Consider the following 55355-nt stretch of genomic DNA (forward strand, 5'->3'; position numbering starts at 1 on the left):
TGACCCATGCCACACCGTTGGCGGTGGCCCTGCCGATGAGATTGCGGGCGATCTCCGCCGGCATGCTGCCGCCACCGTCGAGATGCACGGTGCCCAGCCGGTCCCCGAGGAGGACCTCCGCCGAGACGGTGAGATTGACCGTGACCGGCTGCCCCTCCACCGCTTCCCGACCGGTCAACCGGGCGAACGCGGTGTCGGCCATGAGCTGCGGCCGGGTCCGTAGTTCCTGATCGTGCCCGACCTGGGTGTCGGCGTGCGTACGGAGCGCGGCGTACGCGCCGACCCCTTGCGCCATCGGCAGCAGCAGCGACAACCGGGCCATCCCCTCCGGCAGGGGCCGCAAGGTGACGGTGCGGTCCTTCTCCGCCGCCGCGATCCGATCCACCGTCGCCTGCGCATCCACGCGGTAGGCGACCTGCTGCACCGTCCCCGCCAACTGCTTGAGCCCCACCCCCGCCAACACCGCCGGATTCGCACAGAGCTCCTCGTCGGCGCGCTGTCGGTCCGCGATGTCCACGTGACTCAGGCCCGCGAGCAGCGTCGGGATCGCCTCCGGGGACAGGTCACCGTCGTAGAGCCGGGCCCGGGTGTGCGGCATGTACCGCTCCAACTCCACCGCCCTGGCGACGAACCGCCCGGCGGTGTTCGGGGAGATGTGCAACGCCAGCGCGACCTCCGCGGCGACGCCCTGCTGCCACCGATCCTGCGGCACCCCCGCCGCCACCCGCTCACACACCCGCTGCCGCAGCAGATCCGCCGCCAGCGCGTACTGCTCCACAGCCAACCGGCACCGCCGGACCTCACTCGAACGCAACCGATCCACCACATCCCCACCCGCAGCTGCATCAGGAGGCGGATCATCCTTTACTGCAATACTTTCGTCCATACCAGGACGCTACCCGGACCCACTGACAAGTTTTCGAGATGCGGAGATATATCGAATAGATGTCCGGTGCGCGACTCCTTCGCCCCGCCGTTAGCACCGCAACACCCAGCACGGCGGGTGGCCACCCGAATAGATCAGTAGTTACTAACCACTGGTCACAACACCCTGCTCGTCGGCGACCACGTCCAGCGGACGGCACGGGCACCACCCTCCGCGCGTCACCGGAGGCCGCGCCCGCTCGACGACGATCGATCCGTGCAGGGCCCCGTCCGAACCCCAGTGCAGGATGTCGTGCGTCCACGGCTCGAGCAGGATCTGGCGCCGCTCGTACAGCTCGACATGGGTGCGACGGAGCTCGCCGAAACGTGCCCACATCTGCGTGAGGTGGTCGTGGAATCGCATTGCTCACCCGCCTTTTCGCTCGAACCATCGTTCTCCACGATCTTGCGGGACCCGCGGGGCCAGGTCCAGCGAGTATTTCTACCGCCACCCGGTGGCGATACTGAACGGTTACCCTGGGCGGCGTCCACCCAGACCGGGAACACCCCAGAACGGAGAAGACACACCATGATCTGCACCAGGCCCCTCGCCGCCGCCGGATTCGCCGCACTCCTCGCCGCCGGGGGTTGCTCGAACGACGGGGCGCAGACCTCGCCGTCCGCGACCTCCACGACGGTCACCAACACCACTACCGCCCAACAGGATCCATCGCCGCGGACCGCTCAGCCGTCGGCAACGGTCACCGTGCAGCCGACGCGCCGAGCCCCGACCACGATCCCGAAGCCCCCGAAACCCACCGGACCGGGCAGCGAGTACGACGTCCCGTGCACCGGCGGCCCGGGCGAGGGCACGATCTGCACCAACCCGAACCACGGCGCCGGCGACGATCCCTATGGAACCGGCAGCGTCGCACCGACTCCGTCGAAGCCGCGGTGAGTCAGAGCGCCCGCAGCGCCGCCTTCGCCGCGTGCCACCCGACCATCCCGTGCACGCCCGGGCCGGGGGCCGCGGCGGCGGAGCAGAGGTACACCCGATCGGTGAGCCGGTAGGGATCGACCAGGGTGGGTCGGCGGACCAGCTGCGCGGGAATCGCAGCACCGGCGGCGATGTCGCCGCCGACGAGGTTGGCATTGCCCGCCTCCAGACCGGCCGGCCCCAGGGACCGGAGTTCGACGATGCGCTCCCGAACGCCCGGCGCGTGCCGCTCCACTTCGGCGATCACCGACTGCGTGAGGTCGCCCGGGAATCCGTTGGGGCAGTGCGCGTACATCGACACGGGCACCAGCGAACCGGCGCAGCGCGACGGGTCCGCCAGGTACTGCTGGGAGAGGATCATCACGGGGCGCTCCGGCATCCGGCCTCGGTTCACCATCAGCTCCTTGGCCGCGATCTCCCGCGCCGTGCCGCCCAGATGGACGAAGGCGGACCGTCGGAGATCCTCGTGCGCCCAGGGGATCCCACCGTCGACCACGAGGTCGACCTTGAACGCGGCGGCGCCGAACCGCCACCGTCGGACACGGCGCCGCAGCCACCCCGGTGCGCGCTCCCCCACCAGGTTCCGCGCCGCGGGCAGGCCCGTGTCGAGGAGGACGAGGTCGGCGTCCGGTAGCGCCGTCACCCGCTCGCCCGTGCGGATCGTGCCGCCGTGCGCCAGCACGAGCGCGGCGAGCCCGTCGGAGATCTGCTGCGAACCGCCCAGCGGCACCGACCAGGGCCGCACGCCCGCCAGGATGTATCCGAGCGAACTCGTGAGCGGCAGGTGCTGGGGCACGATGCCGTGCGCGGCGACCCCGGCGAAGACGGCGCCGCCGACGCGGCCGAGCGCGGCGGCGGTCACCGCGGCCGGTAGCGCGAAGCGCGGCCCCCATCGAGTCGCGAGGACGGGGTGCCGCGGCACATCGGTCATCGGCGCGAAGAAGGCCGCCATCACCTCGGGCCCGCAGTCCGGCACGTCCGCGAGCGTGCCCACCGCGTCGGCCGGGTCGGGCGAGAGCGGGTGCGCCACGTCGATCTCCGCCGTGCCCCACGCGATGTCGAGCCCCACGTCCCGGAGCGCGGGCGAGGCGTACGCGAGGGGATGCCCCGTCGAGAACCGATCGACGACGGTCCCGGCCATCCGATCGGACCTGCAGGCGCCGCCGAGTGTCGCCTCGGCCTCGAGCACCGTCACCTCGAGCCCCGCGCGGGCCAGGTAGGCGGCGGCCGTGAGCCCGTTGGGTCCGGATCCGACGACGACGGCGGTGGTCATGCCGCCAGGCTACGCGCGACCGGCTCCGCCCAGGTCAGAGCGGACTCACCCGCAGGAGGGACTTCACCTGCTTCTGTTCGGCCATCGCGCGGTACCCGGCCACGACGCCGCCGAGGTCGGACTCCCACGTGAACACCCGTCCGGGATCGATGGTGCCGTCCAGCACGTCGGGCAGCAGCTCGGGCAGGTAGACGGGGACCTGGCACGGCCCGCCGCGCCATCCGACGTTCCGCCAGAACGCCTCCCGGACGGGCGGATCCAGGTCGTCGGAGATCCCGACGAGCCCGACCATCGAGCCGGGCCTGGCGATCCGGAAGGCGGTGTCGACGGCCTGCGCGGTGCCGACGCACTCCAGCGTCGCGTCCACCCCCACGCCGCCGGTCATCTCGAGCACCCGCTCAGTGGCTTCGTCGCCGCGCTCCGCCACCAGGTCGGTGGCGCCGAACTCCGTGGCCAGCGCCTGCCGCACCGGCGAGCTGCTCAGCGCGATGATCCGCTCGGCGCCCAGCCGTTTCGCGGACAGGACGCCCAGCAGGCCCACGGCACCGTCGCCCACCACGGCGACGGTGTGCCCCGGCCGCACCCCGGCGCACACCGCGGCGTGGTGCCCTGTGCACAGCACGTCCGACAGCGTGAGCAGGGACTTGAGCAGGGCATCGTCGTGCCCCGTGCCCGGAACGGCGTGCAGGCTCCGGTCGGCGAAGGGCACACGCATGGCCTCGCCCTGGCCACCGTCGTTGGTGCCGTTTCCGAACGTCGCGCCCCGGACACAGGCGAAAGGGGTGCCGCCCAGGCAGTGTGCGCACTCCCCGCAATGGAACTGCAGCGGCACCACCACCAGATCCCCGGGGCGCACGGAGGTCACCTCCGCGCCCGTGTCCTCGACCACCCCGATCGCCTCGTGGCCGATCGAGCCCACGGCGTGCGGACGCTTCCCGCGGTAGTAGGTCAGGTCCGAGCCGCACACGCACGACAGCACGACCCGCACCACCGCGTCCGTGGGGAGTTGCAGCGCCGCGTCGGGCCGCTGTCCCAGCTCGATGGCACCCGATTCGGTGTACACAGCAGCACGCACGGCCACTCCTCACAAATAATATATTATCGAGGTCAGTACATCACGGACTCGGCACCGCCGAGGCGATACAGTCGTCTTTCATGCGCACCGTCGGACGCCTCCAGCCCTTCACGTCGACGATCTTCGCGGAGATCTCGGCGCTCGCCGCCGAGACCGGCGCCGTCAACCTGGGGCAGGGGTTCCCGGACACGGACGGCCCGGCCGGGATGCTCGCGGCCGCGAAGGCGGCGATCGACGGCGGCATGAACCAGTACCCGCCGGGCGACGGCCTGCCCGAGCTCCGTCGGGCCGTGTCCGCGCAGGTCGAGCGCGAGTACGGCCTGCACTACGACCCGGACGGCGAGGTGCTGGTCACCGTCGGCGCCTCCGAGGGGATCGCGGCCGCCGTGCTGGGCCTGGTCGAACCGGGCCAGGAGGTGATCCTGATCGAGCCCTTCTACGACTCCTACGCCGCGACGGTGGCGATGGCCGGCGCGACCCGGGTCGTGGTGCCGCTCGTCGACGACGGCGGCCGTTACCGCCTCGATCCGGCGATGCTCCGGGCCGCGGTCACGGACCGGACCGCGGCGATCATCGTCAACTCCCCGCACAACCCGACGGGCACCGTTCTCGCCGACGACGACCTGCGCCTGATCGCCGACCTGTGTGTCGAGCGGGACCTGCTGTGCTTCACCGACGAGGTCTACGAGTACCTGCTCTTCGACGGCCGGGTGCACCGCCCGCTCGCCGCCTTCGAGGGCATGCGGGAGCGCACGGTCCGGATCTCGGGCGCCGCCAAGGCCTTCAACGTGACGGGGTGGAAGGTCGGCTGGATCACCGCCCCGCGCGAGCTCGCCGACGCCTGCCGCTCCGCCAAGCAGTGGCTCACCTTCACGGGCGCCACCCCGCTGCAGCACGCGGTCGCGCACGCGCTCGACAACGAGTCCTCGTGGCTCGAGAAGCTCGCCCCCACACTGCAGGACAGCCGCGACCTGCTCACCGCCTCGCTCGTCGAGGCCGGCTTCACGGTGCACCCGTCGGAGGGCACGTACTTCGTCGTGGCCGACGCGCGGGCCCTCGGCTACGACGATGCCGCCGCCCTCGCCCGGGAACTGCCCGGCCGCATCGGTGTGGCCGCGGTTCCGGTCAGCGCGCTCGCCGACGACCAGGCCCGCTGGGGGCACCTCCTGCGCTTCGCGTTCGCCAAGCGCGAGGAGGTGCTGGCCGAGGGGGCCCGACGTCTCCGGGCTCTCACCTAGGTGGTCAGAACACCTGGGAGAACGCGGGGATCACCTCGCGCTCGAAGAGTTCGAGCCCCGAGGTGTCGTAGGCGATCTCGGGGAAGTAGCAGATGGCGTAGGTCATCCCCTCCGCCTCGAGCCGCTTCAGGTTCGCGACGATCTCGGCGGGCGTCCCCACCCCCGGCATGCCGAGGAAGCTGCCCATCGTGGCGTCGACCGCCGCCTCGGGCACGTGCTGGAGCAGCCGATTGCGGGTCTCGTCGAGCCGGGTCTGCACGTCGCGGGCGGCCTCGCCGATCGCGATGTTGTAGTTCGAGGACCGGGTGATGGCATCGAAGTCGCGGCCGAGATCGGCGCAGTGGCGCCGCAGCACCTCCGACTTGTGCGCGAACCCTTCGAAGGTGCCGTCGAAGTTGGTGTACTGCGCGTACTTCGCGGCGATCCGCAGTGTCTTCTTCTCACCGCCGCCGGCGACCCACAGCGGAATGCCCCCGTCCTGCACGGGACGGGGCTCGCAGATCGCACCGTCGACCTGGTAGTACTTCCCGTCGAGCGTGGCGGCCCCCTCGGTCCACGCCTGGCGCATGATCTGCACGCCCTCGTCGAGGCGGCCGAGCCGCTCGCCCGCCGACGGGAAGCCGTAGCCGTAGGCGCGCCACTCGTGCTCGTACCAGCCGCCGCCGATCCCCATCTGCGTGCGGCCGCCGGAGATCAGGTCGACCGTGGCGGCCACCTTCGCCAGGTACGCGGGGTTGCGATAGCTCATCGCCGTGCACATCTGGCCGAGCTTCACGCGCTCGGTCGTCGCGGCGAGGGCGGCCATCAGCGACCACGCCTCGTGCGTCGCCTCGTGGCTCGGGACCGGGGTGGTGTGGAAGTGGTCGTACACCCACACCGAGTCCCAGGGCCCGGCGTCGGCGCGCTGGGCGAGGCCGTTCATGACGGACCAGTGGTCCGCCGGATCGATGCCGACGAGGTCGAAACGCCAGCCTTGCGGGAGGAAGAGTCCGAATCGCACGCCTCCAACCCTACGGAGATCGCGCCGGACTTGTCAGGGGGACCTCGTATCGTCTCAGGCGATGCAGGATTCGCTGTTCGACGATGCCGTACCGCTGGCCCCGCACCGTCGGGACCTGGCCGGCGGTGCGTGGCTCGACGTGCGCGCGGCGTGGCAGTCGGAGCCCGACGAACTCTTCGAGGCCCTGGGCCGCGACGTGCCGTGGGTCGAGGAGAAGCGCCGCATGTACGAGCGCACGCTGCCCGTGCCGCGGTTGCTGCGCTACTACGGAGACGAGGCGCCGCTCCCCCATCCCGAGCTGGCTCGTATCCGGGACCGGCTCACCGAGCTGTACTGGGACGATCTGCACGAGCCCTTCACCTCCGTCGGGCTGTGCCTCTACCGCGACGGCGCGGATTCCGTGGCCTGGCACGGCGACACGATCGGCCGCGGCGCCACGCACGACACCATCGTCGCCATCGTCTCCCTCGGCGCCACCCGCCCCTTCCTGATGCGGCCGCGCGGCGGCGGCGCCAGCACGAAGCTGTCGATCGGCCACGGCGACCTCCTCGCGATGGGCGGCTCCGCACAGCGCACCTGGGAGCACGCGGTACCGAAGGTCCCGCACGCCGGGCCGCGCATCAGCGTGCAGTTCCGGGTGGCCGGGGTCCGCTGACCCACTGGTCATGACCTGGTGTGACAAGATGAGGTCATGATCGCGGACGGCCCGATTCCGAAACACGAGCAATTGCGGGCGCTCCTCGAGCAACGCTGCGCCGAGAGCCTCGCGCCGGGCGCGGCGCTCCCCAGCGAGCGCCAGCTGTGCGAGGAGTACGGGGTCTCGCGGATCACGGTGCGTGAGGCGCTGCGCCAGCTCGTCGCCGAGGGCACGCTGGTCCGGATCCGCGGCAAGGGCACGTTCGTCGCGGACCGTCCCGCCCGCTCGCAGCTGCACCTCGCGTCGTTCCACGACGACATGCGGCGGCTGGGCCGCTCACCGTCGACGGTGGTCCTGCAGACGGAGCTGCGGGTCCCGCCCCCGTCGACGACGGCGGCACTGCGGATCCGAGCCGCGGACAAGGCCTTCCACGTCAGGCGGCTGCGGCTCGCCGACGGGGTTCCCATCTCGATCGACGACGCCTGGTACCCGCAGGCCGTCGCACCCCAGATGGACGCGCACGACCTCACGCGGTCGATCTACGACCTCCTGCGCACCGAGTACGGGCACCCCATCGATCGCGCCGAGCAATCCATCGGGGCTATCTCCGCCGACGGCGAGCTCGCCCGCCTGCTCGGAGTGCCCTCGGGCGCACCGATCCTGGCCTTCGATCGCGTCTCCTTCTCCGGTGAGACGCGCGTGGAGCACAGCTATTCCTGGTATCGCTCCGACCGCTACCAGGTCCAGATGACGGTGACCGAGGCCGGCGGCGCGCGCTGAACGTCCCGTCAGATGGCCTCGTACTGCGGCTCGCCCCGGAACCGCGAGGCGCGGCCGCCGATCCCGAGCGCCGACCACACCCGACGCGACACCGGGTTCATCAGTCCGATGCGCTCGGCCAGCGCGCGGACGTCGCCGAAGACCTCGGCGCGCATGCGACGCGTCGCGGGATCACGCCAGAAGATCTCCGTGCGCACCTCGTCCGGCACGTCGAAGGTCTCCCAGAACTGCTTGGGCGGCACCATGATCACGTTGTTGAGCGACCACATGATCAGCGGCGCGACGACGGAGAGGATCCCCCGCTGCACGCGGCTCATCTTCGGCACCTGGTACTCGAGGAGCTGGTGCGCGAACGAGATGTGGCGCGCCTCCTCCGCGACATGGATCGCGATGATCGCGGTCATCGCCGGGTGCTGGGTGTCCGCCGCGCGCAGCTGATGCTTCTGCATGTGGTCGATCGGCTCCTCGCCGCCGAGCACGCCCACGAAGAAGCCGGGCGGCGCCCAGACCGCGGCGCGGGTCAGGCGCGGCATCACGGCGCGGAACCAGCGCGGCGCACCGGGCACGTTCTGGCCGGTCCGGTTGACGAACTCCTGGAACATGAGCGTGTGGTTGCACTCCTCGCGGGCCTCGTGCGTGGCGTAGCGGAACTCCGGGGAGCCGTTGCGCTGCACGAACGAGTACTGCATCAGCGCGGCGATGAGCACCTGCTCGAACTGCATGCCCGCCTTGACCAGGTTCGCCTGCCGCCAGACGCCCATGGCGATCCGCTTCTCCAGGGGCTGCGCCTGATACCAGGGACTCCTGCCGATGTAGTCGAGCTCGGGGTGCAGCACCCACCGCCGGTCCGCGGGGTCGATCGCGAGCTCCGGAGAATCCCAGGCGATGTCCAGGTAGGGGTCGAAATTGCGCTCGACCGACGCGTTCGACAGGTCCGACAACGTCCGGTGAAAATCGGCGCGCGGGGCGCTGATGCGCGCACCCCGGGCATCCGTGTGGGCCACGTCAACCATGATCACCTCATGAAATAGACAGTCTGTTGATGACTGTCTACCACATGTGGTTCGAGCTCACGCCCCCGAGAAGCCCGACGACGGGGTGAAGCAGGTGCCGTAGAAGTCCCGGCCGAAGGGCGTGATCTCGATCCGCCGGCGGACGGTCTTGGCGTACCGGCCGGCGGTGCTGATCGCATCGATGATCTGCGGCTGGACCTGGAGCAGCTCGTACCGCCGCACCTCCACCTGCTCCTTCGAGAACCAGATCAGGCCCAGGCGGTGCAGGTTGCCGAGGTACGCGGCGATCCGCTCGGGATGGCGGCAGCCGGCGACCTCCGGGATCATCGAGAGTCCGGCGGCCACGGTCTCCGCGCCGACCCCGAACGGGCGGTTGGTGCGCACGTCGATCGCGGGCTGCGCACCGTCGTTGTGGAGCAACCGCAGGATGCGGGCCTCGTCGGGGCAGAGCTCCTGCAGGATGTGCGCGAACGCCGGATGGGGAGCCTGCGCCCCCGCCGGCTCGGCGGACTGCGCGAGCAGCCGGTCGCCCGTGCGGCGGAGCTCCTCGGAGGTGGTGACGGGCTCGTCCTCACGCTCGTCGAGCTCCTCGACGACCTCACCGTGCACGACGACGCGCGGCGCCACCTCGGTGGTCAGCGCGACGTCCACGAGATGCCCCGCCTCGCTGACGAACTGCTGGGTGAGGCGCTGCGCCGAGCCGCCGATCTCTCGGGTCACGTTGAACGCCGAGTTCGACACCCGCCCGAGCCGCCCGAGGAGGCCGCCGCCGGACTCGGGCTTGCCGGCCTCCGCGAGCTCGCCCTCGCCACGCACCGCCAGCTCGCGGCCCTCGGCGTCCCGCGCCGCGTTGGAACCGGACTTGTCACTCACGTCTGTCACACCCCGAAGATCGCTAGATGAAGGAACCCGGCGAACGAGCCGAGCACCGCGCCGTGCAGGAACAGCAGCCACTCGTCCTGCTTGATCGCCGACCGGAGCAGTTCACTGAGATCGTCCGGGCTGAGCTTGCTCATACGCTCGATGACGAACTCGCGGACCTTGGTCTGCTGTTCGGCCACGAACTGCGGCTGGCTGACCGTCGCCTCGGCGACCTTGAGCGCCTCGGCACCGACCAGTTGCGGCACGCGGTCGTAGGCCTCGCTCCCCACCGACAGCTTGACGAAGCCGCGCGCCCAGCCCGCGGCGTTGTCGATCGAATCGCGCAGCACCGTCTCGACGGTGGCCCGGGTCCGGTCCGAGCGCGGCCCGTGCAGCAGCTCGTCGCAGATGTTCTCGATGGTGATCACCTTGTCCGCCATCACCATGGCGTACTGCTCACCGATCTCCTTCTTGCGTTTGAGGAACAGGCCCTGCTTCCACGGCACCCACCAGGTGGGATGGATCGGCTCGAAGATCATCAGGATGCCGATGTAGTTGACCACGTAGCCGATGACGATGCCGCCCAGCGGCAGGAGCCACCAGTACGGGAAGAAGTGCAGGAGCGCGACGAGGAGGAAACCCATCGGGAATCCGAAGTAGAAGCCGAAGTTCTGCATGAACTTCAGTTCCTTGCGGCCCATGTTGTAGAAGATGTCCTTCAGAACCGAAGGATTGTTGGTGAGGTACCGGATCACCAGGAGCTTGGCGTCGATGTAGTCGTCGATGTTCTCGCCGATGGTCGACGTGATCCGCCGGACGTCCTTCGGCAGCGACGCCGACACGCGCCGGTAGACGAGCAGCTTCACGTCCTCGGGGAGCGAATACCACAGGCGCGGGTTCTCGCGCTGCATCACGGATTCGACGATCGACGGGATCATCGGCAGCGACGCGCGGGTGAGCACCTCGGAGACGTGCTCGGGATCCATCACCTCGTAGAACTCGGCGATACTGCCCACCTTGTTGAGCGACTTGTCGACGGCGATGCTCGCCATCTTCTCGGCTCTCGAGGGCACGATCCCCTGCCAACCGACGCGGCCGTCCGGCTGGATGGCCGGGATCACCTGAACCCGCCGCGGGAGCAACGGGTACAGGGTGGCCATGCCGGGAACCTTGACGCCGTAGAACCGCTTGGGCTCGAACAGCATGAGAATGCCGGTCCAGTTGGTGATGTAGCCGATGATGCCGGTGAACAACGGGATCGTGATGAGCTGCTCGATCAGATGCGCGTTCACGACACAGACACCTCATCGACGTTCGTCGTCGAGCGCACCACGTACCCTCCATCTCCGCTCGCGCGGCCCGAATCACTCGTCCTACGAATGGTTCACGGTCACCCGCTCGACATCATTCGCGCTCACAGTACTCAACAAGATGAGAGGATTACTCCTCGATTCGATCACTGTGACCAGATGAACACGCCGAGACACGAGCTCGATCACATCGCAAACAGCACCTCTCCCGCAACCACTTCGCGCTCCTCAGGATCCGGAACCGACCCGGGCGTGGAATCCATCACCACGACCGGACAGATGGCACTGAGCCCCCGATCGCGAATGCCCGACGGGGAGAACGAGATCAACGGATCCCCCGCGGCGACCTTCGACTTCTCCGCGGCCAGCAGCGTGAAGCCCTCGCCCCCCAGATTCACGGTGTCGATTCCGACGTGCACGAGAACACCGACGCCACCGTCGCCGAGCACGATCGCCGCATGCGGATGCAACTTGAGCACCGTGCCCGCGACGGGGGAGACGACGACGGCGTCGGCACCGCCGGCGGGAACCGACGGCTCGATCGCGACACCCGAACCGACCATCTGGCCCGCGAAGACCTGATCGGGGACCGCGGAGAGCGGCACCAGCCGCCCGGCCACCGGCGCGAGGATGTCGGTCACAGGAGGTCCTGCACTTCCTCCGCGAGGGCGTCGGCGGTCGGCCCGACGACGACCTGGACCGCGGATCCGGCCACCATCACGCCGTGCGACAGCTTCTTGAGCGCGGCCTGATCGACGAGACCTGCGTCTTTCACCTCGCACCGCAGGCGGGTGATGCAGCCCTCGACCTCCTCGATGTTGTCGGCCCCGCCGAGTCCGTTCACGATGTCCTGAGCCTTCGACATGTCTGCCGCCCTTCCGGAGAGGTTCGGGGAAACCGGCGCACGCCGCCCCAACTGGTTATAACCTGTCGTCACCCTAGTGGACTCGTCCCTCGACAGGAGCGAAAAATGAGTTCCTCATCCGGATCCGGTATATCAGCACGACGGCTCGATCTGACCGGTCTCCAGAAACTCGGCCGCAGTCTCATGCTGCCCATCGCGGTCCTCCCGGCCGCGGGCCTGCTCCTGCGACTTGGGCAGGACGATCTGCTCGGCCGCTGGTCGTCGATGAAGACCGTGGCCGCCGTCATCGGCGGCGCCGGAAACGCGCTGATCGGCAACCTGGCGATCCTCTTCGCCGTCGGTATCGCGATCGGCTGGGCGAAGAAGGCCGACGGTTCCACCGCGCTCGCCGCGCTCGTCGGATACCTCTCCTTCCAGGCGGTCGAGAAGGCGATGTCGCCGGTGGTGCTGGCCGGCAAGGTCGACAAGGCGGGCGACCCCGCGATCGTCGACTACGGCGTGCTCGGCGGCATCGTCATCGGCATCATGTCGGCGATGCTGTGGCAGCGGTTCTACAAGACGAAGCTCCCCGACTACATCGGCTTCTTCTCCGGCCGGCGCCTGGTCCCGATCCTCACCGCGTCCGGCGCGATCGTCGTCGGCGTGATCATGTCCTTCATCTACCCGGCCTTCAACTGGGCCCTCACCGGCCTCGGCAACTGGGTCGCCGAGCACGCGGTCGTCGGCGGCGGGGTCTTCGGCACCGTCAACCGCCTGCTGCTCCCGCTCGGCCTGCACCACATCATCAACTCGGTGGTCTGGTTCGTCCTCGGCGACTACCACACCGCCACCGGGCAGGTCGTGCACGGCGACATCTCCCGCTTCCTGCAGGGCGACCCCACCGCCGGCACGTTCATGACCGGCTTCTTCCCCATCATGATGTTCGGCCTGCCCGCCGCGGCCCTCGCCATCTACCGCTGCGCCAAGCCCGAGAACCGCAAGGTGGTCGGCGGCATCATGCTCTCCGTCGCGCTCACCAGCTTCCTGACCGGCATCACCGAGCCGCTGGAGTTCTCCTTCATCTTCGTCGCGTGGCCGCTGCTCGTCGTGCACGCGCTGCTCACCGGCAGTTCCCTGCTCATCGCGAACTGGCTCGGCATCCATCACGGGTTCACGTTCTCCGCGGGCGCGATCGACTACGTCCTCAACTTCGGCAAGGCCACCAATCCGCTGTGGCTCATCCCGATGGGCCTCGTCTACGCCGTGATCTACTACTTCACGTTCTCGTTCATCATCAAGCGCCGGAACCTCAAGACCCCCGGCCGCGAGGACGAGGACGAGGAAGCAGAGGTGACGGCGTGACCGAGTACCTGCGCGGCACCGTCGTCACGCCCTCCGGGGCGATCGACGACGGCGTCGTCGCGTACGGCGGCGGACTCATCACGGAGGTCGGGCCGGCGTCGGCCTTCCCCCCCGCCGGCCTCCCGGCACCGTCGGACCGCGTGTACGTGCCCGGCATGATCGACGTGCACTGCCACGGCGGCGGCGGGTTCGGCTTCCCCGACTCCGACGCCGACGGTGCCCGCGCCGCCGCCGCGCACCACCTCGGCCGCGGTACGACGACGCTGCTCGCCTCGCTCGTGTCGGCGTCGCCGGACAAGCTTCTCGAGCGCATCGCGACGCTCTCGCCCCTCGTCGACGACGGCACCGTCGCCGGCCTGCACCTGGAGGGGCCGTTCCTGGCCCAGGAGGTGTGCGGGGCGCAGGACCCGCGGTACATCATCGACGGTGACCCGGCGCTGCTGGAGACGCTCCTCGACGCCGCGGGCGGCCGGATCCGCTCGATGACGGTCGCCGCCGAGACGGCGCACTTCGACGTGTTGGCCCGGCAGTTGTCCGAGGCCGGCGCCGTCGTCTCGGTGGGGCACACCGCCGGCGACTACGACACCGTCGAGGCCGCGCTCGGCGCACCCTCCGGGCCGGTGAGCATCACGCACCTGTTCAACGGCATGCACCCCATGCACCACCGGCATCCCGGCGCGGTCGGCGCGGCCCTCAAGGTCGCGGGCGAGGGACGCGCGGTCGCCGAGGTCATCGGCGACGGGGTGCACCTGGCCGCCGGCACCGTCGCGATGGTCTTCGCGACCGTCGGGCCCGACCACGTCGCGCTCATCTCCGACGCGATGCAGGCGGCCGGCATGCCCGACGGCCAGTACTCACTGGGGCCGCTGGAGGTCACCGTCGGGGGCGGCACGGCCCGCCTGACCACGTCCGACGGTACGCCGGGCGCGATCGCCGGGGGCACCTCCTCGGTGTTCGACGTGTTCGCGCGCGCCGTCCGGTACTCGGGAGTCGCCCTCGCCGACGCTGCCCGCGCGGGCGCGACGACGCCCGCTCGGCTGCTGGGCCTGAGGGACCGGGGCGAGCTGTCCGCCGGCCTGCGGGCCGACCTGCTCGAACTGTCCGCCGACCTGGACCTGCTGCGGGTGTTCCGCGGGGGTGTCGAGGTCTCCTGACCGAGCCGTTCCATCAGTGTGACACCTGCAGTCGCGGTGTTACACTGACGGCATGCCCACCACGCGCCCGCGGCACGCCATCACGGAGACCCCCGAGATCGCGCACGCCCTGGAAGTCGCCCGGCGGCGCTGGCCGACACATGCCGACAGTCCGTCGCGACTGCTGCGCGAGCTGATCGCTGCAGGAGCCGACGCAGTGGACGAGTCGACGGAGAGCGAGATCGAACGGCGCGTGGCGGTCGCGAATCGGCTCGCCGGAAGCATGACCGGCACCTTCCCCGACGGCTACCTCGAGGAACTGAGGTCCGAGTGGCCGGAGTAGCCGTCCTCGACGCGAGCGTCCTCATCGCCTTCTTCGAGGAGGGCGATCCGTTTCACCCCGAGTCCGTTCTGGCCGTGACGTCCGCGATCCGGCGCGGCGATCGACTCCTCGCCAACGAACTGACCGTCGCGGAGTTCCTGGTCGGCGCCGTCCGATCGGGGATCCTCGACGATGCGGAGGCGCGCATCGCCGAACTCGGCGTCGAGCGCCAGGAGTTTCCACCGAGGTTCGCACCTCGACTCGCGCAGATCCGGCACGACGCCCGGATCAAGCTTCCCGATGCCGCCGTCCTCCTCACCGCCATCGAGGCCACAGAACACGGGACCGTCACCGTCTCCCTCGCGACCTTCGACGAGCGGCTCCGCGCCGCCGGCCACGCCTACGGCGTCTCGCCTGCACCCGGGACGGTCACGTCCGAGTAGTTGCACACCTCAGCCGAGCGCCACGCTCCCGGTGATCGTCGTGTTCGTCGCGCCGCCGATCCAGATCTCGCCACCTACGGATTCGATCTGCACGCGGCCACGTCGGCCGAGCACGGTCCCCTGGGAGGCGACGTAACTCGGCGGCAGCTCGTCCGTGCCGATCAGCCATTGCGCGATTCCTGCGTTGAGGGACCCCGTGACCGGGTCCTCGGGGACGGCGAGGCCGGGGCAGAAGGCGCGGACCTCCACATCGGCGTCGCCGCCGCGCGGATACGACCCGACGACGCCGACGTTGAGCTCCCCCATCGCTGCGAAATCCGGATTCAGCGCCAGCACCGCGTCCGCGTCCCGCAGCCGCGCCGCCACCCAGCCCGGACCGTTGTCCACCCACTCCGCGGCGAGGACATCCGAGACCGGGATCCGCAATCCGGCTGCGATCCGGTCGACGGTGTCCGCGTCCGCCTGCCCGGAACGGACGAGTGGCGGGGCCGCGAAGGCGATTTCGTCTCCGCGGCGCAGCCGCACCAGGCCGGCCGCGCACTCCTGTACCACCGTCCCGGACGACGCCGGGACACCGCCCTCCTCGAGCCAGGCGTGCGCGCTGCCCAACGTCGGATGCCCGGCGAAGGGCAGCTCGCCGCCGGGCGTGAAGATCCGCAGCCGGTAGTCCGCCGCCGGATCGGTCGGGCGCAGCAGGAACGTCGTCTCACTGAGATTCGTCCAGCGCGCGAACGCCGCCATCCGGTCGTCGGTGAGGTCGTCGGCGTGGTGCACCACCGCCACCGGGTTGCCCCGCAGCGGCTCGGAGGAGAAGACATCGACCTGGCGGAATCGGTACATGGTCCTAGTAAAGCTCACGCCCGTAGCCGATGCCGTAGTAGCGGTCCAGTTCCTCGAGCGAGTCGTCCGGCCGCTCCAGAGATTTGGCGATGACGGCGCGCCGGGGCACGCCGTGGTCGTCGTCCTGCGTCGGCCAGGTCGACGGCTCCCACGCCTCGGACCGCAGGAAGGCCTTGCTGCAGTGGAAGAAGACCTCGCCGATCGCGACCTCGATGATGAGCTGGGGCAGCTTGTCCCCCACCGCCATTCGCTGCGCATAGGGCGCATCGGCGAGCACGACGGCGGTTCCGTTGATCCGCAGCGTATCGCCGCGCCCGGGGATCACGAACTCGAGCGCGACGTGCGGGTCCTGCAGCAGGTTCCGCAGCCCGTCGACGCGGCGGTTGCCGGGCCGGTCGGGCAGCGCGATCGTGCGGTCGTGCGGTCGTCGAGGATGAGCACGCCGCCCGCGGGGTCGCCCTTCGGGGAGACGTCGAGGTCGCCGGCCGCGCCGGAGGTCGCCACGAAGTACAGCCGCGCCGCCGCGAGGAACAGACGGTGCACCTCGTGCAGCTCTGACTTCGCCTTGTCGCGGATCCGCGGGATCGGCTCAGGCACCAGGGCCCGCAGCTGGTCGATCGTCGTCACCGGCGTGCGCTCGTGCCCCATGCGACGAGCGTAACGACCCCTACAGCGGCCGCAGGATGCGGTCGAGGAACTCGCGGGTGCGGTCCTGCTGCGGATTCCCGATGACATCCGCGGGCCGACCGGCCTCGAGCACCAAGCCCCGGTCGACGAACAGCACCTGATCGGCCACGTCCCGCGCGAAGGCCATCTCGTGCGTCACCACGACCATGGTCCGGCCCTCGTCCGCGAGATCGCGCATCACGGTCAGCACGTCGCCCACCAGCTCCGGATCGAGCGCCGAGGTCGGCTCGTCGAACAGCACGACCCGCGGCCGCAGCGCCAACGCCCGCGCGATCCCGACGCGCTGCTGCTGGCCACCCGAGAGCTGGTGCGGGTACTTGTCCGCGTGCTCGGCCAGCCCGACCCGCGCGAGCAGGTCCCGCGCCTGCGACTCGACCTCGGCCGGGGGCCGCTTCTGCACGACGACGGGCCCCTCGGTCACATTCCGCAGCGCCGTGAAATGCGGGAACAGGTTGTGCGACTGGAAGACCATCGCGCTCTGCGAGCGATAGCGCGTCAGCTCCGCCTTCCCCGGCGGCCCGGCACCGAAGTCCACGGTCGCGTCGCCGACGGTGACCGTTCCCCCGTCCGGCAGCTCGAGCGCGTTGAGGGAGCGGAGCACCGTCGTCTTGCCCGACCCGGAGGGTCCGATGACGACGGTGACCGTACCCTCCGGCACGGCGAAATCGATGCCGCGCAAGACGTTCACGTCGCCGAAGGACTTGGTGAGGCCGCGCACCGAGATCAGGTCGGTCATCGCGTCACGTACCTTTCGAATCGCGTCTCGAGCCTCGACTGGAACACGCTGAGGATCTGGCAGACCACCCAGTAATAGCAGGCCGCGACGACGTACATGGTGAGGAAGTCGAAGGTGGGCGCCGCGGCGATCTGGGCCTGCCGGAACACCTCGGTCACGAGGATCGTGGAGGCCAGCGAGGTGTCCTTGACCAAGGAGATCAGGGTGTTCGCGAGCGGCGGTGTGGCGGTGCGCGCGGCCTGCGGCAGGATGATCCGGCGCAGCGAGGTGCCGTAGTCCATGCCGATGGTGGTGGCCGCCTCCCACTGCCCCCGCGGGACCGCGCCGATCGCGGCGCGGATGATCTCGGCCGCGTAGCCACCCACATTGAGCGAGAACGCGATCGCCGCAGCGAAGAACGGATCGAAGACGAGCCCGATCGCCGGCAGTCCGTAGAAGATGATGACCAGCTGCACCAGCAACGGCGTCCCGCGGATCACCGAGATGTACGCGGTCGCCAGGGCCCGCAGCACGCGGCGGGCGGACATTCGCGCGAGTGCGACGGCCAGCGCGATCACCAGGCCGATCACGAAGCTGATCGCGGTGAGCGGCAGCGTCATGGTCACCATGGCCCGCAGCAGCGGGACCAGCGTGCGCCGCACCAGGTCCCACGTGGTGGACTGCTTCGGCGCGGCGTCGTCGGCGCCGAAGTACTTCTGCGAGATCCGCTGGGCGGTACCGTCGGCGCGGATCTCGGCGAGGCCGCGGTTGATGGCGGGCATGAGCCCGGATCCCTTGCGCGCCGCGAACACCGACTCGGACGTGTCGGGGGTCTGGGCGGCGATCTTCACCGGTGCCGAGGAGTTCACCGCGAGGTAGTTGCGGATCACGCCCGTGTCGTTGACCACCACGTCCACCCGACCCTGCGCGAGCAGCGTCGCCGCCTCCGCGAACCCGGCGACCGACTCGATCCGCGCGCCCGCCTTCTCCGCGACGCCGGACCAGCTGCTCGTGGAGCTCTGTGCGGCGAGTCTGCCGCGGATGTCGTCGAGGGACTTCACCGAGTCGTCACCCTTGCGCACCAGGATCGACCCGCTCGCGGTGCTGTAGGGGTCGGACAGGTCGTACTTGGCGGCGCGTGCCGGATTCGCGGCGACCTGGTTCGCCACCAGGTCGAGCCGGTTCGACTCCAGTGCCGCGAACATCGAATCCCACGGCGTCTCCACGAATTCGACACGCATACCGATCTTCTCGGCGACCGCGGTGATCATCTCCACGTCGTACCCGGTCAGCTTCCCGGAGTCGTCGTGGTAGCTGTACACCGGGTACACGCCCTCCGTGCCCACGCGCAGGACGCCGCCGGCGGGCGGCGCCGGGTCGGCGTGCGCGGGCAGCGGCGCCGCGACCAGCAGCATCACGAGCAGCGCGAGGACTGCCCGCCGGAATGCGTTGCGCCGGGCGGGGGCGGCGTCGGTGACCGCTGCTGTTCGCATGCGTCGTTCCTATCACCGACGGCGCCCGCCGTCCCGGACATGTGTATTCAACCCGATGGTTGACCAACGGAGCCGGACGGCGTACCGTCGTATTCAATCGATTGGTTGAACATGAAGGAGGTGCGCCACGGACGACACCGACGACCTGTCCCGCGCGTTCGCCGCGCTGGCGGACCCCACGCGCCGCGACATCGTCGCCCGGCTCTCGGACGGCGACGCCACGCTCACCGAGATCGCCGAGCACTACGCCATGAGCATCCAGGCCGTCTCCAAGCACCTGTCGGTGCTCGAGAACGCCGGCCTGATCAGTAGGACCCGACGGGCGCAGGCCCGGCCCGCCCACCTGGAGGCGGAGGTCTTCGACCTCATGAACGGGTGGATCGAGCGGTACCGCCGCCGCGCCGAGCAGCGCTACCGGCGCCTCGACGCGGTGCTCGCCGAGATGAACGACGAAGAGAACCCCACCGACAGCACCGAACAAGGAGCAGCATCATGACCATCGTCAACGCCGAGGCCGGCATCGAGGCCTCCACCACCCTCCCCACCGTCACCATCACGCGCGACTTCCGCGCCACTCCCGCACAGCTCTTCCGCGCCCACACCGACCCCGAGATCTACACCCGATGGGTGGGGCCGTCCGACATCGACACCGAGATCGTGCACTGGGACGCGCGCACCGGCGGCAGCTGGGCCTATGTCAGCACGCGCGGCGACGAGCGGTACGCCTTCCACGGCAGCTTCCACGACGTCCGGGAGGACCGGATCGTGCAGACCTTCACCTACGACGACATGCCCGACGGGGTCTCGCTCGAGACCATGACCTTCGAGGATCTCGGCGACGGCCGCACCCGCCTGCGCGTCGTCTCCCTGCTGGACAGCTTCGCCAGTCGCGACGGCATGCTGGCCAGCGGCATGGAGGTCGGCATCGTCGACGGATACGCGAAGCTCGACGACCTCCTCGACGCCGGCGAGGTCTGACCCGGGCGCGGCGCGGGGCCGGTACGTTGTCGGCATGAGGTTGCCGCGGCTCCGCGCCGACTACGGGTCGGTCCTGCTGGGCTCCACCGACGACAGCCCGCGGACCACCCGGGTGCGGATCCAACTGGTGCTCACCACCGGCGTACTGATCGCGAACGCCATCGGCGTGGGTCTCTCGATCGCCCTGGCCACCGTCGGCATCCCCAAACCCGCGATGCGCTGGGACGCCTGGTGGATGCCCTTCCTCGTGATGCCGATCTACATCGGCATCGCGTTCCTGCTCGGCGTCGTGCTCGGCACGGTCCGGCTGGTGCGTTCCCTCCGCTGGTCGATCCGGGGGGACGCGCCCACGGCGCGGGAGGCACGCGCGGCGATGACCGCGCCGTGGCGGCTCACCGTGATCCAGGCCCTGCTGTGGGCGGGCGGGACGATCGTGGTCACGGTGGGCTACGGCATCGTCGACCCCGAACTGATACCGAAGGTCGCCCTCGTCACCGGGCTGAGCGGCGTCGTGGTCTGCGCCATCTCGTACCTGATCACCGAGTTCGCACTGCGGCCCGCTGCCGCGCGGGCCCTCGAGGCCGGCTACCCCATCGCGCGCCGCAGCCGCCTCAAGGGACGGGCGCTCACCGCGTGGGCGGTGGGCTCGGGCGTGCCGATCGTCGGGATCCTCCTCGTCGTCGTCTTCGCCGCCGTCGGCGGCAAGTCGTCCCCGATGGACATCTGCATCGCCGTCAGCGCGATCGCCGCGATCGCGCTGCTCACCGGCCCGCTGCTCACCCTGCTCAACGCCGACACGATCGTCGGGCCGCTGCGCGTGCTCCGCGCCGCCCTGCGCCGCGTCCGCGACGGCGAGCACGACGTCTCGATCACGGTGTTCGACGGTTCCGACATGGGCGAGCTGCAGGCCCGGTTCAACGAGATGACCGCCGGGCTGGCCGAGCGCGAGCGGCTGCGCGACCTGTTCGGCCGGCACGTCGGCCGCGAGGTCGCGGAGCAGGCCCTCGGCTGGGGCGTGCAGCTGGGCGGCTCCGAACAGGTGGTGGGCGTGTTGTTCGTCGACGTGGTCGGCTCGACGACGCTGGCCCGGGAACGGCCGGCGACCGAGGTCGTCGCACTGCTCAACCGGTTCTTCGAGGTGATCGTCACCGCCGTCGAGGAGAACGACGGGCTGGTCAACAAGTTCGAGGGCGACGCGGTGCTCGCGGTGTTCGGCGCCCCGCTCCCCCACCCGGACCCCGCGGGCGGGGCGCTGCGCGCGTCCCGGCTGATCGCCGACCGCCTCCCCTCCGCGGTCCCGGGCCTCGCGGCCGGCATCGGCGTCTCCTACGGCGTCGTCGTCGCGGGCAACGTCGGCGCGATCGAGCGGTACGAGTTCACCGTCATCGGCGACCCGGTCAACGAGTCGGCCCGCCTGTCCGAGGTGGCCAAGCGCGACACCTCGCTCCCGGTCGCCTCCGAGCCCGCGGTCATGGGCGCCCGCGAGGCGGAGTCGCGGCACTGGCGCTTCACCGACGAACAGGATCTGCGGGGCCGCAACGAGATCACCCGGCTCTACGCGCCGGGCCACTCCGGTGGCGACAGGACCAGCACGTCGTCGACGAAGGTCGTCCCGCCCACGGTGAACGTGCGCGTGCCCGCCACCACGAACCCCGACTTGGCGTAGAACCGCTTCGCCCGCGCGTTCTCGGCGTTGACGCCGAGCCACACCGGCAGTCCCTCCGCGCCCGTGCGGACGGCGTCGAGCAGGGCGCGGGCCACGCCGCCGCCGTGGTGCTCCGGGTCGACGTACAGCTTGGACAGGTAGGCCGACGGTGCGCCGCGCAGCGCCTCCGGTCCCTCGGCGTGCGCGCCGTGCAGCACCAGGGCGTACCCGACGGGGCCGCCGGCACCGTCGACCACGAGGACCCGGTGCGCGGGATCCGCCAGGTGCCGGTCGAACTCGGCCTCACTCAGGTGCGTCGCGATGAAGTCGGCGACGTGCTCGCGCGCCAGCGACGGAGGGCACGCCAGCGGGAAGGTGCGGGCGGCGAGCGCGGCCACGGAACCCGCGTCCTCGGTCCGCGCGCGCCGGACGGGTGACGACATCATGCGATCCACGGTAGTCACCTGCGGGCGGACGGGCGCCGAGCCGGATATTGTGTATTAAGTTCAGGAGTTCGACAGCAGAGGAGCGACGCCGTGGCGAAGACGGACGACCTGCCCGCACGCGGGCGCACCAAGCGGCGCCAGCTGCCGGAGGAGGTCGCGGGCTACGTCCGCGAGCAGATCATGTCCGGCAGGATGCGCCCGGGCGAGTTCCTGCGGATGGAGCCGATCGCGGAGGCGATCGGGGTTTCGATCACGCCGGTCCGCGAGGGCCTGCTGACGCTGCGCAGCGAGGGCTTCGTCACCCTGGTTCCGCGGCGCGGGTTCCAGGTGGCCGAGTTCACGCGCCAGGACGTGCGCGACCTCTTCTGGGCGCAGGGGCAACTGGCCGGCGAGCTCGCGGCGCGCGCGGCGAAGGCCGCGACGCCGGAGCTGCTCGAGCGCCTCGCGCACATCAACGAGCGGACGATGGCGGCCGCCGCGGCCGGCGACACCCAGGCCGTGGGCGACCTGGGCCACAGCTTCCACCGCGAGATCAACCTGGCCGCCGATTCGGACCGGCTGGCGCGCCTGCTGGCGGGCGTGGTCAAGCACCTGCCCAACCAGTTCTACGCGTCGCTGGAGGCGCACGTCGAGGCGACCCGGCTGCAGCACATCGAGATTCTCGACGCACTGACCGCCCGGGACTCGCGCAAGGTCCGCAAGCTCATGGAGGCGCACCTCGTGGACAGCGCGGATCACGTGATCGCGCTGTTGGAACAGGCCGGGCTCTGGGTCGAGTCCTGAAGGACTCGGCTCGCCGGAGCCCGGCCCGGGATCTGTCGCCCGCTCAGGCGTTCGCGGCCACCGAGTCCGCGAGCGCGATGATGCCCTCGGCGGTCTTCACGTGCGCGATGTCGATGTGCTGGCCCTCGAAGGTGGCCGCCGAGCTGCCCGCGGCCTCCGCCTCGTGGTACGCGGCGAGCAGGCGACGGTAGTAGGCCACGGTCTTCTCGTCGGGCGTGAAGACCTCGTGCGCGACCGCCACGTGCGACGGGTGGATCACGACGAGGCCGCGGTACCCGAGGCGGCGGTTGTCGAGGCAGAAGGTGCGCAGCCCGTCAAGGTTCTTGATGTCCTGCCACACGCCGACCACGGGGTGACTGAGCCCGTTGGACGCCGCGGCCAGCACCAGGCGGCTGCGGAGGTAGAGGGTTTCGAGGCCCTCGGGGGTGAACTCGATGCCGAGGGAGCGACCGGCGTCGGCGTCCGGGCCGGTGGCGCCGAGCAGCGAAGCCACGCGCGGGCTCGCCGCGGCGATCTCCTCGCACCGCGCCATCGAGGTGGGCGTCTCGTACGAGACGAGCAGCTGGATCTTGCCGATCTCGAGGCCGTCGCGACGCTCGATGTGCGTGATGACCGCGTCGAGAGCGGCGATGTCGGCCGCGTCGTAGACCTTGGCCAGGAACAGGCCGGTCAGGCCCGGCCGGATGACGGCCTCGAGGTCGCCGTTGAGCAGCCCGGTCTCGTCCGGATTGCACCGTACCCACAGGTCGGGGCGGATGCCCTCGGCCGTGAGCCGGTCGATCGTGCCCGCGACCGTGGCCCGCGCCTCGACCTTCTCGGCGGGCGGCACCGAGTCCTCGAGGTCGAGGATGATCGCGTCGGCACCGGAGGCGATGCCCTTGTCCGCCCAGGCCGACTTGTGGCCGGGAACGAAGAGCATGGAACGGTACGGCTTCATGGACATATGACTGCTCCCTCGATGATCTGCGTGTGACCTCAGACACTAGCAGTAAATATATTATATTCGCAAGGGTTGGGCCGGAAGGTACCGTCGGGCACCCTCAGGGGCGACGATGACCGCACCCCGCTCCCGCAGGACCTCCAGGTGCGAGCGGATCTCACCCGTCGCGATCATCCGATGCTCGACCGCCAGCTCGTCCAGCGCGTGCCGGCGGCGGGTCCACCGCATCGACGCGGCGATCGCGTACGCGGTGTCGAGACCGTCCGCGACGAGGCCGAGGACCTCGGCGAGCCGGTCCTCGTGGTGCGCGATCTGCTCGCGGACCCGCTCGTGGGTACCGGGGAGCACGGACCCGTGGGCGGGCAACAGCAGGCCGTCGGCCAGCGCCAAGGTGGCATCGAGCGGGGCCAGGAAGGAGCTGAGGGGCGAGGGCTCGGGCGACCACTCGAAGCCGATCGACGGCGTGATCCGCGGCAGCACGTGATCGCCCGTGATCAGCGCACCGGAGGAGGTGTGCCGCAGGATGACGTGCCCGCGGGTATGCCCCGGCGTGGCGATGACCTCGAACGCACCCTCGGCGAGAGGGATCGCCTCGCCGTCGTCGAGCCAGCCGTCGGGCGCGTGGTACCCCATCGCCGTCTCCAGGTCCGGCACGCCCATCGAGGCGATCGCATCGGCGAGATCGGCGGCGCCCTCCTCGCGCAGCTGCGCGACCTGGGTCGGGTAGCGGACGGGCGCATCCACCGAGTAGCCGAGCACGCTGTGCCGCTCCTCGCGCCCGATCAGCTGGCGGCTGCCGATCGTCTCGCGCCAGCGGTTCGCCTGCGAGTAGTGATCCCAGTGATGATGGGTGCACACCGTGGTGCGGACGTCCGCGAGCGAGTATCCGAGCACCCGCAGCACGCGGATCACCTCGGCCTCGCTCTCCTCGGTCGCCCAGCCGGGATCGACGTACACCAGCCCATCGGGGCCCTCCGCGAGATAGGAGTTGACGGCTGCGAGACCTGCGATGGGCAGCGGCAGCGGGATCCGGTAGAGCCCCTGGGCCACCTCGTGCGGTCCCGCCGCGGTCCAGTCCTGCTCGTTCGCAACCATCGCCACCACATCCCGATATCAAGTAGGTCTTCTAAGCTCTATCAGATGCGGCCACCCGCGCGAAGTTCGCCGACGAATCGCTCTCCGGTCGGTCGTAGAGTGGATGGAAGAGCTCGAGAGGAGGCGTGGTGAATACAGACTCAAGGGCGGCCCCGGCCGGGGATCCGATTCCCCCGGGCTATGTCACGTACGCCGACCTCGCCACAACGCTCCGGGCCGACGCCGATCTCCGGGAGGACCCTTCGCTCGCTGTTCGGGTGCTGCGAGAGTCGGTGCTTCAGGCCGAAGCCCTCACCGACGCGAACTCACTCGACGCCTTTCACGCCGAACCGCCACTGACCGGCCACCCCGGCTGGGACGCGCTCTTCGCAGGCGTCGCGGTGTTCACCGGTTCCGGACGCGTCTCACCGGGCGTTCTGGACTGGTGCTCGCAGCCGGGCCGCATCAGTACCGACCTGTTCGACCCGCTGCGCATCCCTGCGCGGTACCGGCTGCTGGAGATGCTGCGCACCCCGGTCGCCCTCCGCGAACGCAACGTGATCCTCGCTGCCGGCAACCTCGAAGGAGTGTGACGTGCCCCTGACTCTCAGCGCCGCGCAGATCGAAGATCTGCTCGGCGCGCTTGAGGCCGAACTCCGCCGGCGCGGCCTGGAGGGACGAGTGTTTCTCGTCGGCGGCGCGGCCATGGCCCTGGCCTACAACGCGGGTCGCTCCACGGGCGACGTCGACGGCGTGCTGCGCCCTCGCGACGAGCTCCTCGACGCCGCGCACGCCGTTGCGCGCGAACGCGGGCTGCCGTCGAACTGGCTGTCCGACGGCGTGACACAAGCACACATGCCGCCACTGTCCGACGACCACCCCATGACCCGCCGGATCGGCCCCGCACTCAGTATCGAGATCGCCTCACCTGAATACATACTCGCGATGAAGGCGATGTCGACCCGCCTGTCCGACGGGGACCTGCGGGATGCCGCCACCCTGTGCCGACTCCTGGGGTACACCCACGAGGAGCAGATCGAGGCGGTCATCCGCCGGTACTTCGGTGCCGACACGGGATTGTTCGGGGCGCAGGAACTGTGGTTCGAACGGATCATCGACGCCGCATCAGTCCCGCCCGAGTAGCCGATCGGTCTCGCGGCGCTCGCGCTTGGTGGGACGCCCCGCACCGCGGTCGCGGTGCGGCATCGACGCGGCGATCTCCCGCGGCGGGGGCGGCGGACTGTGGTCGATGTAGCAGGTGGCGGCGACCGGCGCGCCGACGCGCTTGGGAATCAGCGTCGCCACCTCGACGATCCGTTCCCGCCCGCCCAGCCGCAACCGCACCTCGTCGCCCACGACGATGTGCTGCGCGGGCTTGGCGGCGGCGCCGTTGACGCGCACGTGCCCGCCGCGGCACGCCGTGGCGGCGGCGGACCGCGTCTTGGTCAGCCGCACCGACCACAGCCAAGCGTCGACCCGCACCGCTACCGCGCGCGCAGCAGCCGCGACAGACCGACGGCGCCGAGCGCGCCCAGCGCCACGAGCAACAGGATGCCGATCCAGGGCTCGACGACGAATCCGACGATGACCACGACCACCGCGGGCGCCGCCATCGCGGCGACCATCCCGGGATGCTGCTTCACGACGTCCAGCGCGGCCTGCTTGCGCGCGGGATCGAGCTCTTTTCCTGCCATGTCACCAATGTACGCATTCCCGGCAGGGCAAGATCGGACCATGACGGTGCTGGCACTCATGCGACACGGCGAGGCGGGCATGTCGATCCCCGACGAGGCCCGCCCGATCACCGAGAACGGCAGGGACCAGGCCCGACGGTCCGCGCAGTGGCTCGCCGAGCAGGGCCTCGAGCCCGACCACGCGCTCGTCTCGTCCGCACGGCGGACCGTCGAGACCTTCCACGCGACGGGACTGCGGTGTCCGATGACCGCGACGGAAGAGCTGTACGAGTGTCCCGGTCGCCGCGTGCTCGACGAGATCAACGGCATCCCCGGCGACGTGCCGGTCCTGCTGGTGGTCGCGCACTTCCCGGGCCTGCCCGAGGCGGCGGCCGAGCTCGACCCGCACGCCGAACTGCCGGGCTTCTCCCCCGGCACCGTCGTGCTGCTGGACCTCGACGACGGCCCCGCCGCCCCCGGATCGGGACGGTTGCGAGCGTGGTTCACCCCGTAGGATGCCCTTTCATGGACACCCTGATCCTGCTGCGGCACGGAAAGTCCGCGTACCCCGACAAGGTGAAGGATCACGACCGGCCGCTGGCGCAGCGCGGGATCCGGCAGGCGGCGCTCGCGGGCAAGGCGATCCGCCGCTACGGGCACGTCGTCGACCTGGTCCTGTGCTCCACCGCCGAGCGGGCCCGCGCGACGCTCGACCAGGCGGCCGTGGACGCGCCGGTGCGATACATCCCGAAGCTGTACGGCGCGACCGGCGAGCAGATCTTGACGATCGTGGCCGCGGAGCGGGGCGAGGCTCACACGGTGCTCGTGGTGGGCCACGACCCGGGGCTCGCGGAGGCGGCCCAGATCCTCGATCCCACCTTCACCTTCGCCAAGTTCCCGACCTCGGCCTTCGCGGTGGTCGAAGACGGCCACGCGGAGCTGCACATTCCTCGCTAACGTGAGGGCGTGACGGTACGCGCGCGTTTCGAGAACTCCGCAGGCTCCCTGTTCACCGACGGTCTGCGGGGCGTCCTCGCGGCCCACCCCGATGCGGCGTGGCACGACGCCGGGTTCGTCGCCCGCCGCACGCCGCGCTCGTCCGGGGTCGCCCTGGTCTCCGGCGGCGGGTCCGGGCACGAGCCGATGCACGTCGGCATGATCGGTGCCGGCATGATCGACGCGGCCTGTCCCGGCCTGATCTTCACCTCCCCCAACGCCGTTCAGATCGCCGCGGCGACCCGCGCCGTGGACACCGGTGCCGGCGTACTGCACATCGTGAAGAACTACACCGGCGATGTCATGAACTTCGCCGTGGCTCGGCGGCTGGTCGCGGTCGCCGACGGCGAGATGCCTGCCGTCCAGACGGAGGTCGTCCTCGTCGACGACGACGTGGCCACCGAGGACACCTCGGGCCCGGGCCGCCGCGGCACTGCCGCCACGGTCGTGGTGGAGAAGATCTGCGGTGCGGCAGCCGATCTCGGGGCGCCGCTGACCGAGGTCGCCGCGCTGGGCCGGCGTACCGTCGCCCGCGCCCGGTCGATGGCGGTGTCGGTCTCGGCCTGCAACGTGCCCGGCGCGACCGAGCCCTCCTTCGACCTCGCCGACGGCGAGATGGCGTTCGGCGTCGGTATCCACGGCGAGCGCGCCCGAGACGAGCGGCCTGTGGTGGCCGCCGAGGAGATCGTCACCGATCTGCTCGCGCGGATCCTGCCCGGCACGGGCCTGGCGTCCGGCGACCGCGCGCTGGTCGTGGTCAACAACCTCGGCGCCGTCACCGATCTCGAGCTCGGCGTGCTCTTCGCCGAAACGGTGAAACAGTTGGGCGAGCGCGGGATCGAGGTCGTGCGCTCGCTCGTCGGGCGCGTGATCACCGCCCTCGACATGGCCGGCGCCTCGATCACCGTGGTCCCGCTCGACGACGAGCTGATCCGGCTCTGGGACGCGCCGACCGCGGCGCCGGGCTGGCCGAACACCGCCGCGGCACCGTCGAACCTGGATCCGCTCGCGCAGGCGCTCCCGGACGACTCCGCCGCGCGCGGCGAGCCGAACGTCTGGCTGTCGGACTTCGTGGGGCGGGTGCAGCGATCGGTGGACGAGCTGACCGAGCTGGATCGACAGGCCGGCGACGGCGACTTCGGCACCAACATGGCCGCCGCACTCGGCCACTTCCCACTGCCCCTGCGCGGCTCGGATTCCGACGTCCTCGGCGCAATGGCCACGTCCTACCTGGTGCGGTCGGGCGGCACCTCCGGCGCCGTCTTCGGGACCTTCCTCACCGAGCTCGCCCGGGCCCTTGCGCCCGACGGTGCCGGCCTCGCCGCGGGCGTCCGGGCCGGGCTCGACGCCGTGGTCGAGCTGGGCGGCGCGCGGGTCGGCGACAAGACCGTGGTGGACGCACTCTCCCCCGCCGCCGACGTCCTCGACACCGGCGGATCCCTCGCGGCCGCGGCCGCCGCCGCCGCACACGGCGTCGCGGCGACGGCGGACAGCGCCGCCTCGCGCGGCCGGGCCAGCTACCTCGGCGACGCGGTGCGCGGCGTGCCGGATCCCGGCGCGCTGGTGATGTCCTGGCTGTTCGAGGCCGCGGCGGAGTCGCGTTAGGCGAGCACGCCGGCGTCGTGCAGGCGCCCGAGCTCGCCGTCCGACAGGCCGAGCACGTCGGCGAGCACCGCGTCGGTGTCCGCCCCGAGGGCCGGCGCGGCCGCGGTGGGCCCGTACTCCCCGGATTCGCGGATCGGGCTGTGCGCGGAGACGACGGGGCCGATGCCCGGCTGCTCCACCTCGGCGAGCACGCCCGACGCGGTCCCGGCCTCGAAGTCCGCGACCAGGTCGCTCATCCGGCGGTAGCGGCTCCACAGCACACCGGCCTCCGTGAGCACACCGCCTGCCGTCTCCAGGTCGCGAGCGGCGAACCAGGGGCGCATGACCGCGGCGAGCGTCTGCCGGTGCACGTAGCGGGCGGCCTCGTCGGTGAAGTCCTCGCCGACGGCCTGCTCGATCGCGGCGACAACGGCCTCGGTGCCGGTCGCGGCGAGCAGCGCCTTCCACTGCCGCGGCGTGAGCGCGACGATCATGACGCGGCCGCCGTCGGCGGTCTCGAAGTCCACGCCGAAGCTGCCGTACATGAAGTTGCCGTGGCGCGGCCGGTCGCCGCGCTCGCGCACCTCGGTGAGCCAGCCCAGGTTCGCGATGCCCGTGATGGCGATGTCCTCCAGGGCGATCGCGACGTCGGAGCCGGCGCCGGTGCGGTCGCGGCGGCGCAGCGCCGCGAGCAGCGCGGTGGTCGCGGCCTGGCCGGCGATGATGTCCCACGCCGGGAGCACGTGGTTGACCGGCGTGCGGTTCTCGCCCGAGCCGGTGAGGTCGGTGACGCCGACCTCGGAGTTCACGGTGTAGTCCACGGCCGGGCCGCCGTCGGCGCGGCCACCGATGTGCACGCGGATCGCGTCGGGGCGTCGCTCGGCGAGGGCGGCGTGGGTCAGCCAGGGCCGACCCACCTGGTTGTCGACGAGGACGCCCGCGTCGGGCCCGGGGGCGGTGGCCAGCGCCAGGACCAGTTCCCGCCCCTCCGGGTTGCGCACGTCGACGGTGACCGACCTCTTGCCGCGGTTGAGCGAGTTCCAGTAGAGGCTGCCGCCGGTCTGTTTCGAGACCGGCCAGCGGCCGTTGTCGGGTCCGCCGCCGAGCGGGTCGACGCGGATCACGTCGGCGCCGAGCTGCGCGAGGGTCATGCCCGCGGACGGGCCCGCGACGAAGGACGCGAACTCGACGACCCGCAGGCCGTCGAGGGGGCTGTTGCCGGCGTTCACGCGGTGGCCCCGGCGCGCTCGGCCGCCGAAGCGGTCTCGGTGGTGTCCGGGGTATCGACGAACAGCACGCCGGCAGCGATCAGGCCGTCGATCTGCTCGGCGGTGAGGACCTCCGCCGCGACGGAACGGCTGTCGCCGCCGACGCGGGGCGCGGTGCCGGCGCGGTCGGGTCGCTCGCCGTCGAAGGTCCATGGCGGCCGGACCAGCGGCAGCCCGTCGTCCTGGGGCTCGAACATGCCGAGGTGCTCGACCTGCGGATGCTCGCGGTAGCCGCTCATCGTGAGGACCGGCGCGAAGGGCACGTCGTTGGCGGTGAGGATGGCCTCCCACTCGGCGTACGGCCGCTTGAGGAACTCGGCGGCCACGATCGGCACCAGCTCGAAGTAGTTGGCCTCGCGCGGCCGGTACTCGCCGAACCGCGGGTCCTCGAGCAGGTCGAGCCGGTCCATGGACTTGCACAGCGAGCCCCAGAACTTCTGCGACGAGGACAGGTGCACGGCCATCGACTCGCCCGAGGCCGTGTTGACGCAGAAGTTCTGCGCCTGCGGGTGCCGGCTGGTACGCGTCGGGTTGTGGCCGAGCTCGAAGAGCTGCGCCATGGAATCCGCGGTGAGCACGCTGACCGCCTCCATGATCGAGGTCTTCATGTACTGCGACTGGCCCGTGTTCTGCCGCCCGACGATCGCGGCGAGCACGCCGGTACAGGTGGCCATGCCGGTGATGAGGTCGGCGGACAGACCGCCGGCCAGCTGGGGGTGTCCCTCGTCGCCGAAGATGGAGTAGAGGCCGCCGAAGGCGTGGCCGATGGTGTCGTACGCGGGCCGGTCGGCCAGGGGCCCCGTCGACCCGAAGCCGGTCACGGAGCCGTAGATGATGTCGGGCCGCAGCGCCCGGCAGTCCTCCAGGCCGAGCCCCATCGCGGCGACCTTGCCCGGGCGCAGGTTCTCGAGCACCACGTCGAAGTGCGGGATGAGCGCCTTGACCAGGTCGACGCCCTCCTGCGACTTCAGGTCGACCGCGAGGCTGCGCTTGCCCGTGTTGTACTGGCGGAAGTACGGGCTCTTCTCGTTCTGGTGCCGGCGGAAGTCCTCGCCCACGACGGGTCGCTCGATCTTCACCACCTCGGCTCCGAGGGCGCAGAGCATCGAGGTGCCGTACGGCAGCGCGATGTACCCGCCGATCTCCAGGATGCGGATGCCTTCCAGCGGCTTGTGCTGCATGATCGCCTCTCCTCACGTGACCCGAATCACAAATATTTTATATACATTAGCATGACGGCGCGCGCGGCGTAACCCCCGCCGCGCGCCCGGCGAGCATGTGGCCCGATTCACACCAAGGGCTTCCGCTCGTCTCATAAATATAATATAGTTTGCTGTGTCAGCGGTCACACCGAGCGCCGAAACATGGATTCACCTGCATGTTTCGATGAACGGGAGACGTGATCCGCACCACGCGAACCGGCAGAAGGAGAAGGCCCGATGAGCGATCAGGGTTGGCAGGCACGCTACGACAAGCTCTACATCGGCGGAGAGTGGGTGAGCCCGTCGAGCACCCGCACGTTCGACGTCATCAACCCCGCCACCGAAGAGGTCGTGGCAACGGTCCCCGAGGCCGTCGAGGCCGACGTCGACAAGGCGGTCGCGGCCGCGCGGCAGGCGTTCGACCACGGGCCCTGGCCCCGCACGCCGCTCGAGGACCGCATCGCGCTGCTGCGCAAGCTGAGCGCGAAACTGGCCGAGCACGAGGCCGACGCGGCCGCGCTGGTCACCTCGGAGATGGGCGCCCCGATCACCATCTCGACCAAGATGCAGTCCATCGGCCCCCGGCTCCTGCTGGACGCCTTCCTGGACCTGGCACCGCAGTACCCGTGGACCGACTTCCGGCAGTCCGTCACCGGCAACGCGATGGTCACCCGCGAGCCGGTCGGCGTCGTCGGCGCGATCGTCCCGTGGAACGCGCCGCTACTGATCACCATGATCAAGCTCGCGCCCGCGCTGCTCGCCGGCTGCACGATGGTCATCAAGCCCACGCCCGAGACGCCGCTCGACGCCTACTTCCTGGCGCACCTGCTCGACGAGATCGGCCTCCCGCCGGGCGTCGTCAACGTCGTGCCGGCGCAGCGCGAGGTCAGCGAGTACCTGGTGCGCCACAACGGCGTCGACAAGATCTCCTTCACCGGCTCCACCGGCGCGGGCCGCCGGATCGGCGCGATCTGCGGTGAGGCGCTCCGACGGTGCACCCTCGAGTTGGGCGGCAAGTCCGCGGCCGTCCTGCTCGACGATGCCGACCTCGACGCCGCGATCGCCGCCATCCGCGCCGTCTCGCTGCGCAACAGCGGGCAGGTCTGCTCCAACAAGACGCGCATCGTGGTGGCGCAGTCGCGCCGCGACGAGCTCTACGACCGCCTCGTGGACCTCATGGCGTCGATGCCCGTGGGCGATCCCTTCGATCCCGCCACCGAGATCGGCCCCATGGCGAGCGCGAACCACCGCGCGCGCGTCGAGGACTACATCGGCATCGGCGTCGACTCCGGCGCGCACGTCCTCGTCGGCGGGCGCGGCACGCCCGACGGCCTGGACCGCGGCTGGTTCGTCAAGCCCACGATCTTCGCCGACGTCGATCCGAACGCGCGGATCGCGCAGGAGGAGATCTTCGGACCGGTGCTCACCGTCCACACCTTCGACACCGAGGCCGAGGCCGTGGCGATCGCCAACAACTCCGAGTACGGCCTCAACGGCTCGGTCTTCGCCGCCGATCCCGAGCACGCGCTCGCGGTCGCCCGGCAGATCCGCACCGGCACCGTCGAGGTGAACGGCAACGGCGTCGGCTTCACCGCGCCCATCGGCGGCTTCAAGAACAGCGGCATCGGCCGCGAGGCCGGCCTCGAGGGCTTCGACGCCTACGTCGAGCTCAAGTCCTACGGCCTGCCCGCCGCCACCTACGACCGCCTGTCCTGACTTCGAGGAGGACCACTTCCATGACAGAACTCACCATCGAGCAGGCCGCGGCCGCCTTCGTCACCGGCCTGACCTTCGACACGATCACTCCCGAGGCCCTCGCGGGCACCCGCCGCCTGATGGAGGACCAGCTCGCGCTGCAGGTCGGCTGCAGTTCGCTCCCGTGGTGCCAGGCCGTACTGGACCTGACCCGCGCCTCGCACGCCCCGGGCGCCTCCAGTGTCACCGCGTCGGATGCGAAGTTCAGCGCCGCCGACGCCGCTTTCGTCAACGCGACCTTCGGCCACAGCTTCGAGTACGACGACGCGCACAGCGCCTCGCTCAGCCACCCGGGCAGCGCCGTGGTGTCCGCGGCGATCGCGATCGGCGAGGAGATCGGCGCGACGATCGAGGACGTCCTGGTCGGCATCGTCGCCGGCTACGAGATCTACACCCGGATCGGCACCCTGGCCGCGCCGATGCTGCTGCAGAACGGCTTCCACCCGCACGCGGTGCTCTCCCCCTTCGGCGCGGCGGCCGTCGTCGCGAAGATGAAGGGCTACGACGCCGAGACCACGCTGCACGCGCTGTCGATCGCGTTCAGCCACAGTTCGGGTACCACCGAGTACACCAGCTCGGGCGGCTCGATCAAGCGCATCCACTCCGGCATCGGTACCCGCAACGGGATCCGGGCCGCGGAGATGGCGGCGGCGGGCATCACCGGCCCGACGAAGTTCCTCTCGGGCAACAAGGGCTTCTTCAACACCTTCGTGCGGCGCGAACTCACCGAGGCCGACACCGACCGGTTCGCGCTGGACCGCCCGTTCGAGATCGCGGGCCCGCTGTTCAAGCCCTACTGCGCGTGCGGCTACAACCACGCCTTCATCGACGGGGCGCGCACCCTCTCGAGCCGCGTGGGCGAGATCGAGAAGGTGGAGCTGGCGATCCAGCCCTCGGGCGACGTGGTCGTGGGCAACAAGAACGTGAGCGCCTGGGCGCCGCAGAAGATCGAGCAGCTGCAGTACGCGCTCCCCTTCCAGTTCTCGCTGTCCGCGCTCGGGATCGGGAACGGCTACCAGGTGCACAAGGCCTACCTGGACGGCCGCCTCGACCTCGGCCCGTCCAGCGAGGTCGCCGAGTTCGCGCAGCGCATCACCATCCGTCCGGAGCCGGAGCTCGACAAGGACTACGGCCGGAAGATGGTGGGCGACATCACCGTCACCTTCACCGACGGTTCCACCGAGCACCTGTTCGTGGAGGACTCCGTGGGCTCGGCCGACAACCCGATGTCCGAGGCCGACCTCGATGCCAAGTACCGCGACCTCGCCGTCGAGGAGCTCGGCGACGCCCGAGCCGACGAACTGCTCACCGCGATCAAGGGCGCGCCACTCGACACGCCGGCCTCGGTCTTCGCGGCCCTGCTGCGGCGCTGATCACACCGACCACAACGTTCGACCCGTAGATACACCCTCACCCAAGGAGAGAAAAATGCCCGGAGAACACCTCAACGCGCAATCCCGCCTGATCGTCACGGGCCTGGACGACAACGGCAAGTCGACCATCATCTCGGACGGCAACACCGAGGTCCGGGTCGCGACGCCCGGCTTCACCGTCATGGAACTGTGGCAGTTCGACTCGATCCCGAACAACATCCTCGCCCCGAACACCCTCGGCACCGACCCCGTCATCGATCCGCCGGCCAACGGCCTCACCGTCCGCATCGCGAGCTTCCCGCCGGACAGCGAGTTCGACGCCGCCGCGTACGCCGAGTCGCTCGACGCCTTCCACGGCGGCGACAGCCACGACGGTGCCGAGGAGGGCCAGGCGGGCGGCCTCTGGCACGAGACCGACACGGTCGACGTCGTGACGCTGCTGTCGGGCGAGCTGTACGCCGTGACCGAGACCGGCGAGACGAAGATGGTGCCCGGCGACACGATCGTCAACCGCGGCATCAAGCACATCTGGAGCAACAAGACCGACAAGCCCGCCGTCGTGCTGGCCACCATGGTTGCGGCGACCCGCTGATGAGGGGCGTCTACTTCAAGGGCAACCGGGAACTCGAGGTCACCGACTTCCCGGACCCCACGCCCGGACCCGGCGAGGTGGTCGTCCGGATCAAGGCCTCCGGCCTGTGCGGCAGCGACCTGAAGTTCTACCGTGATCCGCCGGAGGAGGCCCTGAAGGCCCTGGGCTTCAAGGACTTCTCCGAGCGGGGCATCACCGAGGTCCCGAAGATCGTCGCCGGGCACGAGCCCTGCGGCGTGATCGAGGAGCTCGGCCCCGGCGTGGATCCCCGCGCCTGGAGCGTGGGCGACCGCGTGATGGTCTTCCACTACAAGGGCTGCGGCTACTGCGACGCCTGTCGCACCGGCTGGTCCCAGCTGTGCGTGCAGGGCGCCACCATCTACGGCGCCACCGCGAACGGCGGCCACGCCGAGTACATCGTGGTACCCGCGGAGACGCTGGTGACGCTGCCGGATTCGATCAGCTTCTCGGCTGGCGCGGCGATCGCCTGCGGTACCGGTACGGCGTTCGGCGCGATCAAGCGCGGCAACATCACCGGCAGCGACACGGTGCTCATCGCGGGCGCCGGCCCGATAGGCCAGGCCGCGATCCAGTTCACCAAGGCCCTGGGCTGCAAGGTGATCGTCACCGACGTCACAGCGGACAAGCTGTCGACCGCGGCGCGACTGGGCGCCGACTACGTGCTCGACTCCACCAAGGTGGACGTCGCCGACGCGGTCAAGGATCTGACCAAGGGTCGCGGCGCCTCCGCGGCGATCGACACCTCGGGCGTCCCGGCGGCGCGGAAGGCCGCGACGCGTGCCCTCGGCACCTGGGGCCGCATCGTGCTCGTCGGCCTGGGCGGCAACATCGACCTGGACGTCTCGCCCGATCTGGTCATCAAGCAGGTCTCGGTGATCGGCTCCTACACGTTCAACAACGTGGGAATGGGCGAGTGCGCCCGGTTCGTCGCCAACCACGGCATCGACGTCGACGCGGTGTTCAGCGACCGCTGGAGCATCGAGGACGCCGGCAAGGCGTACGTCGAGTTCGACAAGCAGACGCGCGGCAAGGCCGTCTTCGAGTTCTGATCCGCGAGCTTCCGCTCGCACCATCACCACACAGCGCGTGCGAGGTGCCCGACACCCTCGGGCACCTCGCAAGCGTGTTTCGTCGTACCCCTTCACTGTTCGGAGAGTCCCATGTCCATCCCCGGTTCCATCACCGCGCGACGCAGCGGCCTCGCCGTGGCGTTCCTGTGCTTCGCCATCATCGTCGCCGACGGTTACGACATGGTGATCTACGGCGCAGCCCTGCCCGAGTTGCTCGACGAGCCCGGGTGGCACCTGTCGAAGAGCACGGCCGGGCTGATCGGCTCCTGGACGTTGGGCGGGTTGATGCTCGGCTTCCTCGCGGCGGGACCGCTGGCCGACCGCCGCGGCCGCCGCTCGGCGCTGTTCGCCGGGATCATCCTGTTCTCGGCCGGCTCCCTGCTCAGCGCCCTCGCGCCCTCGGTCGCGGTGTTCGGCGTGTCCCGGTTCATCACGGGCGTGGGGATCGGCGCCGTCGTCCCGTCCGCGGTGGCCCTCACGCTCGAGTACGCCCCGCCGAAGCGCCGCATGCTCTACAACGGGGCGATGCTCACCGGCTTCTCCTTCGGCGGCATCCTGGCCTCGCTGGTGGCGATGTGGATGCTCCCCCACCTGCACTGGCGGTCACTGTTCTGGGTCGCGGCCTGCTTCATCGTGCTGCTGCCCGTCATGTACCTGCGCCTGCCCGAGTCCGTCGAGTACCTGGTCCGCTCCGGCCGCCTCGACGAGGCCCGCGCGCTCGCCGCGCAGTACGGCCGGCAGGACACGATCGACGGTGCCGTGCTCGCGGCGTCGGCCGCGCCGACGGCCGACCGGCAGGGCGGGCTGCGCACGCTGGCGACCTCCTCGATGGTCGTGCGCGTAGTGCTGTTCGTCCTGATCAGCATCTGCGTCAACGTGATGGTCTACGGCCTGAACACCTGGGCGCCGGCCCTGATGCGGAGCCAGGGCTACGCGCTCGGCTCGTCGCTGCAATTCCTGCTCGCCCTGCAGGCGGGCGGCGTGATCGGCGCGGTGATCGGCTCGTACTTCGCCGATCGCGTCGGCCCGGGGAAGGTCGTTCCGGCTCTGTTCCTCATCGGCGTGGTCGCGCTCGCCGTCCTCACCAACAAGATGGACACCGGCCTGCTCCTGGTCGCGATCGTGTTCGCGGGAATCGGTGGAACCGGCACCAACACCGTGCTCTACGGGTTCGTGGCGAACAACTTCCCCGAGAACGCCCGCGGATCGGCCCTCGGCGTGATCATGGGCCTCGGGCGCACGGGCGCGATGCTCGGCCCGGCGGTCGCCGGCTGGATCCTCGATGCCGGCCACGGCGCGTCATGGGCCTTCTACGCGTTCATGATCCCCGGCGCCATCGGTGCGGTCCTGGCGCTCGCGGTGCCGGTGGTCGTCCGCCGGCGGCGCGAGTCCCTCGAACCGGTCGCGGCCTGATCACTCCCCCGTTCCAGGCCGACGGTGCCCGGGCAGCCCCGCTGTCCGGGCACCGTCGCCGTTACAGGGGCCACTGGACGTGCTTGACCTCGAAGAACTCTCGAAATCCCTCGTCACCGCCCTCGCGACCGATCCCGCTGGCGCCCGGGCCGCCCCACGGCGCGTCGGGGCGCATGCCGCCACCGCCATTGATGGTGACGGTGCCCGAGCGCACGCGCCGCGAGAATTCGATCGCCGTCGGCGTCGGTCCCCAGATGTTGGCGTTCAGCGCGTACCGCACGTCGTTCGCCAGGCGCACCGCGTCGTCGACATCGTCGTACGGAACAACGACGCCCACCGGGGCGAAGAGCTCCTGCTGCGCGATCTCCGCGCCGTTGCCGACCCCGGTCACGAGCGTCGGATCGAGGTAGAACCCGTCCGCGAGGACGCCACCGGGCCGCGTGCCGCCCACCGGGAACGCGGCGCCGTCGGCCTGCGCACGGGAGAGGAAGCCCTGCACGGTGGACAGGTGCTCGGCGGAGCTGAGCGGTCCCAGCACCGTGCCGGCGTCGAACGGATCCCCCACCGTCAGGGTGCCCAGGAACGCGCTGGAGAGTTCGACGTACTCCTCGAGTTCCGCCCGCGGGACGAACGTGCGCGTGGTCGCGCCACACGCCTGCCCGCTGTTGCGGGTGAACCGCAACGCGGACGGCCCGACGACCTTCGACAGATCCGCCCCGGGGAGCACGATGTTCGGCGACTTCCCGCCCAGTTCGAGGACTGCCTTGGTCAGGTTCGGCGCCGCGAGCTGCAGGATCTTCGCGCCAACGGCGGGCGACCCGGTGAACGTCACCATGTCCACCAACGGCGACCCGGCCACCGCGGCAGTGACTTCCGGTGGACCGAAGACGAAATTGACCGCCCCCCGGGGGAATCCGGCCGCGTCGACCAGACGCACGAAGGCCTCGGTCAACAGCACGGATTTCGGTGAGGTGACGAGCACCGTCGAGCACCCTGCCGCGAGCGCCCCGCCCAGCTTGTAGGCCGACATCATGATCGGCACGTTGTAGGCGACCACGGCGCCGACCACCCCCACGGGCCGCCGGAGCAGCATGCCGCTGGTGGTGATCGGATCGTGGTCCAAGGGCATCGGCTGCTCGTACCCCTCGCCCGGCCCGCGAAGAGCGGCGTCGCCGAACCACCGGAAGTACTTGGCGGGCAGGTCCACGTGCAGCGTCGGCCCCGTCGAGATCGGCGTACCGAGCTCGATCGCGGCGGTCCGGATCAGCTCGTCCCGGTTCTCCTGCATCAGGTCCGCGAGCCGATGCAGGAGGGCACGGCGGTCCGCCGGCCCCAGGCGGCTCCACTCCCCTCCGTCGAACGCCGCCCGCGCGGCCGCCAGCGCAGCGTCCACCTGGCCGGAGCTCGCCGAAGGCGACTGTGCCACTTCCTGTCCCGTCGCCGGTCCGACGGTGACGACCGGGTCCGAGTTCCCCGCTCGCCACACGCCGTCGATGTACAGTTCCGCCGCGCGCAGACCGGTTGCAACAGTCATCGTCATCATCCTTCTTCCCGCCCGGTCCGGGCACTTCTCAGTGGTAGGCCGAAGCGATCTCGGTGATCGCCGCGACAGTCGCGTCCTTGGTGTACGCGGTGGCGCCGCCGTCCACCGTGATCGATGTGCCGGTGATCCACGTGGACAGGTCGCTGGCCAGGAACAGCGCGGTGTTCGCGATGTCCTCCGCCACTCCGGCGCGGCCGATCAGAGTCTGGTCGGCGATCGCCTCCCCGACCCCGGTCAGGAACTGCTCCTCGTCGGCGGCGGGGATCCCGAACATGTTCGTGATGATCGACGTGAGTACCGCGCCCGGCAGGATGGCGTTGCAGCGGATACCGGTTCCCGCGGCCTCCAGGGCGGTCTGACGCACCAGGGCCAGCACGGCGGCCTTGGCCATGGAGTACGCGGCGCCGTTCCAGCCGGCCTGCAGCGCGGCGATGCTCGCGGTGCTGATGATCGAGCCCGGCACGCGCTGCTCACGGAACGCCGCGGCCGCCAGCCTGTGCGCCGTCACGTGCGCGTGCAGGTTCAAGCGCAGAGTCCGGTCGAGCCCCTCGGCCGTCAGCTCCGCGACGGGAGCGAGATCGACGGCGGCTCCCGCGTTGCTGAACATGACGTCGAGTCGTCCGAACTGCTCACGCGCTGCGCCGACGGCGCGCTCGAGGTCAGCCTCGGCGGTCACGTCGGTGTGCACGAACCGAGCGGCCGCGCCGAGGCGCTCTGCGAGCGCCACCCCCGCCCCGTCCTGGACGTCGGCGAGCACCACGCGCGCGCCGTTGGCCACGAACACCTCTGCCGCGGAGCGGCCCATGCCACTGGCCGCACCGGTGATCACGGCTACTTTGCCGGTCAACAGATCCGCCATGGGTCAGCCCACCCGCGACGCGGGCCAGTCCCTCGCGGGGGCTCGCCACGCCGGCCAGTTGTCCTCGGGTTCGGGACGGGTCACCGACACGTGGTGGAAGCACTCCTGGCACTTGACCACCATGCGGGGACCGAGGTAGTTGGCCACCGGGTAGCGCGCGAGGGCGGCCTTGCCGCAGGCCGGGCACGTGCCCTCGACGGGGGTGCGCTCGACGTACACGCGCGCCGTCTCCGGGCGGGGGAACAGGAGTCGATCGACTGCCATGATGTCTTTCCTCTCAGAGCTTCCAGGTGTGGGGGATGGCGATCGGCACCTGCCACGTGCCGGCGTCGCGCTCGGCGGCGAGCCGACCCCGCAGGTCCGCGGTCGCCGCCGCGTCGACGGCACCGTCGGCGATGACGACGCCGTAGGCCTTCTCCGCGTGCTCAGGGGTGATGAGCGCGGACTCCACGTCCGCCAGGACCCGCGCGGTGTCGCGGACGAGGGGATCGCCCCACCCGCCGCCGCCGCCGATGACGAATCGGAGGCCGTCGCCGGCCTTGACGAGGTGGTTGGAGAACTTGCCGGTCCGGTACATCGCGCCGCGTCCGAACTCGCCGCCCACGGGGTCCGGCCGGCCCTCCTCGTCGAACACTCCGAACAGGGGCTCCGCGCCCCGCAGGTCCAGGGTGTCGCCGTGCCGCTGGAGGTCGAAGTCCTTGATGTACCAGCCGTAGGCGGGCATCCCCGCGCCCCCGCCCTTCGCGCCGGGCGCGCCGCGCTTGAGACGGTCGGCCACCACCGTGATCAGCGTGTCCGACTGCGCGTACACCGAGTAGACGGATCCGAGCCCGCCGCGGAACTCGCCCGCGCCGGCGCTGTCGATCACCATCTCCTGTTGCACCACGACGAGCGGGCTCTCGATCTCGACGTGCTCGAGGACCGAGGTGCGACAGTTACCGATCGGCGTCACGCAGAACGAGACACCGTCCTCCTTCCACGTGCCGCCCCAGCCTCCGCCGCCGAGCGCGTACGCACCCCAGGGCACGCCCTCGTGGCCTGGCCGGGTGTCGATGCCGCTGAAGCCGACGTAGAGCGCGGTGCCCGTGTCCGGGGCGAAGGATTCATCCGTGGCCTTGCTCAGTGCCTGGGTCACCACGTTGATGCCGCGGGGCCCGATGTCCGCGTGGCTCGAGCAGCTCGACGGCGGCAGCACCTGCACGACGCTGCCCGCGGGCAACAGGACGTCGATGGGGCGCAACGTACCGCTGTTGACCGGGGTCGACGGGTCGACCATCAGCTTCACCGCCTCGATGCACCGGCTGGCCTCGCACCAGGCGGTGCCGCAGTTGCCCAGCGGCTGACGACCGGTCCCCGAGAAGTCGATCTCCATCGAATCGCCGCGCACCTTGACCGTCACGTGGACGGGGATCTCCTCGTCGGTCACTCCGTCCTCGTCGAGGAAGTCCTCGGCGGTGTAGTCCCCGTCGGGGATGGCGGCGATGCCGCGCCGCATGCTCGCCTCCGTGGCGTCGATGGCGTACCGGCCCGCAGCGCGGACCTGCTCGAGCCCGCCGCGGCTGATCAGCTCCTGCAGCTGGCGCTCCCCGACCACCAGGCAACCGTGGAGCGCGCGCAGGTCACCGAGCACCATGTGCGGCACGCGGTTGTTCTCGAGCAGGAAGTTGAACGTCGGGCGCACTGCGACGTCGTTCGCGTACAGCAGCGTGGGCGGCAGCTTCAGCTGCTCCTCGAAGTGCGTCGTCGCGCCGTTCGAGAACCCGCCGGGGATCGGGCCGCCGAGGTCCACGAGATGCGAGGTCGACTGCAGGAGGAACTCGACGCGACCGTTCACGAAGACCGGCCGGAACAGATTGACGTCGGCCTGGTGCAGCGAGCCGCGCCACGGGTCGTTGGTGAAGACGACGTCGCCGGGCTGCATCGAATCGACGTCCCACTCGTCCATCACGAAGTTGGCGATGTGCGGAGCGACGAAGGCGTGCTGCATGCAGCCCTCCCACAGCGCGGCGACCTCCCACCCCTCGTCGGTGCGCATGTGGATGACGACGGTGCAGTCGAGGATGTCCCGGCAGATGGGCGAGAACGCGCTCCGCATCAGGGAATCGAGCATCTCCCGCGCGACCTCGATGAGGCCGTAGCGGAGGATGTCGAGTTCGACATCAGTGGCGGAGCCGGCGGGACCGGCATTGTCTGTGGTCAGGGTCATGACTGGTGCTCCTCCGCGGGCAGGGACTCGATGATCAGGTTCAGGCCGTCGTCGATGTACGCATGGCGGCCCGGCAGGACGAGGGTGGTGGCGAATTTCTCGGTGACCAGTGCAGGACCGGTCACCGGCTGGTTCGGCGTCATCCGCTCGCGCACGTAGAGCGGGACGTCGGCCGGTGCGCCGGTGCCGGGCACCAGGACCGACGCGGTCCGCAGGAACGGATCCCCCGCTTCCTGCTCGGTGCCGATGGCGTTCTGCTGCCGCGCGATCACCGCCGTCACCTCCACCGTGGACACCACGACGGGGATCTCGTCCGCGGCGAATCCATAGGACTCGCGATAGAACTCGTGGAACCGTTCCACCAGCGCCGGCACGTCCTCCGCCGTGATCGGTCCGCCGTCCACCGCGATCCGGTTGTCCCACGTCTGGCCGGCGTACATCGCGAAGACCGCGCGCTCGAACCGGATCTCCGAGACGTCGACGCCCTGGTCGGACAGCTCCGTGCGGATCCGGTCCTGCAGGGCCACGAAGGCATCCTCGATCACGCCCGCCTGGTCCGGCCGGAGGCCGGTCATGATCGACCGGGCACGGGTCACCATGAGGTCGCTGCGCAGGAGCCCGAGGGCCGAGAACTGGCCCGGGCTCTGGGGGACGATCACCCGGTCGAGCCCGAGGATCTGGCCCACTCGATCGGCGAGCATCGGGCCGGCGGAGCCCGACGGCTGCAGCGCGAACTCGCGCACGTTGAACCCGCGATAGACGGAGATGGTCCGCACCTTGGCCGCGATGTCCTGGCAGGCGATCTCGTACGCGGCGGAGGCCAGCTCGGAATCGGACATGTTCCATTGCTCGCCGGTATTCCGCAGCGCCGCCCGAGCGGCTTCCACGTCGAGCGTGATGGCTCCGTTGGCGAAGAGGTCGGGCTGCAGTATCCCCAGCGCGGCACACGCATCGGTGAGGGTGGGTTCCACGCCGCCGCGCAGATAGCAGACGGGGCCGGGGTCGGAGCCGGCCGACGCCGGACCTACGGCCACAGTGCCGAGCGTGTTCGGGCGGATGAGGCTTCCGGCGCCGGACCCGATGGACTCGACGTCCACGAGCGGCATGGTGAGGGTGAGGCCGGTCTCCAACGTCCAGCTGTCGGTGAGTGGCGTGCTCGCGCCCCGGATCGCAGCGACGTCGGTGCTGGTGCCGCCGACGTCGATGGTCAGGAGGTTGGGGTTGCCGCTCTCGGCGGCGAGCTTGATGCTGCCGCTCACGCCACCGACGGGTCCCGAGACCAACTGGAAGACCGGCGCTTTCGCCGCGTCGGCGAAGGTCGCGACGCCGCCGTTCATCATCATGATCCACAGCGTGCCGCCGAAACCCTGCTCGGCGAGCCGCGCGTTCAGGCGGTTGAGGTACCCGACCACCGACGGGCCGACATAGGCGTCGAGGGCCACTGTCGCGGTCCGCTCGTGCTCGCGTGTCACCGGGTACAGCTCGGACGTCTGGATGTAGACGTCCGGCAGTTCCTCGGCCACGATCTCCGCGGCGCGCTTCTCGTGCTCGCCGTTGGCGTACGAATTCAGCAGGCAGACGGCGACCGACTTCGCGCCCTGCGCGGCCAGCTCGCGGGCAGCGTCCCTGACCGCGTCCTCGTCGAGGGCGAGGATCGCGGCACCGTCGGGCCCCATCCGCTCGGGGACGCCGAACCGGGCCCCGCGACCCACGATCGGGCGCTCCTGGTGTGGTCGAACCCACGTCGGGTCGTAGAACCGCTCGCCGAACTCGCGGTGCATCCGCCCGATGTCGAGCAGGTCGCGGTGGCCGCCGGTAGCGATCAGTCCGGTGCGCTCGCCGGTACGACTGAGCAGGGCGTTGATCCCCACGGTGTGCCCGTGCACGATCTCGGCGACGTGCGGCACCGCGATGTCGATCGCGTCGAGCGCGGCGAGGACGCCGACTTCCTGTTCCTTCGTCGACAGCACCTTGCCGTCCCGGACCTCGCCGGTGGACCGGTTGAGTCCGATGATGTCGGTGAACGTGCCGCCCACGTCCACCCCGACGATCCATTCGTGAGGCGGTCCCACGACCTGTGTCATCTGCGTCTCCTCGCTGAGGGTTTGTGTCGCAGATCACTTTCGTCGCGGCGCGGCGGCGCGGCATCACCCCTGAGTCGTAGCTTCGTACGACCTTCGGCCGGACGGCGGGATCACGCTCCCCGAGCGGACGCGCGCAACCACATCGACACCGCCTCAGCGCGATTGGCCGCACCCAGCTTGCGGAGGATGTGGGTCATGTGGGATTTCACCGTCGCCTCGGAGATCACGAGCCGGCGGGCGATCCTGGCGTTGGCGTCCCCTGCGGCGACCATCTCCATGATCTGCACCTCGCGACGGGTGAGCACCGGATCATCCTTGATCACGCGCGGAGCGGGCGCCGCCCGCCGGGGTGACGGGCTCCACGACGACACCGCGTCGAACCGCTCCCGGAGATCTGCGAGGCCGTCGAGAACCGCCAGCCGGGCGAGGTTCTGGCTCACCCCGGCGGCGAACGCGGTCAGCAGATGCGCATCGTCGTCCGTGAGCACCCGGCGCTGGTGGTAGTAGTCGCCGTGCAGGAGCCCCACGACGTCGCCATCCACGAGGAGCGGTGCGATCCCGTACGACGCGGAGCGCGTGATCTCGGCGAGGGCGCGATTGACCCGCGGATTGTCCTGCACGTCGTGTACGAGCGTCGCGCGAGCATCGACGACGGTGTCGTTCTCCACGATCGTCCGGTCCAGCACCGGAGAGGCCTCCTGCCCGACCGCCACGATCTCCTCGGCCCACCCCGGGTCGCGAACGACGTGCATCGTGTGCAACCGCCACGTCCCGTCGACCGTCGAGACGAGGGCGCGGTCGAAGCCCAGCCTGCACGCCGCCTCCGGGACCACTGCGAACAGCGCCTCCACCGAGTCGGCCCCTGCCACCGAGGACATCGCGGACGCGAGGCGCCCGAGGAGCGCGGAGCCCTCGGCCGCCCGCTGCTGTGCGTAGGCCTCACCCGTCTCGCGGATCCGGTCGAGCAGCGAGAGTAGTTCCGCACGGCGTGCATCGGGAACGTTCGATCGCATCTCGGAGGCGACGAGGTCCCAGAGCGTGTCCACCCTGTCCTTCGACCCGCCGCGCCCGAGGACGAGTGATCGGACGTCGCGATCGAGCAAGGCGCACACGTCGTCCAGCAACTCGGAGAACGCGACTCCGTCCTGTGCCGCTGCGTCGATGGACCTGACCATCGGGTGTCATCACCTCACTCGGTGCCCGTCGATCCGAGGATACTCGCGACGACCACCGGGCGGGTACGATCGCCGGTCAATCCCGGGGCCGCGCGAGCGCCAGGATCGTGGCGACGTCACCGACGTTCTCGAGGTCGAACACCGCTGCGGCGAGCTCCTCCGCGGCAGCGTCGGAGATTACCCCGTCGGCGTTGTGCCGGAACTTCGCCGTCAACTGCTCGTCGGTCATGTAGGTCTCCGGGTCGGCCGACGGTACGCCCTTCGGGTACTGCCGTGCGCCCTCGAACACCCTTCCGCGGGCACGGATCTCCAGCTTCGTCGTGCGGGCCGACGGATCCGCCGCCAGGGCGGCCGCGAAGTCGGGGTGGGTGTGGAAGTGGGAGCGCCGCATCAGGGACAGGACCGACGGATCGTGCACTGCCGCGTCGGTCTGCCAGTCGCGCCCCGGAGCGAGGTCGTGCGCCGCCATCGCGAGGCCGTGAGTCATGCTGAACTGCGCGTCACGTGGATTGCGGATGTCCTCGTTCACCCACACCGGCTGCTGCACGAAGCTCTCACCCCAGGCGTCGATCGACTCGATCTCGTCGGGGCGAAGACCGTTGTCGGCGACGATCTCGCGCAGGGCGTCGAACAGTCCGTGCATCACCCGACAATGGGGATACGGCTTGAAGGCCTGGAACTGCGGGAACCTCCAGGTCACGCCCAACTCGTCGGTGATCGGGGCCGGCTCCCACCGCTGGGTGCCGATGAATCGGGGGAACCCGAACTCGCGGTCGTCGAGCATCTGGACGTCGCCGGTGTGCCCCAGCTCCGCCAGGTTGGCGGCGGTCACCGCGGTCAGAGCCATCCCGCCCGCCAGCTGGTATTTGATCGTGGTCGACGGGGCGTGCATCATCCACGCCCGCTGCGTGTTCGTGGGCATCGTCGCGCCCATGATTCCGAGCGCGGTCGCGAGCCCGTCCTCGTCGAGGCCCTTGACCACGCCGACCGCGGCCGCCGCGCCGAACAACGTGCTGCTGTAGCCGATCACCTTGGGTATCGTGACGACGCCGTCGGTGATGTCTCGCAGGTAGTCGGTGGCCTGGCCGATCCGGAAGGACATCTCGTGGGCGACCGCGATCGCCGTGAGCAGCACCCGACCCGGCACGCGCTGCGCCTCCGCCGTCGCGAGGGCGCCCGGCACGACGTACGGCGCGACGTGCCCGGGTGGGAGTACCGCATCCTGGTCCAGAGCGTTGATCAGCTCCGCGTTCGCGAACGCCGCCGCGGGCACACTCGTCGCCACGCCCGTGCCCAGCACCGTCGCCGGCCCCGAAGTCCCGCCCAGGTATTCGGCGTACGACACGGCCCGCCCCGCCGCGTCGTCGCCGGTCGACGCGAGCGCGCAGCCGATGCTGTCGAGGAGGATCCGCTTGGCCTCCGAGCTCACGACGGCGGGAGCCTCCGTCAGATCCGCGTCGTGCGCGAACTCCGCCAATCGCTCGATGATCGTCGTCATGATGGTCCGGTCACTTCCTTGCCACTGAGATGCCGGCGCGCACCGCCGCGCCTCTGCGTTCATCGAGTGTGGTCGCCGTTCGCCGCCACGCACATCCCCCCTCGGTCCCACGTTCGTCCGACTCTCGGGGGAGTCGCACCATGAACACCGTGTTCACTCCACGTCGCGCCCCCGCCGGGTCCGGTGTCGTCGCGTCCCACCGGACGCCGGCGACGAGGTCCTGAGAAGCCGCCGCAGCCTGACGATCAGTCCCCGATGGACACCGGCCGCCGCCACACCAGGACCGCCACTGTCGCAACCAGGATGACGGTGGTGAGGGCGAAGGGCACCGGGATCAGCGGATCGACCAGGACCAGCAACCCCGCCGCCGGCACCACGGCGTTGACGATCCGGTCGCCGTGCGGCCGGATCGCCAGCGCCCAGATCCCGAGGATGAACACCGCGAGCGGGATCGTGTAGGCCAGGGACGCCCAGGGGTGATGCAACGCGCTGTGCCCTGTCAGGACATCGATCTCGACCTCGATCCCGGCGGAGAACGCGCCGGCGGCGGCGAAGATGAAGTAGTGCCCGTAGCCGTAGGCCAACGACCGAGACAGTCCGTCGATGGCGCTGTGGTGCGGGGCCCAGAAGTAGATCCACCACAGCGCGGCGGTCGCGATCAGCGTGAGCGCGGCGATCGAGATCAGGGGCGCGAGCGCCTCGGCCCGGTCGAGGGCCTCGATGATGGCGTTCGCCGAGCCGAGAAGGCTCTCCCCCAGGAGGATCAGTGTGAACAGGCCGTAGCGTTCGGTGATGTGGTGCGGATGCCAGGGCGTCGTGCCGCGACGCTCGGCGACGATCGGCACCGCCAGCTCCGCCGCGATGAGAATCACGAGCGCGACCGGGAAGAGACGTTCCGGGAGCAGCAGGGCGGCGAGCCAGAGCACCTGCACCGCAGTGATTCCCACCGCGTACGTCAATGTGGCGCGCCTGGTGGGCCCCGCTGAGCGCGACGCCCGCAGCCACTGCGCGACCAGCGCGAGGCGCATCACGACGTACGCGATGATCAACACGGAGAAGTCGTGATCCTCGAAGGCCGGCTTGATGCCGGAGGCGAGGACGAGCACGCCGCCCATCTGCACGATCGTCAGCACGCGGTAGAGCCAGTCGTCGGTGTCGAAGGAGGTCGCGAACCAGGTGAAGTTCATCCAGGCCCACCAGATCCCGAAGAACACGATGGCGTAATTGACGACCCCCGAACCGACGTACCCTTCGGTGAGCGCATGATGCAGCTGCACGGCGGCGATGCTGACCGCCACGACGAAGACGAGATCGAAGAACAACTCCAGCGTCGATGCGGCCCGGCCGCTCTCGCCGGGGTCGCGCGGCTTCATCGGCACGAGCCGGAATCGGGACTCCTCGGTCATCTCTCCCCTTCGAGGTCGGCGGCGCCGGCCGTGCGGCTCGGGTCCTCGTCGTGGGAGTCTACGACGTCGCCGGCCGGGACCGCGGATTCCTCAGCGCGGCAGGGTCCTCGACGGGGCCTCGCCGAACCTCGCCCGGTACTGCTGCGCGAACCGGCCGAGGTGGTGGAAGTGCCACCGATTCGCCACGTCGCTGACGGACTCGCCCCTACCGGCCCGGAGGTCGTCGCGGGCACCGTCGAGCCGGACGTTCCGCACGAACTCGCTCGGCGTGAGTCCCGCCTCGCGGCGGAACCCCGACTGCAGGGTGCGCGCCGTGACCCCCGCCAATTGTGACAGCCGCGCCACCGACAGGTCCTCCTGAGCATGAGTGCGCACGTACTCCATGAGCTCGCGGATGCGATGGTCGGACGCCTCGCCGCCCGACCGGGTGAGCGCCGCGGTCAGGTCGCTGCGGGCCACGAGCAGCACCTGCGTCATCAGCGCAGACTCCAGTTCGCGCTGCACCGCCCGCATCGTGACCAGCCCACCGTCGCGGGAGAGCTGGCTGTAGTAGAAGGCCACCGCCGAGCACAACGACTGCCCGGCTGGGTTGTCCAGCGGGAAGGTCAGATCGAAGGCGATCGGTGAGACGGACGTCTGGCCGGCGAGCCGGGCGGCGTGCTCCTCCAGCGTCCGCCGCGACAGCTTCAGGTGGTACTGCGCGCAGTCCGCGCTCCAGTCGATGTACACGGGCTCGTCCGGCCCGAAGACGACGCCCGACTGGTTCCGCTCGGCGGAGAACTCCGCGCGGCGCCCGGCCTGTTCGACGGTGCAGCGACCCGAGACCAGCAGGTTCACGTGGTAGCAGTCGCGCATCGCCGGGCCCACGATCCGCGCCCGCGTGCCGTAGGCCATCCGCCCGACGGTGACGTCCGGCGTGACGGCACTGTCGAGGCGGAACCGCACGGCGTCCGCCCCGGAGACGGTCATCTCGTGCTGCGCGAAGGTCCGCTCCACGTAGCCGTGCGCCGCATCGGGGTCGGTGGTCGTGAACGAGCGGTGCACGGATCCGTCGACCTCGGCGAGAGCGTGCATCGATGCCTCCGATCCGTGACGGCCGTCACATGTTGCAAACATCATATATGACTGCACCCCGCACCCTCCCCTCGATGCGAATCCCGATTTCGCGTTCCGGACAGCCTTCGCATCGCGGATTGTGGCGCGGATCACTCCCTCGTACCGTGGCGGCACTCCACCGAAGAGAGAATCCCCGAACAGGTTGGGAGCAACCCATGGACACCACCGCACCGTCGGCGGAACGGACGCCGGTCGCGGGCACGTGCCCGCGCTGCGCACAGAGCGCGCTCGCCGAGTACGAGGTCGTCGGCGAGGAGGGCTGGGTCCGCGTCGTCAAGTGCCAGAACTGCCTGCACTCGCTGTCGCGGACGCCGGCGAACCGCCTCGGCCCGATCACGCTCCTCGTCGACCTGGTCTGAGCAGACCCCGCACCGAACCACCGAAAGTAGAGAACGAAATGATCGCCGTAGACGTAGGCGGAACCTTCACCGATGTCGTCGGGTGGCGCGACGGCAAGATCCTCACCACCAAGGTGTCCACCGAGTACACCGACGTGGCCGCACCCGTCCTGCGCGGGGCCGAGAGACTCGGCGTGGACGGCTCGGCCGTGTTCAACCACGCCAGCACGCACGGCCTCAACGCCGTGATCACCCGCAAGCTGCCGAAGGTCGGCTTCCTCGCCACCGAGGGACACCGCGACATCCTGGACATGGGCCGCGTGTGGCGCCCGCAGGACGCGATCCTCGACCCGAACTGGCGTCGAAGCTTCGGCGACGCGGCCCAGCCGCTGGTCGACCGGTACCTGCGCCGCGGCATCGCGGAGCGCATGCTCGCGAACGGGGAGGTGCTGTTCGAGCTCGACGAGGCGCAGGCCCGCGAGCAGATCGAGGTCCTCGGCCGCTGCGGCGTCGAGGGCGTGTCCATCTGCCTGATCAACGCCTACGTCAACCGCGCCCACGAGGAGCGGCTGCGCGAGCTGGTACTCGAGATCCTCGGCGACGTCCCGGTCTCCATCTCCAGCGAGGTCTCGCCGTTGGCGAAGGAGTACGCCCGCGCCTCCACCACGGTGATCGACACCCTGATGAAGATCATCTACTCGGACTACACGGCCCGCCTCGGCTCGGGCCTGAACGAGCTCGGCTTCACCGGCTCCCTGAACTTCGCGGACTGCGCGGCCACCCTGGTCCCGGCGGAGCACGCGATGGCGAAGCCCTTCCGCATCGTCTTCTCCGGCCCGGCCGCGGGCACGGTCGCCTGCGCGCACTTCGGCAAGCTGATCGGCGAGAACGACCTGCTGTGCGCGGACGTGGGCGGCACCTCGTGCGACATCAGCGTCGTGACCGCGGGCGAGCCCTTCGTCAACACCAGCTTCGAGCTCGAGCACGATCTCGTCGTCAACGCCCTGGCCAACGACATCAGCTCGATCGGCGCCGGCGGCGGCAGCATCGTGCACATCGGCGCCGACGGCGAGATCCAGGTGGGCCCGGACAGTGCCCGCGCCGAGCCCGGCCCCGCCTGCTTCGACCGCGGCGGCATCCTCCCCACCACCACCGACACCTGCCTGATGATCGGCATCCTCGACCCCGACGGCTTCGCCGGCGGCGAGGTGGCGATCGACCGGGCCCTGTCCCAGCGCGCCTTCGAGGGCCTCGACACCGCGTTCACGCTGCCCCAGCGGGTGCGATACGCCTACGAGATGGCCGTGCACAACATGGCCGAGGGCCTGTTCAACGTGGCCATCAAGAACGGCGTGGACCCGCGCGACTACAGCCTGGTCGCGTTCGGCGCCGCCGGACCGATGCTGCTGCCGGCCGTCCTGGACGCGGTCCAGTGCAAAGAGGCGATCATCCCGCCGAGCCCCGGCCTGTTCTCGGCGCTGGGCCTGCTGTCGGCCGATCAGGTGTTCACCGTCAACCGCAGCGCCTACCTCATGCTCGACGGCGCGAACGCCGAGAAGATCGACGCAATCTTCACCGACATGGAGCGCGAGCTGCGCGAGCAGATCGGCGACGCCGATGCCGTGCTGCACCGCAGCATGGACGCGCACCTCGTGGGCCAGAGCTGGGAGACCCCGTTCGTCCCGGTGCCCGACGGCACCGTCGACGCCGACGCGGTCGCGGCCATGGTGACCTCGTTCCACGACACCTACCAGGCCCGCTCGGGAAACCGGTTCGAGATGATGCCGGTCGAGGGCGTCACCTTCCGGGTGCGTGCCGTACTGGCCACCGACAAGATCGAGTACCCGAAGCTGCCGCCGCGCGGCACCGAACCCCTGACCCCGACGGGCACGCGCACGCTGCGCTACCTCGGCGACATCTCCGACGGTGGCGACGGCGCGCAGACCGCGCAGGTGTACGACCGCGAGTCCCTGCGCTTCGGCGACGTGATCCCCGGGCCGGCCATCGTCAACGAGGGCCTGTCCACCACCCACATCGGCGCGGGCCAGACGGCGACCGTCGGCGAGTACGGCCAGATCGTGATCCGGAGGAACTGACACCATGACCACCACCGAACGCTCCAGCGATGCGGTCACCCGCATCCGCGACCTCTCCGACGAGGCCTTCGCGGCCGCGTACGGCAGCGACCGGTTCACCGCCTCCGTGCTCAAGAACCGGCTCGACTACGTCGTCGAGCACATGTCGACCGGCTTCATGCGGGAGGCCTTCTCCCCCATCATCCGCGACTGGTACGACTTCGCCTGCACCATCAGCGGCCCGCCCGAGCAGGACTATCCGATGGCCGTCGTCTCGAACAGCCTGATGGTCTTCCTCGGCACCATGGGCGACGCGGTGCGCAACACCGTCGCCGAGTACGGCCCGGAGAATCTCAAGCCCGGCGACGTGCTGATCTGCAACGACCCGTACCGCGGCGGCCGGCACGTCAACGACGTGGCCTTCATCCGTCCCGTCTTCCACGAGGGCCGGATCGTCGCCTTCGTGAACATGTGCGCGCACCAGCTGGACATGGGCGGCACCGTGCCCGGCGGCTTCTCGGCCACCAAGCGCAATGTCTTCGAGAACGGTCTCGTGATCCCGCCGATGCTGCTGTGGTCCGGCGACGAGCCGGTGCGCGGGACCTTCAGCCTGATCTTCGACAACACCCGCTGGGGCGGGATGCTGTTGCCGGACTTCAAGTCCATCTTCGAGCAGCTCAAGCTCGGGGAATCGTTGGTGCGCGCGAACATCGAGCGGTACGGGATCGAATCCTTCCTCGGCACACTGACTTACGCGTGCGACAGCTCGGCCGAGCGGATGTCCGACGCCATCGCGCAGGTCCCCGACGGTGACTACACGGGCTCGGCCCTGATCGACGCCGACGGCCTCGACGACAGCCTCGAGTACCGCGTACAGGTGCTCCTGCGCAAGCGCGGCAACGACATCGAGGTCGACCTGTCCGGCACCGCCGCGCAGGCCCGCACCGTCATCAACTGCGGCGTCCTCGACACCAAGACCTCCGTCGGGGTGGCGCTGACGATGCTGCTCGACCCGTCGATCCCGTTCACCTCCGGCACCTGGCGCAACGTCGACCTCGTCACCGCGCCCGGGTCGATCGTCTCCTCCCTGCCGCCCGACGGCGGCATCATGATGTTCTGGGAGGCCTCGGGGCCCGTCGTCTCGGCGATCTTCGACGCGCTCAACCCGGTCCTCGGCCGGCGCGGCGTGGGCGGCGACTACGGATCGACCAACACGCACAACGCCTCCGGCCTCACCGACGACGGCCGGTTCTGGACCAGCGCCACCCAGTGCGGCGGCGAGCACGGCCCCTGGGGCGCGACCGCGGCGGGCGACGGCGACAGCTACACCGTGCTGTTCACCCTCAACAACCTGGACCCGGCGACGGAGACGATCGAGCACGACTCGCCCGTCGTGCTGCTGCGCAAGGAGCACGCGATCGACACGGGCGGGGCCGGCGCCTTCCGCGGCGGCGCCGCGAATCTCAAGGACACGCTGTGGCTCACCGCCGCCGAGCAGTACCTCTCACCGTTCCGCACGAAGGAGCCGAGCGGCGTGGGCGCGAACGGCGGTGAGGCGGGTCCGAACGGCGCCATGTGGCTCTTCCCGCAGTCCGACGGTGCCGCACACCGGATGGTCCCGACCGCTCCGGACGCGTACCGCGACAGCGTGCCGGTGGCCGGCGTGCTCGACCCGGAGTCCAAATGGCTGGACCCGGAATCGGGCAGCTACCACTTCTTCGCGAGCGAGCAGGTGTGGCGGACGGCGCCGAACACGGTGCTGCGCTGCCTGACCAACGGCGGCGGCGGCTGGGGCGACCCGTTCGCGCGCGACCCGCAGGCGGTGCTCCGCGACGTGCGCAACGAGTACGTGAGCATCGAGGCCGCGGCACGCCAGTACGGCGTGGTCGTCGTCGGCGATCCGCAGCGTGATCCCGAGGGCCTCCGGCTCGATGACACCGCGACCGCGGCGCTCCGCGCCGACCGGAAGAAGGAGACGAACTGACATGCAGGGCATCACATTCCCCGGCGACGGCACCGTCGAACTGAAGGAGTTCGCCGAGCCGCGGCCGGGCCACGGCGAGGTGGTCGTGAAGATCCGGGCCTCCGGCATGTGCGGCTCCGACCTGCACTTCTACCACGGCAATTTCGAGTTCGACCATGCCGTGGTGCAGGGCCACGAGCCGTGCGGCGAGGTGTACGCGGTCGGCGAGGGCGTGCTGCCGGCGCAGGCGAAGCCCGGCGATCGCGTCATGATCCACCACTACTTCGGCTGCGGCACGTGCCGCCGCTGTCGCGCGGGCTGGCCCCAGATGTGCGAGACAGCGCCGGGGAAGACCATGTCCATCCACGTCAACGGCGGCCACGCGCCGTACGCGCTGGTCCCCGTCACATCGCTGCTGCCGATGCCCGACGCACTGTCCTTCAAGGCGGGCGCCGCGATCGGCTGCGGCACGGGCACCGCGTGGGGTGCGATCAAGCGCCTCGGCGGGGTGGAGGACACCGTCACGGTGGTGATCGGTCAGGGGCCGGTCGGACTGTCCGCGACCATGTTCGCGGCCGCGATGGGCGCGAAGGTGATCGCCGTCGATGTCGACGATCGCCGGCTGGCGCAGTCCAGCACCTTCGGCGCCGACGTGGTCGTGAACTCGCGCAGCCAGGACCTGGTGGCGATCGTCTCCGAGTACACGGGCGGCCGCCTCGCCGACGTGGTGATGGAGACCTCGGGCCGCGCCACGGACGACGCGCTGTCCGTCCTCGGCACCTTCGGCCGCGTCGTCTTCACCGGACTCCCGGGCGAGGTGGCGTTCACCACCCAGGCGGTCTACAAGAAACAGTGGACCCTGATGACCTCGTGGACCATGTCGTCGATCGAGCAGGCGCGGTGCGCCGATTTCATCGTCGCGCACGACCTCCCCGTCGACGAATTGTACTCGCACACCTGGCGTATCGACCAGGCCGCGGAGGCATACCAGTGGTTCGACAAGCAGGACGCCGGCAAGGGCGTCTTCGAATTCGACTAGATACTCGGAGCAGGACATGACAACGGTAGAGACACCCGCCTTCATCGGGCGGAAACAGGGGAACCTGATCGGCGGCAAGTGGGTTCCCGCCGCCTCGGGCGAGACCATCGACGTGATCAACCCCGCCAACGGCGAATCCCTCGGCACGATCGCGGCCGGCGGCGCCGAGGACGTGGACGCCGCCGTCCGCGCGGCCCGCGCCGCGTTCGAGGGCGCATGGTCCACGTGGACGCCGCACGAGCGGCGCAAGCTGATTCTGCGCGTCCACGACGTGATCCTCGAGAACTTCGACGAGCTCGCGCTCATCGAGACGCTCGACATGGGCGCGCCACTGAGCCGCACCACCGGCCTGA

The 55355-nt window shown here is 70.2% G+C and carries 58 protein-coding genes (1 of these 58 running past the window's edge); 27 read left to right on the forward strand and 31 right to left on the reverse strand.

What is annotated here, in order from left to right; genetic code table 11:
* Both ABZX10_RS12035 and ABZX10_RS12040 read right to left on the reverse strand, forming a co-directional pair.
* Window positions 1-778: DUF222 domain-containing protein (locus tag ABZX10_RS12035; RefSeq protein ID WP_355539807.1), on the reverse strand; the 778-nt coding region annotated here is incomplete at its 3' end.
* 252 nt (window positions 779-1030) lie between these two features.
* Window positions 1031-1288 (reverse strand): hypothetical protein, encoded by a 258-nt coding sequence (locus ABZX10_RS12040; protein WP_355539348.1) that lies wholly within the window; start codon window positions 1286-1288, stop codon window positions 1031-1033.
* Window positions 1289-1453: 165 nt separating this feature from the next.
* Between ABZX10_RS12040 and ABZX10_RS12045 the strand changes: the two genes are divergently transcribed.
* Window positions 1454-1822 carry a hypothetical protein gene (locus ABZX10_RS12045; protein ID WP_355539351.1) on the forward strand — a complete coding sequence of 123 codons (369 nt, stop codon included), beginning with the start codon at window positions 1454-1456 and terminating at the stop codon, window positions 1820-1822.
* 1 nt (window position 1823) lies between these two features.
* Here the strand turns inward: ABZX10_RS12045 and ABZX10_RS12050 are convergent, their stop codons facing one another.
* Together ABZX10_RS12050 and ABZX10_RS12055 are read right to left on the reverse strand one after the other, a co-directional pair.
* Entirely contained in the window at window positions 1824-3134 is a 1311-nt protein-coding gene (locus tag ABZX10_RS12050) for an NAD(P)/FAD-dependent oxidoreductase (protein ID WP_355539354.1), read from the reverse strand.
* Window positions 3135-3168: 34 nt separating this feature from the next.
* Window positions 3169-4209, reverse strand: coding sequence for an alcohol dehydrogenase catalytic domain-containing protein (locus ABZX10_RS12055; protein WP_355539357.1), 1041 nt, complete (start codon window positions 4207-4209; stop codon window positions 3169-3171).
* 80 nt (window positions 4210-4289) lie between these two features.
* Between ABZX10_RS12055 and ABZX10_RS12060 the strand changes: the two genes are divergently transcribed.
* The gene (locus ABZX10_RS12060; protein WP_355539360.1) at window positions 4290-5447 is read left to right on the forward strand and encodes a pyridoxal phosphate-dependent aminotransferase; all 1158 of its coding nucleotides are present in this window, start codon (window positions 4290-4292) and stop codon (window positions 5445-5447) included.
* 4 nt (window positions 5448-5451) lie between these two features.
* Here the strand turns inward: ABZX10_RS12060 and ABZX10_RS12065 are convergent, their stop codons facing one another.
* Window positions 5452-6447: an LLM class F420-dependent oxidoreductase gene (locus ABZX10_RS12065; protein ID WP_355539363.1), complete on the reverse strand. Its 996-nt coding sequence runs from the start codon at window positions 6445-6447 to the stop codon at window positions 5452-5454.
* Window positions 6448-6508: 61 nt separating this feature from the next.
* Here ABZX10_RS12065 and ABZX10_RS12070 point away from each other — a divergent pair, with 61 nt between their 5' ends.
* Window positions 6509-7102, forward strand: coding sequence for an alpha-ketoglutarate-dependent dioxygenase AlkB (locus tag ABZX10_RS12070; protein ID WP_355539366.1), 594 nt, complete (start codon window positions 6509-6511; stop codon window positions 7100-7102).
* Window positions 7103-7138: 36 nt separating this feature from the next.
* On the forward strand, window positions 7139-7864 hold the full coding sequence (locus ABZX10_RS12075; RefSeq protein WP_355539369.1) for a GntR family transcriptional regulator: 726 nt from the start codon (window positions 7139-7141) through the stop codon (window positions 7862-7864).
* A gap of 8 nt (window positions 7865-7872) precedes the next feature.
* On the opposite strand, the gene ABZX10_RS12080 is transcribed toward ABZX10_RS12075, so the two are convergent.
* The 5 genes from ABZX10_RS12080 to ABZX10_RS12100 form a co-directional block, all read right to left on the reverse strand.
* Window positions 7873-8877: a diiron oxygenase gene (locus tag ABZX10_RS12080; protein ID WP_355539372.1), complete on the reverse strand. Its 1005-nt coding sequence runs from the start codon at window positions 8875-8877 to the stop codon at window positions 7873-7875.
* 57 nt (window positions 8878-8934) lie between these two features.
* The gene (locus tag ABZX10_RS12085) at window positions 8935-9759 is read right to left on the reverse strand and encodes an Abi-alpha family protein (RefSeq protein WP_355539375.1); all 825 of its coding nucleotides are present in this window, start codon (window positions 9757-9759) and stop codon (window positions 8935-8937) included.
* Window positions 9756-11030 carry a hypothetical protein gene (locus ABZX10_RS12090; RefSeq protein ID WP_355539378.1) on the reverse strand — a complete coding sequence of 425 codons (1275 nt, stop codon included), beginning with the start codon at window positions 11028-11030 and terminating at the stop codon, window positions 9756-9758. The genes ABZX10_RS12085 and ABZX10_RS12090 overlap by 4 nt, the downstream gene beginning before the upstream one ends.
* 203 nt (window positions 11031-11233) lie before the next feature.
* Window positions 11234-11689, reverse strand: a complete 456-nt coding sequence (locus ABZX10_RS12095; RefSeq protein ID WP_355539381.1) for a glucose PTS transporter subunit IIA — start codon at window positions 11687-11689, stop codon at window positions 11234-11236.
* On the reverse strand, window positions 11686-11913 hold the full coding sequence (locus ABZX10_RS12100) for a PTS glucose/sucrose transporter subunit IIB (protein ID WP_068574506.1): 228 nt from the start codon (window positions 11911-11913) through the stop codon (window positions 11686-11688). The genes ABZX10_RS12095 and ABZX10_RS12100 overlap by 4 nt, the downstream gene beginning before the upstream one ends.
* A gap of 105 nt (window positions 11914-12018) precedes the next feature.
* On the opposite strand from ABZX10_RS12100, the gene ABZX10_RS12105 reads away from it, so the two are divergent.
* From ABZX10_RS12105 to ABZX10_RS12120, 4 genes are read left to right on the forward strand one after another with little or no spacing between them, the layout of a single operon-like run.
* A complete protein-coding gene (locus ABZX10_RS12105) occupies window positions 12019-13254 on the forward strand; it encodes a PTS transporter subunit EIIC (protein ID WP_355539385.1) in 1236 nt (411 codons plus the stop codon).
* Entirely contained in the window at window positions 13251-14408 is a 1158-nt protein-coding gene (locus ABZX10_RS12110; RefSeq protein ID WP_355539388.1) for an amidohydrolase family protein, read from the forward strand. The genes ABZX10_RS12105 and ABZX10_RS12110 overlap by 4 nt, the downstream gene beginning before the upstream one ends.
* A gap of 52 nt (window positions 14409-14460) precedes the next feature.
* The gene (locus ABZX10_RS12115) at window positions 14461-14730 is read left to right on the forward strand and encodes a hypothetical protein (RefSeq protein ID WP_355539391.1); all 270 of its coding nucleotides are present in this window, start codon (window positions 14461-14463) and stop codon (window positions 14728-14730) included.
* Entirely contained in the window at window positions 14718-15152 is a 435-nt protein-coding gene (locus ABZX10_RS12120) for a type II toxin-antitoxin system VapC family toxin (RefSeq protein ID WP_355539394.1), read from the forward strand. Before ABZX10_RS12115 ends, ABZX10_RS12120 begins: the two co-directional genes overlap by 13 nt.
* 9 nt (window positions 15153-15161) lie before the next feature.
* On the opposite strand, the gene ABZX10_RS12125 is transcribed toward ABZX10_RS12120, so the two are convergent.
* The 5 genes from ABZX10_RS12125 to ABZX10_RS12145 are packed head-to-tail and all read right to left on the reverse strand — an operon-like array spanning window position 15162 to window position 18887.
* A complete protein-coding gene (locus ABZX10_RS12125) occupies window positions 15162-15992 on the reverse strand; it encodes a PhzF family phenazine biosynthesis protein (RefSeq protein ID WP_355539397.1) in 831 nt (276 codons plus the stop codon).
* Between the two features lie 4 nt (window positions 15993-15996).
* Window positions 15997-16401, reverse strand: a complete 405-nt coding sequence (locus ABZX10_RS12130; protein ID WP_355539810.1) for a pyridoxamine 5'-phosphate oxidase family protein — start codon at window positions 16399-16401, stop codon at window positions 15997-15999.
* Entirely contained in the window at window positions 16314-16640 is a 327-nt protein-coding gene (locus ABZX10_RS12135) for a hypothetical protein (RefSeq protein WP_355539400.1), read from the reverse strand. The genes ABZX10_RS12130 and ABZX10_RS12135 overlap by 88 nt, the downstream gene beginning before the upstream one ends.
* Before the next feature lie 19 nt (window positions 16641-16659).
* A complete protein-coding gene (locus ABZX10_RS12140; protein ID WP_355539403.1) occupies window positions 16660-17415 on the reverse strand; it encodes an amino acid ABC transporter ATP-binding protein in 756 nt (251 codons plus the stop codon).
* A complete protein-coding gene (locus ABZX10_RS12145) occupies window positions 17412-18887 on the reverse strand; it encodes an ABC transporter substrate-binding protein/permease (RefSeq protein WP_355539406.1) in 1476 nt (491 codons plus the stop codon). The genes ABZX10_RS12140 and ABZX10_RS12145 overlap by 4 nt, the downstream gene beginning before the upstream one ends.
* Before the next feature lie 145 nt (window positions 18888-19032).
* Between ABZX10_RS12145 and ABZX10_RS12150 the strand changes: the two genes are divergently transcribed.
* Genes ABZX10_RS12150 through ABZX10_RS12160 form a run of 3 tightly spaced genes read left to right on the forward strand, consistent with a single transcriptional unit; the run spans window position 19033 to window position 21531 of the window.
* On the forward strand, window positions 19033-19383 hold the full coding sequence (locus ABZX10_RS12150) for a metalloregulator ArsR/SmtB family transcription factor (protein ID WP_355539813.1): 351 nt from the start codon (window positions 19033-19035) through the stop codon (window positions 19381-19383).
* Window positions 19380-19865, forward strand: coding sequence for an SRPBCC family protein (locus ABZX10_RS12155; protein ID WP_355539409.1), 486 nt, complete (start codon window positions 19380-19382; stop codon window positions 19863-19865). The genes ABZX10_RS12150 and ABZX10_RS12155 overlap by 4 nt, the downstream gene beginning before the upstream one ends.
* Window positions 19866-19899: 34 nt before the next feature.
* Entirely contained in the window at window positions 19900-21531 is a 1632-nt protein-coding gene (locus ABZX10_RS12160) for an adenylate/guanylate cyclase domain-containing protein (protein ID WP_355539412.1), read from the forward strand.
* Here ABZX10_RS12160 and ABZX10_RS12165 read toward each other — a convergent pair.
* A complete protein-coding gene (locus ABZX10_RS12165) occupies window positions 21420-21956 on the reverse strand; it encodes a GNAT family N-acetyltransferase (protein WP_355539415.1) in 537 nt (178 codons plus the stop codon). The two genes, ABZX10_RS12160 and ABZX10_RS12165, sit on opposite strands and share 112 nt — an antisense overlap.
* 90 nt (window positions 21957-22046) lie before the next feature.
* Here ABZX10_RS12165 and ABZX10_RS12170 point away from each other — a divergent pair, with 90 nt between their 5' ends.
* Complete coding sequence (locus ABZX10_RS12170; RefSeq protein ID WP_355539418.1) at window positions 22047-22739, forward strand: GntR family transcriptional regulator; 693 nt, start codon at window positions 22047-22049, stop codon at window positions 22737-22739.
* Window positions 22740-22782: 43 nt separating this feature from the next.
* On the opposite strand, the gene ABZX10_RS12175 is transcribed toward ABZX10_RS12170, so the two are convergent.
* Both ABZX10_RS12175 and ABZX10_RS12180 read right to left on the reverse strand, forming a co-directional pair.
* Entirely contained in the window at window positions 22783-23676 is an 894-nt protein-coding gene (locus ABZX10_RS12175; protein WP_355539816.1) for a CoA ester lyase, read from the reverse strand.
* Between the two features lie 60 nt (window positions 23677-23736).
* Window positions 23737-24774, reverse strand: coding sequence for an MBL fold metallo-hydrolase (locus ABZX10_RS12180; RefSeq protein ID WP_355539421.1), 1038 nt, complete (start codon window positions 24772-24774; stop codon window positions 23737-23739).
* A gap of 128 nt (window positions 24775-24902) precedes the next feature.
* Between ABZX10_RS12180 and ABZX10_RS12185 the strand changes: the two genes are divergently transcribed.
* Both ABZX10_RS12185 and ABZX10_RS12190 read left to right on the forward strand, forming a co-directional pair.
* The gene (locus tag ABZX10_RS12185) at window positions 24903-25346 is read left to right on the forward strand and encodes a hypothetical protein (protein WP_355539424.1); all 444 of its coding nucleotides are present in this window, start codon (window positions 24903-24905) and stop codon (window positions 25344-25346) included.
* A 1-nt stretch (window position 25347) separates the two neighbouring features.
* Window positions 25348-25896 (forward strand): hypothetical protein, encoded by a 549-nt coding sequence (locus tag ABZX10_RS12190; RefSeq protein ID WP_355539427.1) that lies wholly within the window; start codon window positions 25348-25350, stop codon window positions 25894-25896.
* Here ABZX10_RS12190 and ABZX10_RS12195 read toward each other — a convergent pair.
* Together ABZX10_RS12195 and ABZX10_RS12200 are read right to left on the reverse strand one after the other, a co-directional pair.
* On the reverse strand, window positions 25879-26208 hold the full coding sequence (locus tag ABZX10_RS12195) for an RNA-binding S4 domain-containing protein (RefSeq protein WP_355539430.1): 330 nt from the start codon (window positions 26206-26208) through the stop codon (window positions 25879-25881). The genes ABZX10_RS12190 and ABZX10_RS12195 overlap by 18 nt on opposite strands.
* A gap of 29 nt (window positions 26209-26237) precedes the next feature.
* On the reverse strand, window positions 26238-26447 hold the full coding sequence (locus ABZX10_RS12200; RefSeq protein WP_355539433.1) for a hypothetical protein: 210 nt from the start codon (window positions 26445-26447) through the stop codon (window positions 26238-26240).
* A 40-nt stretch (window positions 26448-26487) separates the two neighbouring features.
* Here ABZX10_RS12200 and ABZX10_RS12205 point away from each other — a divergent pair, with 40 nt between their 5' ends.
* The 3 genes from ABZX10_RS12205 to ABZX10_RS12215 are packed head-to-tail and all read left to right on the forward strand — an operon-like array spanning window position 26488 to window position 29027.
* Window positions 26488-26940: a histidine phosphatase family protein gene (locus ABZX10_RS12205; protein ID WP_355539436.1), complete on the forward strand. Its 453-nt coding sequence runs from the start codon at window positions 26488-26490 to the stop codon at window positions 26938-26940.
* Between the two features lie 11 nt (window positions 26941-26951).
* Window positions 26952-27383, forward strand: coding sequence for a histidine phosphatase family protein (locus tag ABZX10_RS12210; protein ID WP_355539439.1), 432 nt, complete (start codon window positions 26952-26954; stop codon window positions 27381-27383).
* 9 nt (window positions 27384-27392) lie between these two features.
* Window positions 27393-29027 carry a dihydroxyacetone kinase family protein gene (locus tag ABZX10_RS12215; protein WP_355539442.1) on the forward strand — a complete coding sequence of 545 codons (1635 nt, stop codon included), beginning with the start codon at window positions 27393-27395 and terminating at the stop codon, window positions 29025-29027.
* On the opposite strand, the gene ABZX10_RS12220 is transcribed toward ABZX10_RS12215, so the two are convergent.
* Both ABZX10_RS12220 and ABZX10_RS12225 read right to left on the reverse strand, forming a co-directional pair.
* Window positions 29024-30235 (reverse strand): CoA transferase, encoded by a 1212-nt coding sequence (locus tag ABZX10_RS12220; protein WP_355539445.1) that lies wholly within the window; start codon window positions 30233-30235, stop codon window positions 29024-29026. The genes ABZX10_RS12215 and ABZX10_RS12220 overlap by 4 nt on opposite strands.
* Window positions 30232-31455, reverse strand: a complete 1224-nt coding sequence (locus ABZX10_RS12225; protein ID WP_355539448.1) for a CoA transferase — start codon at window positions 31453-31455, stop codon at window positions 30232-30234. The genes ABZX10_RS12220 and ABZX10_RS12225 overlap by 4 nt, the downstream gene beginning before the upstream one ends.
* Before the next feature lie 258 nt (window positions 31456-31713).
* Here ABZX10_RS12225 and ABZX10_RS12230 point away from each other — a divergent pair, with 258 nt between their 5' ends.
* The 5 genes from ABZX10_RS12230 (at window position 31714) to ABZX10_RS12250 (ending at window position 37700) form a co-directional block, all read left to right on the forward strand.
* Entirely contained in the window at window positions 31714-33192 is a 1479-nt protein-coding gene (locus ABZX10_RS12230) for an aldehyde dehydrogenase (protein WP_355539451.1), read from the forward strand.
* Window positions 33193-33212: 20 nt separating this feature from the next.
* The gene (locus tag ABZX10_RS12235) at window positions 33213-34604 is read left to right on the forward strand and encodes an MmgE/PrpD family protein (protein WP_355539454.1); all 1392 of its coding nucleotides are present in this window, start codon (window positions 33213-33215) and stop codon (window positions 34602-34604) included.
* Between the two features lie 55 nt (window positions 34605-34659).
* Window positions 34660-35196: a cupin domain-containing protein gene (locus tag ABZX10_RS12240; protein ID WP_355539457.1), complete on the forward strand. Its 537-nt coding sequence runs from the start codon at window positions 34660-34662 to the stop codon at window positions 35194-35196.
* Entirely contained in the window at window positions 35196-36266 is a 1071-nt protein-coding gene (locus ABZX10_RS12245; RefSeq protein ID WP_355539460.1) for a zinc-binding dehydrogenase, read from the forward strand. The genes ABZX10_RS12240 and ABZX10_RS12245 overlap by 1 nt, the downstream gene beginning before the upstream one ends.
* A gap of 111 nt (window positions 36267-36377) precedes the next feature.
* On the forward strand, window positions 36378-37700 hold the full coding sequence (locus ABZX10_RS12250) for an MFS transporter (protein WP_355539463.1): 1323 nt from the start codon (window positions 36378-36380) through the stop codon (window positions 37698-37700).
* Between the two features lie 61 nt (window positions 37701-37761).
* On the opposite strand, the gene ABZX10_RS12255 is transcribed toward ABZX10_RS12250, so the two are convergent.
* The 9 genes from ABZX10_RS12255 to ABZX10_RS12295 form a co-directional block, all read right to left on the reverse strand.
* A complete protein-coding gene (locus ABZX10_RS12255; protein WP_355539466.1) occupies window positions 37762-39234 on the reverse strand; it encodes an aldehyde dehydrogenase family protein in 1473 nt (490 codons plus the stop codon).
* A gap of 37 nt (window positions 39235-39271) precedes the next feature.
* On the reverse strand, window positions 39272-40102 hold the full coding sequence (locus tag ABZX10_RS12260) for an SDR family oxidoreductase (RefSeq protein WP_355539469.1): 831 nt from the start codon (window positions 40100-40102) through the stop codon (window positions 39272-39274).
* Between the two features lie 3 nt (window positions 40103-40105).
* On the reverse strand, window positions 40106-40366 hold the full coding sequence (locus ABZX10_RS12265; RefSeq protein ID WP_355539472.1) for a hypothetical protein: 261 nt from the start codon (window positions 40364-40366) through the stop codon (window positions 40106-40108).
* Window positions 40367-40379: 13 nt separating this feature from the next.
* Window positions 40380-42308 (reverse strand): hydantoinase B/oxoprolinase family protein, encoded by a 1929-nt coding sequence (locus tag ABZX10_RS12270; RefSeq protein ID WP_355539475.1) that lies wholly within the window; start codon window positions 42306-42308, stop codon window positions 40380-40382.
* Window positions 42305-44392 carry a hydantoinase/oxoprolinase family protein gene (locus ABZX10_RS12275; RefSeq protein ID WP_355539478.1) on the reverse strand — a complete coding sequence of 696 codons (2088 nt, stop codon included), beginning with the start codon at window positions 44390-44392 and terminating at the stop codon, window positions 42305-42307. The genes ABZX10_RS12270 and ABZX10_RS12275 overlap by 4 nt, the downstream gene beginning before the upstream one ends.
* 110 nt (window positions 44393-44502) lie before the next feature.
* Complete coding sequence (locus tag ABZX10_RS12280; RefSeq protein WP_355539481.1) at window positions 44503-45567, reverse strand: LuxR C-terminal-related transcriptional regulator; 1065 nt, start codon at window positions 45565-45567, stop codon at window positions 44503-44505.
* Window positions 45568-45643: 76 nt separating this feature from the next.
* Window positions 45644-47065: an MmgE/PrpD family protein gene (locus tag ABZX10_RS12285; protein WP_355539484.1), complete on the reverse strand. Its 1422-nt coding sequence runs from the start codon at window positions 47063-47065 to the stop codon at window positions 45644-45646.
* A 245-nt stretch (window positions 47066-47310) separates the two neighbouring features.
* Window positions 47311-48471: a low temperature requirement protein A gene (locus tag ABZX10_RS12290; protein WP_355539487.1), complete on the reverse strand. Its 1161-nt coding sequence runs from the start codon at window positions 48469-48471 to the stop codon at window positions 47311-47313.
* 90 nt (window positions 48472-48561) lie between these two features.
* Window positions 48562-49545, reverse strand: coding sequence for an AraC family transcriptional regulator (locus tag ABZX10_RS12295; RefSeq protein WP_355539490.1), 984 nt, complete (start codon window positions 49543-49545; stop codon window positions 48562-48564).
* 197 nt (window positions 49546-49742) lie between these two features.
* Between ABZX10_RS12295 and ABZX10_RS12300 the strand changes: the two genes are divergently transcribed.
* The 5 genes in view from ABZX10_RS12300 to ABZX10_RS12320 are tightly spaced (at most 38 nt apart) and all read left to right on the forward strand, a layout consistent with a single transcriptional unit that may run on beyond the window.
* Window positions 49743-49946, forward strand: a complete 204-nt coding sequence (locus ABZX10_RS12300) for a hypothetical protein (RefSeq protein WP_355539493.1) — start codon at window positions 49743-49745, stop codon at window positions 49944-49946.
* 38 nt (window positions 49947-49984) lie between these two features.
* On the forward strand, window positions 49985-52021 hold the full coding sequence (locus ABZX10_RS12305; RefSeq protein WP_355539496.1) for a hydantoinase/oxoprolinase family protein: 2037 nt from the start codon (window positions 49985-49987) through the stop codon (window positions 52019-52021).
* Between the two features lie 4 nt (window positions 52022-52025).
* Window positions 52026-53984 carry a hydantoinase B/oxoprolinase family protein gene (locus ABZX10_RS12310; RefSeq protein WP_355539499.1) on the forward strand — a complete coding sequence of 653 codons (1959 nt, stop codon included), beginning with the start codon at window positions 52026-52028 and terminating at the stop codon, window positions 53982-53984.
* 1 nt (window position 53985) lies between these two features.
* Window positions 53986-55002 carry an alcohol dehydrogenase catalytic domain-containing protein gene (locus ABZX10_RS12315; protein ID WP_355539502.1) on the forward strand — a complete coding sequence of 339 codons (1017 nt, stop codon included), beginning with the start codon at window positions 53986-53988 and terminating at the stop codon, window positions 55000-55002.
* 16 nt (window positions 55003-55018) lie between these two features.
* Window positions 55019-55355, forward strand: partial view of an aldehyde dehydrogenase family protein gene (locus ABZX10_RS12320; RefSeq protein WP_355539505.1) — the 5' portion only. 1136 nt of this gene lie beyond the right edge of the window; 337 of the gene's 1473 nt are visible here — the first part of the coding sequence; its start codon is at window positions 55019-55021; its stop codon lies off the right edge, out of view.

The organism is Tsukamurella sp. NPDC003166 (assembly GCF_040611135.1).
In the GTDB taxonomy this organism is placed as follows: domain Bacteria; phylum Actinomycetota; class Actinomycetes; order Mycobacteriales; family Mycobacteriaceae; genus Tsukamurella.

Bases quoted from the DNA above. Each gene is read 5' to 3' on its own strand.
- ABZX10_RS12070 (WP_355539366.1), top strand. From the start codon at position 6,509: ATGCAGGATTCGCTGTTCGACGATGCCGTACCGCTGGCCCCGCACCGT.
- ABZX10_RS12255 (WP_355539466.1), bottom strand. From the start codon at position 39,234: ATGACTGTTGCAACCGGTCTGCGCGCGGCGGAACTGTACATCGACGGC.
- ABZX10_RS12240 (WP_355539457.1), top strand. From the start codon at position 34,660: ATGCCCGGAGAACACCTCAACGCGCAATCCCGCCTGATCGTCACGGGC.
- ABZX10_RS12180 (WP_355539421.1), bottom strand. From the start codon at position 24,774: ATGGTTGCGAACGAGCAGGACTGGACCGCGGCGGGACCGCACGAGGTG.
- ABZX10_RS12175 (WP_355539816.1), bottom strand. From the start codon at position 23,676: ATGAAGCCGTACCGTTCCATGCTCTTCGTTCCCGGCCACAAGTCGGCC.
- ABZX10_RS12040 (WP_355539348.1), bottom strand. From the start codon at position 1,288: ATGCGATTCCACGACCACCTCACGCAGATGTGGGCACGTTTCGGCGAG.
- ABZX10_RS12140 (WP_355539403.1), bottom strand. From the start codon at position 17,415: ATGACCGACCTGATCTCGGTGCGCGGCCTCACCAAGTCCTTCGGCGAC.
- ABZX10_RS12075 (WP_355539369.1), top strand. From the start codon at position 7,139: ATGATCGCGGACGGCCCGATTCCGAAACACGAGCAATTGCGGGCGCTC.
- ABZX10_RS12280 (WP_355539481.1), bottom strand. From the start codon at position 45,567: ATGGTCAGGTCCATCGACGCAGCGGCACAGGACGGAGTCGCGTTCTCC.
- ABZX10_RS12155 (WP_355539409.1), top strand. From the start codon at position 19,380: ATGACCATCGTCAACGCCGAGGCCGGCATCGAGGCCTCCACCACCCTC.
- ABZX10_RS12050 (WP_355539354.1), bottom strand. From the start codon at position 3,134: ATGACCACCGCCGTCGTCGTCGGATCCGGACCCAACGGGCTCACGGCC.
- ABZX10_RS12200 (WP_355539433.1), bottom strand. From the start codon at position 26,447: ATGGCAGGAAAAGAGCTCGATCCCGCGCGCAAGCAGGCCGCGCTGGAC.
- ABZX10_RS12235 (WP_355539454.1), top strand. From the start codon at position 33,213: ATGACAGAACTCACCATCGAGCAGGCCGCGGCCGCCTTCGTCACCGGC.
- ABZX10_RS12310 (WP_355539499.1), top strand. From the start codon at position 52,026: ATGACCACCACCGAACGCTCCAGCGATGCGGTCACCCGCATCCGCGAC.
- ABZX10_RS12270 (WP_355539475.1), bottom strand. From the start codon at position 42,308: ATGACCCTGACCACAGACAATGCCGGTCCCGCCGGCTCCGCCACTGAT.
- ABZX10_RS12295 (WP_355539490.1), bottom strand. From the start codon at position 49,545: ATGCACGCTCTCGCCGAGGTCGACGGATCCGTGCACCGCTCGTTCACG.
- ABZX10_RS12210 (WP_355539439.1), top strand. From the start codon at position 26,952: ATGGACACCCTGATCCTGCTGCGGCACGGAAAGTCCGCGTACCCCGAC.
- ABZX10_RS12205 (WP_355539436.1), top strand. From the start codon at position 26,488: ATGACGGTGCTGGCACTCATGCGACACGGCGAGGCGGGCATGTCGATC.
- ABZX10_RS12060 (WP_355539360.1), top strand. From the start codon at position 4,290: ATGCGCACCGTCGGACGCCTCCAGCCCTTCACGTCGACGATCTTCGCG.
- ABZX10_RS12135 (WP_355539400.1), bottom strand. From the start codon at position 16,640: ATGGGGCACGAGCGCACGCCGGTGACGACGATCGACCAGCTGCGGGCC.
- ABZX10_RS12100 (WP_068574506.1), bottom strand. From the start codon at position 11,913: ATGTCGAAGGCTCAGGACATCGTGAACGGACTCGGCGGGGCCGACAAC.
- ABZX10_RS12045 (WP_355539351.1), top strand. From the start codon at position 1,454: ATGATCTGCACCAGGCCCCTCGCCGCCGCCGGATTCGCCGCACTCCTC.
- ABZX10_RS12160 (WP_355539412.1), top strand. From the start codon at position 19,900: ATGAGGTTGCCGCGGCTCCGCGCCGACTACGGGTCGGTCCTGCTGGGC.
- ABZX10_RS12260 (WP_355539469.1), bottom strand. From the start codon at position 40,102: ATGGCGGATCTGTTGACCGGCAAAGTAGCCGTGATCACCGGTGCGGCC.
- ABZX10_RS12315 (WP_355539502.1), top strand. From the start codon at position 53,986: ATGCAGGGCATCACATTCCCCGGCGACGGCACCGTCGAACTGAAGGAG.
- ABZX10_RS12080 (WP_355539372.1), bottom strand. From the start codon at position 8,877: ATGGTTGACGTGGCCCACACGGATGCCCGGGGTGCGCGCATCAGCGCC.
- ABZX10_RS12230 (WP_355539451.1), top strand. From the start codon at position 31,714: ATGAGCGATCAGGGTTGGCAGGCACGCTACGACAAGCTCTACATCGGC.
- ABZX10_RS12250 (WP_355539463.1), top strand. From the start codon at position 36,378: ATGTCCATCCCCGGTTCCATCACCGCGCGACGCAGCGGCCTCGCCGTG.
- ABZX10_RS12265 (WP_355539472.1), bottom strand. From the start codon at position 40,366: ATGGCAGTCGATCGACTCCTGTTCCCCCGCCCGGAGACGGCGCGCGTG.
- ABZX10_RS12290 (WP_355539487.1), bottom strand. From the start codon at position 48,471: ATGACCGAGGAGTCCCGATTCCGGCTCGTGCCGATGAAGCCGCGCGAC.
- ABZX10_RS12145 (WP_355539406.1), bottom strand. From the start codon at position 18,887: ATGCGAACAGCAGCGGTCACCGACGCCGCCCCCGCCCGGCGCAACGCA.
- ABZX10_RS12105 (WP_355539385.1), top strand. From the start codon at position 12,019: ATGAGTTCCTCATCCGGATCCGGTATATCAGCACGACGGCTCGATCTG.
- ABZX10_RS12285 (WP_355539484.1), bottom strand. From the start codon at position 47,065: ATGACGACGATCATCGAGCGATTGGCGGAGTTCGCGCACGACGCGGAT.
- ABZX10_RS12275 (WP_355539478.1), bottom strand. From the start codon at position 44,392: ATGACACAGGTCGTGGGACCGCCTCACGAATGGATCGTCGGGGTGGAC.
- ABZX10_RS12165 (WP_355539415.1), bottom strand. From the start codon at position 21,956: ATGATGTCGTCACCCGTCCGGCGCGCGCGGACCGAGGACGCGGGTTCC.
- ABZX10_RS12225 (WP_355539448.1), bottom strand. From the start codon at position 31,455: ATGCAGCACAAGCCGCTGGAAGGCATCCGCATCCTGGAGATCGGCGGG.
- ABZX10_RS12125 (WP_355539397.1), bottom strand. From the start codon at position 15,992: ATGTACCGATTCCGCCAGGTCGATGTCTTCTCCTCCGAGCCGCTGCGG.
- ABZX10_RS12115 (WP_355539391.1), top strand. From the start codon at position 14,461: ATGCCCACCACGCGCCCGCGGCACGCCATCACGGAGACCCCCGAGATC.
- ABZX10_RS12305 (WP_355539496.1), top strand. From the start codon at position 49,985: ATGATCGCCGTAGACGTAGGCGGAACCTTCACCGATGTCGTCGGGTGG.
- ABZX10_RS12245 (WP_355539460.1), top strand. From the start codon at position 35,196: ATGAGGGGCGTCTACTTCAAGGGCAACCGGGAACTCGAGGTCACCGAC.
- ABZX10_RS12300 (WP_355539493.1), top strand. From the start codon at position 49,743: ATGGACACCACCGCACCGTCGGCGGAACGGACGCCGGTCGCGGGCACG.